58 protein-coding genes and 1 pseudogene (1 of these 59 running past the window's edge) are annotated in these 57,671 nt (G+C 33.2%); 55 read left to right on the top strand and 4 right to left on the bottom strand.

Annotation, left to right across the window (positions count from 1 at the left end):
* The 8 genes from fic to AB3I00_RS13745 all read left to right on the top strand — a co-directional run.
* On the top strand, positions 1–477 hold the 3' portion of the coding sequence (gene fic, locus AB3I00_RS13780) for a protein adenylyltransferase Fic (RefSeq protein ID WP_368025502.1). 129 nt of this gene lie to the left of the window's left edge; only the last 477 of its 606 coding nucleotides appear in the window; its start codon lies beyond the left edge, outside the window; it ends in the stop codon at positions 475–477.
* A gap of 15 nt (positions 478–492) precedes the next feature.
* On the top strand, positions 493–1,065 hold the full coding sequence (locus AB3I00_RS13775; protein ID WP_368025501.1) for a recombinase family protein: 573 nt from the start codon (positions 493–495) through the stop codon (positions 1,063–1,065).
* A 255-nt stretch (positions 1,066–1,320) separates the two neighbouring features.
* Entirely contained in the window at positions 1,321–1,995 is a 675-nt protein-coding gene (locus AB3I00_RS13770) for a hypothetical protein (RefSeq protein WP_368025500.1), read from the top strand.
* Positions 1,996–2,082: 87 nt separating this feature from the next.
* Complete coding sequence (relB, locus tag AB3I00_RS13765; protein ID WP_368025499.1) at positions 2,083–2,286, top strand: type II toxin-antitoxin system RelB family antitoxin; 204 nt, start codon at positions 2,083–2,085, stop codon at positions 2,284–2,286.
* Between the two features lie 469 nt (positions 2,287–2,755).
* Positions 2,756–3,007, top strand: a complete 252-nt coding sequence (locus tag AB3I00_RS13760) for a hypothetical protein (RefSeq protein ID WP_368025498.1) — start codon at positions 2,756–2,758, stop codon at positions 3,005–3,007.
* A gap of 22 nt (positions 3,008–3,029) precedes the next feature.
* The gene (locus tag AB3I00_RS13755) at positions 3,030–4,121 is read left to right on the top strand and encodes a hypothetical protein (RefSeq protein WP_368025497.1); all 1,092 of its coding nucleotides are present in this window, start codon (positions 3,030–3,032) and stop codon (positions 4,119–4,121) included.
* A 1,094-nt stretch (positions 4,122–5,215) separates the two neighbouring features.
* Complete coding sequence (locus AB3I00_RS13750; protein ID WP_368025496.1) at positions 5,216–6,538, top strand: C39 family peptidase; 1,323 nt, start codon at positions 5,216–5,218, stop codon at positions 6,536–6,538.
* A 169-nt stretch (positions 6,539–6,707) separates the two neighbouring features.
* Positions 6,708–6,764: a hypothetical protein gene (locus AB3I00_RS13745; RefSeq protein ID WP_368025504.1), complete on the top strand. Its 57-nt coding sequence runs from the start codon at positions 6,708–6,710 to the stop codon at positions 6,762–6,764.
* A gap of 349 nt (positions 6,765–7,113) precedes the next feature.
* Here AB3I00_RS13745 and AB3I00_RS13740 read toward each other — a convergent pair whose 3' ends face one another.
* The 3 genes from AB3I00_RS13740 to AB3I00_RS13730 form a co-directional block, all read right to left on the bottom strand.
* Positions 7,114–7,383, bottom strand: coding sequence for a ribbon-helix-helix protein, CopG family (locus tag AB3I00_RS13740; RefSeq protein ID WP_096710516.1), 270 nt, complete (start codon positions 7,381–7,383; stop codon positions 7,114–7,116).
* Positions 7,383–8,195: a ParA family protein gene (locus tag AB3I00_RS13735; RefSeq protein ID WP_071856349.1), complete on the bottom strand. Its 813-nt coding sequence runs from the start codon at positions 8,193–8,195 to the stop codon at positions 7,383–7,385. Before AB3I00_RS13735 ends, AB3I00_RS13740 begins: the two co-directional genes overlap by 1 nt.
* 110 nt (positions 8,196–8,305) lie before the next feature.
* Complete coding sequence (locus AB3I00_RS13730; protein ID WP_081129310.1) at positions 8,306–9,022, bottom strand: replication initiation protein; 717 nt, start codon at positions 9,020–9,022, stop codon at positions 8,306–8,308.
* A 1,147-nt stretch (positions 9,023–10,169) separates the two neighbouring features.
* On the opposite strand from AB3I00_RS13730, the gene AB3I00_RS13725 reads away from it, so the two are divergent.
* The 10 genes from AB3I00_RS13725 (at position 10,170) to AB3I00_RS13680 (ending at position 15,620) form a co-directional block, all read left to right on the top strand.
* Positions 10,170–11,666, top strand: a complete 1,497-nt coding sequence (locus AB3I00_RS13725; RefSeq protein WP_368025495.1) for a primase C-terminal domain-containing protein — start codon at positions 10,170–10,172, stop codon at positions 11,664–11,666.
* 140 nt (positions 11,667–11,806) lie between these two features.
* Positions 11,807–12,112 (top strand): hypothetical protein, encoded by a 306-nt coding sequence (locus AB3I00_RS13720; RefSeq protein WP_016631593.1) that lies wholly within the window; start codon positions 11,807–11,809, stop codon positions 12,110–12,112.
* Between the two features lie 1,010 nt (positions 12,113–13,122).
* Positions 13,123–13,380 carry a hypothetical protein gene (locus tag AB3I00_RS13715; protein WP_368025494.1) on the top strand — a complete coding sequence of 86 codons (258 nt, stop codon included), beginning with the start codon at positions 13,123–13,125 and terminating at the stop codon, positions 13,378–13,380.
* A gap of 249 nt (positions 13,381–13,629) precedes the next feature.
* Positions 13,630–13,785, top strand: a complete 156-nt coding sequence (locus AB3I00_RS13710; protein ID WP_368025493.1) for a hypothetical protein — start codon at positions 13,630–13,632, stop codon at positions 13,783–13,785.
* Positions 13,786–13,859: 74 nt separating this feature from the next.
* The gene (locus tag AB3I00_RS13705; protein ID WP_368025492.1) at positions 13,860–14,078 is read left to right on the top strand and encodes a hypothetical protein; all 219 of its coding nucleotides are present in this window, start codon (positions 13,860–13,862) and stop codon (positions 14,076–14,078) included.
* A 35-nt stretch (positions 14,079–14,113) separates the two neighbouring features.
* Positions 14,114–14,524, top strand: a complete 411-nt coding sequence (locus AB3I00_RS13700; protein ID WP_368025491.1) for a hypothetical protein — start codon at positions 14,114–14,116, stop codon at positions 14,522–14,524.
* Between the two features lie 25 nt (positions 14,525–14,549).
* On the top strand, positions 14,550–14,693 hold the full coding sequence (locus AB3I00_RS13695) for a hypothetical protein (protein ID WP_368025490.1): 144 nt from the start codon (positions 14,550–14,552) through the stop codon (positions 14,691–14,693).
* Positions 14,690–14,965: a hypothetical protein gene (locus AB3I00_RS13690; protein ID WP_368025489.1), complete on the top strand. Its 276-nt coding sequence runs from the start codon at positions 14,690–14,692 to the stop codon at positions 14,963–14,965. Before AB3I00_RS13695 ends, AB3I00_RS13690 begins: the two co-directional genes overlap by 4 nt.
* A 75-nt stretch (positions 14,966–15,040) precedes the next feature.
* Positions 15,041–15,292 (top strand): ASCH/PUA domain-containing protein, encoded by a 252-nt coding sequence (locus AB3I00_RS13685; protein ID WP_368025488.1) that lies wholly within the window; start codon positions 15,041–15,043, stop codon positions 15,290–15,292.
* Positions 15,279–15,620, top strand: coding sequence for a DUF5406 family protein (locus AB3I00_RS13680; RefSeq protein WP_368025487.1), 342 nt, complete (start codon positions 15,279–15,281; stop codon positions 15,618–15,620). The genes AB3I00_RS13685 and AB3I00_RS13680 overlap by 14 nt, the downstream gene beginning before the upstream one ends.
* A 761-nt stretch (positions 15,621–16,381) precedes the next feature.
* Here AB3I00_RS13680 and AB3I00_RS13675 read toward each other — a convergent pair.
* Positions 16,382–16,627: a hypothetical protein gene (locus AB3I00_RS13675; RefSeq protein ID WP_368025486.1), complete on the bottom strand. Its 246-nt coding sequence runs from the start codon at positions 16,625–16,627 to the stop codon at positions 16,382–16,384.
* A gap of 144 nt (positions 16,628–16,771) precedes the next feature.
* Between AB3I00_RS13675 and AB3I00_RS13670 the strand changes: the two genes are divergently transcribed.
* The 37 genes and pseudogenes from AB3I00_RS13670 (at position 16,772) to AB3I00_RS13490 (ending at position 57,367) form a co-directional block, all read left to right on the top strand.
* Positions 16,772–17,587: a LysM peptidoglycan-binding domain-containing protein gene (locus tag AB3I00_RS13670; protein WP_368025485.1), complete on the top strand. Its 816-nt coding sequence runs from the start codon at positions 16,772–16,774 to the stop codon at positions 17,585–17,587.
* Between the two features lie 205 nt (positions 17,588–17,792).
* Entirely contained in the window at positions 17,793–21,002 is a 3,210-nt protein-coding gene (locus AB3I00_RS13665) for a collagen binding domain-containing protein (RefSeq protein WP_368025484.1), read from the top strand.
* Between the two features lie 81 nt (positions 21,003–21,083).
* A complete protein-coding gene (locus AB3I00_RS13660; protein WP_368025483.1) occupies positions 21,084–21,725 on the top strand; it encodes a hypothetical protein in 642 nt (213 codons plus the stop codon).
* Positions 21,722–22,723, top strand: a complete 1,002-nt coding sequence (locus AB3I00_RS13655; protein WP_368025482.1) for a class A sortase — start codon at positions 21,722–21,724, stop codon at positions 22,721–22,723. Before AB3I00_RS13660 ends, AB3I00_RS13655 begins: the two co-directional genes overlap by 4 nt.
* A gap of 52 nt (positions 22,724–22,775) precedes the next feature.
* Entirely contained in the window at positions 22,776–24,299 is a 1,524-nt protein-coding gene (locus AB3I00_RS13650; protein ID WP_368025481.1) for a glucosaminidase domain-containing protein, read from the top strand.
* A gap of 31 nt (positions 24,300–24,330) precedes the next feature.
* The gene (locus tag AB3I00_RS13645) at positions 24,331–24,639 is read left to right on the top strand and encodes a hypothetical protein (RefSeq protein ID WP_368025480.1); all 309 of its coding nucleotides are present in this window, start codon (positions 24,331–24,333) and stop codon (positions 24,637–24,639) included.
* A gap of 1 nt (position 24,640) precedes the next feature.
* Positions 24,641–24,838: pseudogene (locus AB3I00_RS13640) on the top strand (M23 family metallopeptidase); the annotation flags it as partial.
* A 169-nt stretch (positions 24,839–25,007) separates the two neighbouring features.
* Positions 25,008–25,541 carry a hypothetical protein gene (locus AB3I00_RS13635; protein WP_325828495.1) on the top strand — a complete coding sequence of 178 codons (534 nt, stop codon included), beginning with the start codon at positions 25,008–25,010 and terminating at the stop codon, positions 25,539–25,541.
* Positions 25,525–25,893 (top strand): hypothetical protein, encoded by a 369-nt coding sequence (locus tag AB3I00_RS13630; RefSeq protein WP_368025479.1) that lies wholly within the window; start codon positions 25,525–25,527, stop codon positions 25,891–25,893. Before AB3I00_RS13635 ends, AB3I00_RS13630 begins: the two co-directional genes overlap by 17 nt.
* A gap of 21 nt (positions 25,894–25,914) precedes the next feature.
* A complete protein-coding gene (locus AB3I00_RS13625; protein ID WP_325828493.1) occupies positions 25,915–26,721 on the top strand; it encodes a hypothetical protein in 807 nt (268 codons plus the stop codon).
* A gap of 64 nt (positions 26,722–26,785) precedes the next feature.
* Positions 26,786–26,986: a hypothetical protein gene (locus tag AB3I00_RS13620; protein WP_338350259.1), complete on the top strand. Its 201-nt coding sequence runs from the start codon at positions 26,786–26,788 to the stop codon at positions 26,984–26,986.
* Complete coding sequence (locus tag AB3I00_RS13615) at positions 26,967–27,326, top strand: hypothetical protein (RefSeq protein WP_325828489.1); 360 nt, start codon at positions 26,967–26,969, stop codon at positions 27,324–27,326. The genes AB3I00_RS13620 and AB3I00_RS13615 overlap by 20 nt, the downstream gene beginning before the upstream one ends.
* A gap of 22 nt (positions 27,327–27,348) precedes the next feature.
* Positions 27,349–28,443, top strand: coding sequence for a hypothetical protein (locus tag AB3I00_RS13610; RefSeq protein ID WP_325828487.1), 1,095 nt, complete (start codon positions 27,349–27,351; stop codon positions 28,441–28,443).
* Positions 28,421–30,049, top strand: coding sequence for a hypothetical protein (locus AB3I00_RS13605; protein WP_368025478.1), 1,629 nt, complete (start codon positions 28,421–28,423; stop codon positions 30,047–30,049). The genes AB3I00_RS13610 and AB3I00_RS13605 overlap by 23 nt, the downstream gene beginning before the upstream one ends.
* Positions 30,049–30,891 carry a hypothetical protein gene (locus tag AB3I00_RS13600; protein ID WP_368025477.1) on the top strand — a complete coding sequence of 281 codons (843 nt, stop codon included), beginning with the start codon at positions 30,049–30,051 and terminating at the stop codon, positions 30,889–30,891. The genes AB3I00_RS13605 and AB3I00_RS13600 overlap by 1 nt, the downstream gene beginning before the upstream one ends.
* 24 nt (positions 30,892–30,915) lie before the next feature.
* Positions 30,916–31,299 (top strand): hypothetical protein, encoded by a 384-nt coding sequence (locus AB3I00_RS13595; RefSeq protein ID WP_368025476.1) that lies wholly within the window; start codon positions 30,916–30,918, stop codon positions 31,297–31,299.
* 2 nt (positions 31,300–31,301) lie between these two features.
* Positions 31,302–33,845: a type IV secretory system conjugative DNA transfer family protein gene (locus AB3I00_RS13590; protein WP_368025475.1), complete on the top strand. Its 2,544-nt coding sequence runs from the start codon at positions 31,302–31,304 to the stop codon at positions 33,843–33,845.
* Positions 33,842–35,932 carry a pLS20_p028 family conjugation system transmembrane protein gene (locus AB3I00_RS13585; protein WP_368025474.1) on the top strand — a complete coding sequence of 697 codons (2,091 nt, stop codon included), beginning with the start codon at positions 33,842–33,844 and terminating at the stop codon, positions 35,930–35,932. The genes AB3I00_RS13590 and AB3I00_RS13585 overlap by 4 nt, the downstream gene beginning before the upstream one ends.
* A gap of 8 nt (positions 35,933–35,940) precedes the next feature.
* Positions 35,941–36,276, top strand: coding sequence for a DUF5592 family protein (locus AB3I00_RS13580; protein ID WP_325828476.1), 336 nt, complete (start codon positions 35,941–35,943; stop codon positions 36,274–36,276).
* Entirely contained in the window at positions 36,273–38,765 is a 2,493-nt protein-coding gene (locus AB3I00_RS13575; protein ID WP_325828475.1) for a hypothetical protein, read from the top strand. Before AB3I00_RS13580 ends, AB3I00_RS13575 begins: the two co-directional genes overlap by 4 nt.
* Before the next feature lie 34 nt (positions 38,766–38,799).
* The gene (locus tag AB3I00_RS13570) at positions 38,800–39,711 is read left to right on the top strand and encodes a hypothetical protein (protein ID WP_338350268.1); all 912 of its coding nucleotides are present in this window, start codon (positions 38,800–38,802) and stop codon (positions 39,709–39,711) included.
* A 368-nt stretch (positions 39,712–40,079) separates the two neighbouring features.
* On the top strand, positions 40,080–40,382 hold the full coding sequence (locus AB3I00_RS13565; protein WP_325828473.1) for a hypothetical protein: 303 nt from the start codon (positions 40,080–40,082) through the stop codon (positions 40,380–40,382).
* A complete protein-coding gene (locus AB3I00_RS13560; RefSeq protein WP_325828472.1) occupies positions 40,354–40,731 on the top strand; it encodes a hypothetical protein in 378 nt (125 codons plus the stop codon). The genes AB3I00_RS13565 and AB3I00_RS13560 overlap by 29 nt, the downstream gene beginning before the upstream one ends.
* Positions 40,731–42,689: a MobP2 family relaxase gene (gene mobP2, locus AB3I00_RS13555; protein ID WP_368025473.1), complete on the top strand. Its 1,959-nt coding sequence runs from the start codon at positions 40,731–40,733 to the stop codon at positions 42,687–42,689. The genes AB3I00_RS13560 and mobP2 overlap by 1 nt, the downstream gene beginning before the upstream one ends.
* A 55-nt stretch (positions 42,690–42,744) precedes the next feature.
* Complete coding sequence (locus AB3I00_RS13550; RefSeq protein WP_338350271.1) at positions 42,745–43,833, top strand: DUF3991 and TOPRIM domain-containing protein; 1,089 nt, start codon at positions 42,745–42,747, stop codon at positions 43,831–43,833.
* 19 nt (positions 43,834–43,852) lie between these two features.
* On the top strand, positions 43,853–45,016 hold the full coding sequence (locus AB3I00_RS13545) for a glucosaminidase domain-containing protein (RefSeq protein ID WP_368025472.1): 1,164 nt from the start codon (positions 43,853–43,855) through the stop codon (positions 45,014–45,016).
* Between the two features lie 9 nt (positions 45,017–45,025).
* Positions 45,026–45,502, top strand: coding sequence for an EF0163 family protein (locus tag AB3I00_RS13540; RefSeq protein WP_368025471.1), 477 nt, complete (start codon positions 45,026–45,028; stop codon positions 45,500–45,502).
* A gap of 134 nt (positions 45,503–45,636) precedes the next feature.
* The gene (locus AB3I00_RS13535; protein ID WP_325828462.1) at positions 45,637–45,885 is read left to right on the top strand and encodes a hypothetical protein; all 249 of its coding nucleotides are present in this window, start codon (positions 45,637–45,639) and stop codon (positions 45,883–45,885) included.
* 296 nt (positions 45,886–46,181) lie between these two features.
* Complete coding sequence (locus AB3I00_RS13530; RefSeq protein WP_094939995.1) at positions 46,182–46,409, top strand: hypothetical protein; 228 nt, start codon at positions 46,182–46,184, stop codon at positions 46,407–46,409.
* Positions 46,402–46,740 (top strand): type II toxin-antitoxin system PemK/MazF family toxin, encoded by a 339-nt coding sequence (locus tag AB3I00_RS13525; RefSeq protein ID WP_325828461.1) that lies wholly within the window; start codon positions 46,402–46,404, stop codon positions 46,738–46,740. Before AB3I00_RS13530 ends, AB3I00_RS13525 begins: the two co-directional genes overlap by 8 nt.
* 711 nt (positions 46,741–47,451) lie before the next feature.
* Positions 47,452–47,790, top strand: a complete 339-nt coding sequence (locus tag AB3I00_RS13520; RefSeq protein WP_368025470.1) for a TnpV protein — start codon at positions 47,452–47,454, stop codon at positions 47,788–47,790.
* 209 nt (positions 47,791–47,999) lie between these two features.
* Positions 48,000–53,300 carry a helicase-related protein gene (locus AB3I00_RS13515; protein WP_368025503.1) on the top strand — a complete coding sequence of 1,767 codons (5,301 nt, stop codon included), beginning with the start codon at positions 48,000–48,002 and terminating at the stop codon, positions 53,298–53,300.
* A 39-nt stretch (positions 53,301–53,339) separates the two neighbouring features.
* Positions 53,340–53,738, top strand: a complete 399-nt coding sequence (locus tag AB3I00_RS13510) for a hypothetical protein (RefSeq protein ID WP_368025469.1) — start codon at positions 53,340–53,342, stop codon at positions 53,736–53,738.
* A gap of 164 nt (positions 53,739–53,902) precedes the next feature.
* Complete coding sequence (locus AB3I00_RS13505; protein WP_368025468.1) at positions 53,903–54,820, top strand: hypothetical protein; 918 nt, start codon at positions 53,903–53,905, stop codon at positions 54,818–54,820.
* A complete protein-coding gene (locus AB3I00_RS13500; protein WP_368025467.1) occupies positions 54,817–55,503 on the top strand; it encodes a DNA/RNA non-specific endonuclease in 687 nt (228 codons plus the stop codon). Before AB3I00_RS13505 ends, AB3I00_RS13500 begins: the two co-directional genes overlap by 4 nt.
* An 80-nt stretch (positions 55,504–55,583) precedes the next feature.
* Positions 55,584–57,023 (top strand): helix-turn-helix domain-containing protein, encoded by a 1,440-nt coding sequence (locus AB3I00_RS13495; protein ID WP_368025466.1) that lies wholly within the window; start codon positions 55,584–55,586, stop codon positions 57,021–57,023.
* Between the two features lie 242 nt (positions 57,024–57,265).
* Positions 57,266–57,367: a putative holin-like toxin gene (locus tag AB3I00_RS13490; protein WP_143351974.1), complete on the top strand. Its 102-nt coding sequence runs from the start codon at positions 57,266–57,268 to the stop codon at positions 57,365–57,367.
* Positions 57,368–57,671 lie beyond the last annotated feature (304 nt).

Raw genomic sequence — 57,671 nt, 5'->3', positions numbered from 1 at the left:
TTTAAAGGCCTATCTGAAATTCATGAATTTCTATTTTCGGAGATTTACGATTTTGCCGGAAAAATTCGATCGGTCAATATCGCAAAAGGAAATTTTCGATTTGCACCAGTTATGTATTTAGAATATTCATTACAGCATATTGATCAAATGCCACAAACTTCTTTAGAAGAGATTATCAAAAAATATGTGGAGATGAATATCGCTCACCCATTTCGAGAAGGAAATGGTCGAAGTACTAGAATTTGGCTGGATCTCATTTTAAAGGAAGAATTGCAAAAAGTTGTCGATTGGAACTTGATCGATAAAGCAGACTATCTTTCTGCAATGGAACGAAGTCCCATAAATGATTTGGAAATACGCTATCTAATTTCTAATGCTCTGACTGATAAAATTGATGATCGCGAATTATATATGAAAGGAATCGATGTCAGCTATTTCTATGAAGGGTATTCTGAGTACATGATAGATGATTTGTAAAAGTAGGTGGATCAAATGACGAAATATGGATATGCACGTGTCTCAACCGCTTCTCAAAGTACAAAAGAACAAATTCAACAGTTGCTTGAGAACGGCGTAGAGAAGAAAAATATTTTTTCAGAAAAATTTACGGGTACGAAACGGGATCGACCAAAATTCAATCAGCTATTGGCTGGTCTGAAGTCTGGAGACGAAATAGTTGTTACGAAGCTTGATCGATTTGCTCGTAACACAAGAGAAGCATTAGAGATCATTGAACCTTTACTTGATGATAACGTAACGATCAAGGTTTTGAATCTAGGAACGATTGAAAATACGTCCATGGGACGAATGGTAACACGTACGTTGTTGAGTGTAGCAGAAATGGAACGTGATATGATTGTGGAACGTACTCAGGAAGGGAAAATGTTTGCAAGAAAAAATAATCCTAATTTCAGAGAAGGACGTCCGAAAGCAACAATCACACCAAAGAAGAGGCACGCATATGAACTGCTTACTTCAGGTAAATCGTATAAGGAAGTTGAAGCTATAACCGGCTTTAGTCGCAGCACGCTTTTTAGAATAAAGAAAAAAATTGAAGAAAGTTAACTTTTTAAATTATCAAATAAAGTGATAGAATAAGTTGAGTATACAAATCTAAAGAAGCAGGAGGATAGCTTACCTATGCTTCTTTTTAATTCATTCATAGAGGTTATACTCAAGATGAAGTAAGTCTAAGGTAGCATTTTTTGTCTGTTTCTGTAGCAATTTTAGAGGCTATGTTTGCGCATAGCTTTTTTCATTCATAGTATATCATTGGGTAATTTGCCAATATAAGAAGTCAGTATATTAAATGAAGAGGAAGTGAATAAGTTGTTAGTAGAAGCTGTTCATGTTCAACTAGCACATGGAAGAATAAATGATTCTGTCTACTTGAAAAATAAGATATTTACTTTTCGTGTAGCTGAAAAATTAGAAAAAAAGATTCGAAAGGGAATGCTTGTGTATTCTAAAGATGGTCAATTGGTTTATGTAAGAAATATAATTAGAGGTAGATCCGAAGAAGAAAATGAGTATACTGCGATTATTAGTAAAATTTTTAATGAAGCACCGAGTATTCTCCCTGTGCGAAAAGGAGAAGAAGTACCTAAAATACGATTCATAAAGAAAAATGCAATTTTTGAAGGATTATTGTTGGAATTAAAAGATAAGACTTTATATAAAACTAAACAAAAAGTTTATTTTAAAGCACCACAAACAGTCTATAAGAAAATTGGCATAGGAGATATTGTGATCTTCTCTGTTAAAGGTAAAAAACAACATGTATTAATTGTCCAAGTCTACAAACCAACAGAATTAAATAAAGAAGTCTCTTTTTTCCAACCGAAATTTAAACCATTTTTTTTGAAAAAAGCTGCGAAAGGTTTTCAAAAGACTCAATATGTTACTAGTCCAGAGGAAGAAAGTATTGTAACTTCTGAGGAAAAGCAACAAATAAATCGTAAACGTCCGTTTACAATAAGAAAAACAAGTAAATAAGTAATTATAATAGTTTATAAATTATACTTTCTTCTTGATTACGTCATACAAATGTATTTCAATGAGCTTGAAAGGGAGTTGATAGCTATGCCAGTAATCAGTATTCGAGTATCTAACGAAGAAAAAGATTTTCTTGAAAAAGTTGCTAACTTTAATGGAGACAATATTTCTGAATTTATGCGCAGTAATTCTTTGCAATCAGCTGAGTCATTAGTAGACTTTGAAACCTATAAAAAACTAATGAAAGAGCATGAAAAACTGATCAAAGCATTTCTTCATGAGAAATGCTAAAAGAGTTAGGATTATAAGATGACCTATCAAGTACGATATAAACGAGAAGCGAAGTGTATGAGTAATAAATATGTTGATATTATCGAAGGGGCAGAAACTTTTTAAGTTTTTGCCCCTTTTTTGATATATGCGCAATGCCACTGCTACATCATATTGAAAGGATTTATATTTAAATGGTGATTTTGAGTTTATTTGTGACAAAAAGATGCCTGAAATAAAAAGAATGCTTTGGGCATTGAACCAAAATAAAATCTATAAACATAATACTCTCTTTTATGAGGCAGTGTCTTTTTTATTTTATCAAACAGGCAAAATAAAAAAATATTTAGGAAGGAAAAAGCGTGTATCTTAAAAGATAAAAAGTTATTTTTATTTTTTAAGGAGGCGTGTGAACCAAAATAAGATTTATCCTTTTTTAGTACCATGCGGATGGTTTATAGAAAATCTATTGGTAATGGGAGCTTAGCCAATGAATTGGGAGATGAATGATTTTGGTGAATCTTCTTGGCAGTTTTTATTATCAAATTTTATAGGGAAGTTTCTATTTGTAAGTTTAAAGACTTTCCTAACAATTGATTCTACGGATGGAAAACAATGGGAAAGAGATAGTTTTTCTCGAACTGTGGAACAGAAAAACAACCTTTGGGGTGACTTGGGGAGCGGACTTATCTTTCTAGGCATAGGCAGTCTGTTTTCTGGAAACGCTCAAAACATTAGGTAAATTTTATTGAGGGAAGAGGAAAATGAAAAAATTTAATCAACTAGATAAATTAGAAAAAAAACAATTAATAGCATGGATAAGCGGGATTATCCTTATTTGTGTAGTTTATTTGGGAGTAACTTGTAGTTATTTATACACAGATAAAATTTCAGAAGAAAAATATTGGACATATTATTTGGAAGAGCACGATCAACTAACTAAAGAAGAACAAGAACTTTCTAAAAATGCAACAAAAGTTAAAACAGGAGTGTATGTAGAAAATTTTGATTCTATCGATATAAAAAACTCTAATTTCAATGTATCGTTTAAATTGTGGTTTACTTGGACAGGAAATAAAAATTTAGATATGATTAATAACTATACTATTTATCGTGGAAAAATAAATTCACAAAAAATTATTAAAGATATAACTGTGGGAGAACAAAGATATCAATTGGCTGAAGTATCAGCTACCGTTTCTAAAATATTTTGGACAACACGATTTCCGATGGGATCCTATCAATTACGTATGTATATCGAACCACAAAAGAGTATCCAAGATATTTTAATTGAACCAGACAAAAACTATTCGTCTATTAATCCGAACTTAAATGTTTCAGGTTTTACTTTAAATAAATTTGCAAGTAATCGTTGTATTCAAGAAATTACTAATGTGAAATCAGATCCTGAAATACAAGAAAAAGTTTTTAAAGAATCTGAATTTTTAGTTGCATTTGAGTTAAATCGTAAAGGAATTGGATTATATATAAAATGTTTTATCGCTTTGGCGGGCACCTTAGGATGGGTTTTAATTACTTTATTTATTTGTACTTATCATGAAGTAGATCCATTAGGAATGATTCCTAGTGCATTGTTTGGAACAGTAAGTAACATATTGGTTGGTGCAAATTTAGTACCAGATGCTATTCAAACAGGGTTGATTGAATTTGTTAATATTTATGGTATCTTGATTATTTTACTTGTGTCGTTTGCGATTATAAAAATTAATCGAGTTCGTAATTTTTATAATAAAAATAATTTTGCAGTTTTTTTAGGGAAAGGGTTATTTTGGTTAATTACTTTTTTCACAATTTTAGGAAATATTTTGTTACCTTTGAGTGCTTATAAATTTTAATTCTTTCTCAGATAATTGAAATGTGAAAAAAATAAAGGTTAGCTTTTGTTAAAACAAAACTAGCCTTTATTTCTCTATCTACGTTTTACTATAAGTAAAATTAGGAGCTATGCGCGAACATAGCCCCTAATGTGTAGTCCGTTCAAAGCGGATGGCATGTATATAAAACTTTAGAGCCTGTTTACTCTGCCAAAATTTAGGACAGCTCTATTTTTTTTTTGAACTTTAACCAATGAAAGTTTCGAGAGGTCGATAGGTATTTAAGGAGGAGATTGCGTCCCTTTGATTGAAGCAAATATGAAGGTATTTGGCTAGAAAATATAGAGTTTCTAAATTCTTTTAGTGAACTTTACTCATTGTACTTTTACTTATATTCGGTTTCATTTTATTAGGAATTTAGGGCTTTAGCCCGATGTTATTGTCAGTGATCTATAAAGGAAATAAACATGGAGAATTAAAATTGAATTCAATTTATTACAACAGTCCTAACGAGGAGTTATTTTGAACTAAAAAAGACTGCTCGGAAGAGCAGCCTCAGACAAAACAACGAGTAAATAAATTACTCACGAATAAAAGTATAAATAGTAATAATGAAAATGAGTTATAAAAAAGCAAGGATGCTTATATTTTAACAAACGCTCAAAAATATAACAAGATTAAAAAAATGACCGGTAAAAATGCACAAAGTATCTGAAATAGCCAACTTGCTAGTACCTATTATTTCTCTATTTATTTAGAACAGGAAGATGGATCGATTATTTCAGTAGGATTACTTTTGCGGGAACTTTCACCTAAGAAAAGCTGGTTGTTGGCAGAAAAACAGCAAACGAGAGTGAGAGTACGTGGCACTTGCTTTAACGAAAAACCGTTTGAATATTTTAAATAGAGAATTTCGGAAAAAAGGTCATACTTTTCCTCAATATGATGGGAAAGGTGATTTCAATAATCATTTGTGAGTAGAACATTTGCAATTGTATTTTTCGTATTCTTCTGTCTTGTTAGAAACAGAAGAATTTTTTTCAAACGGAAATATTGAATGCGTTTTTTTATGCGATATAATTTTCTTATGAGAATAATTTGTGTGGGAGGAAATAATGAAACGTTATCTTTATCTATTGACAAGTTTTAGTGTACTAATGAGTGTTAGTATGGGGGTAAATGTATTTGCAGAGGAAATGAATACAGGAGCTTCGATAAATGCGACTGAATCAACGATGAGTTCTATTGAAGATACACAAGTGACAAGTGAGACACAATCTGCAATGGAAACAACTACTACTGATGAGAAAAGTAATGTAGAACAACCGCAAACCGCAATCATTAATGGACAAGAAGTCACACTGGAAGCGCCAGAAAAAGCAGGACAAAGTGAAGCAAATGCAACACAAGCGCCAAAAGAAGCACTAATGGATGGCTCAATAAGACGTAGTTCAAGAGCAGCTGTCAAAACGATTCCTATGTATCGTCTATTTAATTCTAATAGTGGCGAACATTTTTACACAAGAGACACTGGTGAACGAAATCATTTGAGAAAAATCGGTTGGAATTATGAAGGGATTGGTTGGCAAGCACCAACAAGTGGTGATCCAGTTTATCGCTTGTATAATCGCTATAATGGCGAACATTTCTACACGCTAAATGCAAAAGAACGAGATAGTATTACGAAACAAGGCTGGACATATGAAGGAATTGGTTGGTACTCGTACAAAGGAGCGAATGGGATTCCAGTCAGTCGTTTGTACAATAAAAAAGTTAATTGGCATCATTATACGCTGGATGAAAATGAAAAACGCGTAATTACGAAACAAGGCTGGAAATACGAAGGCGTGGGTTGGTATGCAGTTGGGAATGGTCAGCAAAGTAATGATGATTATAGACTATTAGGTGTAAAAAATTATAACCAGTATGCGCTAGGTGCGCCTAGCGGTTGTGAAGGAGCTTCTCTCTTGCAAGCTTTGCAATATAAAGGGAAGTTAACCAACTGGAGTTTGAGACAATTCTTAAATACGATACCTAAGTCACCAAATGGCAATCCTAATAATGGATTTGTCGGCAGTCCATTTGTCGAAAATTCATGGACATATTCTGCTATTTACCCTGCCCCACTGACTACTTGGGGACAAAAATATGGGAACGTTCAGAACATTTCAGGGAGTTCTATGAATACGTTGCTTAATGAAGTGAAGAATGGCAACCCTGTTGTAACTTGGGTTACGATTAATTTCCAACCAATCCGTTGGGGAAATTGGAGCTTTGGTGTAGCAGCGAATAATAACCATGCAGTGACATTGGACGGTTACAATAAAGGAAGTAATCAGGTACATGTATCTGATCCGATCAGTGGTTCTTATTGGATGAGTCGCACGACATTCGAGAATATCTATAATGCTCGTAAATATGCCGTTGTCGTTCGTTAACGGATAGAAATGTTAGTATAGTTTTGAAGCAGTTCAATATGCTATAATTGAGCGGTAGAAAAGTGAAAAGATGGTGGTAATCCATTCTAGGAGGTGGTGCTTATGTATGTAAGTATCAAATCTAAGGAAAGGAGAGCCTGAGTTGTCAGTGTTTGAGGCGCTACAGCTAATGATTGCATTTGCGATGTTAGTTTTAGCTATCAGAAACGACAATAATAAAAAATAAACCATCTAACTTCACTTTGGACGAGTAGTTAGATGGTTTAAACCATAAAAACAAAAGCCACCGTCTTTTTAACGGTTCTACGAGGGGCTATGTTCACGCATAGCTCCTTTTTCTTATCTCAAGTATAGCAAAGTAATGTAGAAGTTGCAAATATCTTGGAGTAATCCTTTTTTTGCTATTTGTATATTTTACTACTGCGTGCCTCATAAGTTTTCATATACATGACTATGTTTATATTCATGCATATATTTATATTCACATTTATGTTTATGTTGATATACATAGATATATTTGTGATAAAAAAAGAATAGGCAAAAGCCTATTCCTGATAGATAGAGTGTTCTATATTTTAGTTGGGAAATTGACGTGAGTACTCTGCGTTTATAAGATCACGAATTACTTCTGAAACTGATTTTCGATTTAGAGTTTGTTTAAGGATTTGTACCTTCTCTTTTTCTGAAGGATAGAGAGTTATCTGTGTTGGTTTTGTTTTTTCGACTTGTTCAGATGGATTTAAAGCTGTGTCTAATCTAGTACTAGTAGTATTAGAATCGGTTATTTCTGGACTAGTTGGTACTTCTTTAAAATTGTTTTTTGCTTGTTCAAATCTATTTGCCATTATTGATCACTTCCGTTCAATTTATTTAAAATTGTATCGTATACTTTCCATGTCTGATTAAAGAAATTTTTATGTTTGTTGTAAAGCTCTTTATTTTCTGAATATTCAACTAAAGGTATCATTTCTAAATTTGCTGTATTAATCAGTTCTTTATCGGGAATATAGCCTAAGTAATTTGGCTCTTTAGAAATAATTTCTAAAAACTCTTTGCTGGAGTTAGTATTGTGTTTTACTTTATTTCCGATGAAATAATAGTCTGCTATTAGGTAACTTTCTCCCGTTCTAACCTCTACTAATTCTTTTCTTAATGTGTCAATATCTCTTCCTAATTTCAATAGAGCTTTAAAACCATCCATAGATGGGTCGGATACGCCAAGTATGATATCTGAAACTGCCCAGGCATTTTGAGTAATCAAGCTTGTATCATTATGCGTATCTATGAAGATATAATCATACTTCTTCTGTAATACTTCAATATTCTTAACAAACCAAGAAAATAAAATCAAGCGATTATTTGGTTTATCCCTTATGAAATCTTCCATATCTGCTAGTTCATGTCCACCAGCTAGCAAGTCTAAATTTTTATGAATATGAATAGGTTCTAAATTTTTTCCTTTGTACAAATTTGAGATTTTATTTTCGTCTTTCATTAATCCGTAATCATACTTTGAATATCTATCCGTTAAGTTACCTGATTTGTCCTGGTCTATCAAAAGTACTGAAGCTATTTTTGAAACTTTTTCAGCTACATTATAAACTGTACTAGATTTTCCTGTACCGCCTTTTTCAATATTCACTGTTAATGTTTTCAAATAATTGCCCTCCTTAATTTTCAATATTTATTAAGTTATTATATACATATATATAAACATAAACATGATCATAAACACAAACATAAATATAAACATGTTTATGTGGTGTCTTAATCAATAAAATCCGATTTTTTCTTAGAATGCATAATTTTGATGCCTATCGTAGAACGACCTTCCTTAACAGTTTGGTAATCGATTTTCATAGTAGTGCGACTATTTATATCTTCTTTTGCTTTTCTTAGATATGGAAGAACTCTATACCATTCAAGATGTTCTTTTTGAAATAAAAATTTTACTTCGTTTACAGATAAAAAAATTTCATTATCTGGTTTACAAGATTGTAGATATTCATAAAGCTTTTTAGCATGAATACTTTTCAAGTTAACAACGTCCATAAAAAAGAGTCTAGTTGATTGTCCTTCAACTAAGTTCAACAAATATGGTGCAAGATCAGAATCAAGGCGCAGTTTGACTCGACCGTTTTTAATATAAGGTTTATCAAGCCACCGACCGATTGTTTTTACTCCGTCAGGAAGCTCAATCCAGAAACCTTTATTAGCTAAATTTAGCAAAGCTTTTTCTGTGTTTAAATGAGCAGCCCCACCATGTCCAAATTTGCAAATTTCATTTAATTCAGCAATAGTTGTTTCTATTGTGAAGAAATCATCGTCAGTTTCTTTAACGTTGGTAACCATAAAATCGACTAAAGTGAGTTCTTTTGCTGTTAATGAATGCTTTGCTTTTTGAATAAGATTGGTTGATTTTTGAAGTGTTTTATTTCTCTTATTATCTATTTCATTTAAATCAAATAGCACAACATTTTCCATTTTATTCACCTGGCTACCTTTCTTATAGATTATATCTTCATGACTTATTCTACTACACATAAACATATTTATCAACATATTTATATGTATGTTTATATACATAAATATGTTGGTGAGTTCCGTTGGTTTTATATTTATGTGTGTATTTCTATGAATATAAACATAAACATGAATATGTAATTATTTATATTTGTGTTCAGGATATTTATCGGCTTTAGTATTCTCATGAAATAATCAAATCTAAGGGAATGATATAGCATAAAAAATTCCATGCTGCATATTAAGATTAAACTAATTAGCATATTTTTTTCCATTTGTTTCTCGTAGATATATACACATAAACATGCACATGTATATATTTATGTTTATGTGCATGTTTAAACAAGAATACAGTAACTTAAAGGTATGATAGTAAAGAAGTTAACTGCAGTTTAAATCATGCAGATCTACTTTTGAACAATCAATTATACTATAATCAAATTAAATCGTTTACATGGAGGGGATTTAATGACAAAGACTGGATAGTTAGAACATGCTAAAAGTAATCTGTTGCCTTTGAGTGAAGATGAAAATATTTTTTTTAAAGCAAAAAAAGAATGGATTTATGGAGGTCATAAAGAAATCAAATATGAAATTAGTTTAGGTAATTATTTGGATAGAGAAAATAAGTTGAGATTATGAAATTTTATGTGACATTCGCTATAGATGGAATAACGTATGCTATGTTTAATAGTGGATAAAGCTTGATTTAAAGCGATTTTTATATTTAGCATAAAAAATTCCATGAAAAAGGTAGTTTACTTTTTTTAGATGAATAATGTAATATGGAGTAGAAGAAAATTACATAAAAAAATAGAGACGGAAATAACTGATTTTGGTAGGATCAATTATTTCTGAATCACATGAAAACCCCTCATGTGTTCGCGCTCGTCTCAATAAATAAATTAAGCGGTCTGACAAACCACTTATTTGTTTTATAAATGTGTCTTGAGTATAGCACATTTAGGGCGAGCAATTCAATATATATAGGAATATTTTTCTAAGTTTTTACAGAAATTTAAACCGAAAATATTGTAAGAGAACACTGATCAATTTTTAGGATTGGCATGTGTTCTCTTTTTCAATACAATTTGGAGGAAATTTTGCTATGGTAAACTTAGATCAATGCTATACTGCTTTATTGAAACAAGGCATTCGTACATACAAATATCGGAACAGCACCATGAAACCTGTCGGGTATGAGAATACTAGCAGAAATGGTGCAATCTTTGCGTACCGCAGTAAACAATTGATGAATGCAGGGCGTGGCATGGTTATTACGTCTGAAGAAGCGATTTTAGAAAATGAGTCTAAACTGACCCATTGGACACCGAACGTTTATCGTTATGGGACTTATGCAGACGAAAATCGTTCAGTTGTCAAAGGACACTCAGAAAAGAATTTAAGTCAAATCAATACTTTTGTGGTAGATATCGATTCTAAAGAAAACCATCAAGGAGAGATTTTCTTGGCTTGTGTGGATGAATTAGGGTATATGCCAACAATGATTTTAGAATCGGATCATGGCTATCAAGTCTACTTTGTGTTAAAAACACCTGCTTATGTGACGAAAAAGAGTAATTTCAAAGTAATTGAAGTGGCAAAACGTATTTCTACAACGATTCGGACACAATTGGCTAATCAGTTACCAGGTATCGATGTAGGTTGTAATCATTTTGGGATTGCTCGATTCCCAAACAAACAAAATATCGTATTTTTTGAGTTAGAAAATCAATATTCTTTTTCTGATTGGTTGAATTGGTCGATGAAAATGGCGTCTAACCAAAAGTATGAAGCAGAAAAAAGTGCGAAATTAATCGTTTTCCCTGAGAAAAAAGAGTATCGACAAGTTGATGAACCGTGGTTTGACTTATTGTTACGTAAAGCAAACATTATTGGAGGGGAAGGTCGTTTAGGACGGAATAACGTGATCTTTACACTCTCTTTGGCTTATTATTCTTCTGGTTACGGACAAGAAACCTGTGAGTATAACATGTTTGAGTTTAACGATCGATTGAACGAGCCGTTGACTGAAGGCGAAGTGCGAAAGATTATAAAAAGTGCGTATTCTGGCAATTATCAAGCAGCCAATCGTGAATTTGTTTTGGAATTATGCCAGGAATGGATAGCTTCAGACATTCAAGAAAAAGAGTTATTTATACAACGACGTGGTTGGTGGAAGTTCAAGAAACCACGTGAACAACGAGAATATAGTCATAAACATGAATGGCAAGAGGATATTATGCGCTATTTGAGCGAAAAAAGTGATCTTCGGATGCCTTATTTGAAACTGTCTAAAAAAGAATTGGCGGAACAATTAAATATGCCATTAAGAAGTCTGGATCGTGCATTAAGCGCCTTAAAGCAAGAACACAAAGTGTTCTACCATGTCAAAAAAGGACGTGGTGGTGGGCTTTTACTTGCTTCTGTACGTGTGTTAGTCGCAAGCTTGATCCAAGCAAAGAAAGAAGAAAAAGAATCCTTTATTCAAGGAATCATAGCGCAGTTTAAACTAACAATCGATGAATGGACAAGCATGGTTAAACAGCTATTACCTGAGCAAGAATCCCAAGAAATCAGGCTATTTGAAATCGATACAGGTTGAAAAAATAAAAGACGTCAATTGCCTTTTACAATATATCTTTGATACTCTTTAGCTTTTTATCTTTGGGAAGCTCTTATTCTTAGACTGTGTGGTATTATTACGTTTGTAATTATACGTAGTCATTTGAGGAGGGTTTCGATATGTCTATGAAGCTTTATGTTTATTCTCATGCTGTGAATGTGTATATTTTGAGGTATTTAGGTATGCCTGTTGAACAGTTTTGCGAGCTTTATGGTTTTAATCAGGGAACTGTAGCTAGTTGGGTAACGAGGGAGCGTTCCGTAGAGACGTTGCCTGCGTCGTTTATTTATGCCTTGTCTTTAGCTTCTAGTCGTAGTATGGGAGAGATCTATGAGGAATTGTTAAAACTACAAGATGATTATTATCGTTATCGGGAACGTGTGGGATTTAAGAAAGGAAAGAAAGTGAAAAAAAGATTAGACTGAAATCATTACATTTTTAAATATTACAATTTTTACAAATAAAATTGCTTATTTTTTCACAATCAAAGATTAGAAAATAATTATATGACTTCATAATCGTTGAATTTAAATTCAAAATCGTTATATTTTTAAGATTTCAAAAAAAATACGAACTCTTGTTCGGTAAAAAGTTTTATGATATACTTTTTTTGTTAAGATTTTTAGAAAATAAAAGTTTTTTCAGCTGTTTTTCTAAATGTCAAGTCTATTTAAGAAAATATTAATATAAATATTTTGGAAAAATGCTTAGAATCGTTTTAGTTTTTATTTTTCTGAAGTCTTTTCAAATTAAATTAATTGTGCAATACTTAAATTGTCAATTGATCGAGCAGCTGTTCAAATTTATTCATGAGTAAATTACTATATTTGTTGTGAGTAAAGGAGGGCGAACAAAGACTATATTTTGTGCCTTTTGATGGATTGAAAAAAATTTTTTGCAGATTTATTTGCGGATTGTGAATGAATATGCTATTGTTTTTCTTGAATTACGATTTAGATTTTAAAAGTTAATAATACTTTTTTTGTTGCTGTGCAATGTAGAGCCCAACAAAAAAAGGAGTCGGTTGAGGCGTCTCCCTTAGAAAGCATCCTACCTCTTTCTGAGATCGTAGACTAACCAAAACCGGCCGTTCACTGCCGCCAAGCACTTGAACGGTTTTACTCCTTTTTGTGTTACAGGCGAACCTGCAACACGGACAATAATAGCATAAAATATATCCAAATTATACTCTTTGCTACTAAAAAATTTGAGTCTTTTTGGAAATTTTATGAAATGACCTGTACTTAGGGGGGATAGTGTATTCTAAGTAGGGGGCATATTCTATTGCGTGTTTTTGAGGGAACCTGTTGGCAAAGGAGAGAGACTGTTATTGCTTCTTCGGAGGTAATATGCAGTCTCTCTCTTTTTTTGTTGGGTTCTACATTGTTCGACAACAAGTTGAGCAATAAGTTAATACTTTCAAAGGAGTTTAAACATGTCTAGAAGATTTTGTACAGTAGAGGATCTGAAGCGTCAAGCAATTACGATTAAGCTCTACAACAACAGTGTTTGGGCAAACCTAGGGGATGGACGATTTATTAATCGTCAAACAAAGCAAATCCGACCAATTTCTTTGCTTTATCATTCTACCCGAACCGTTGTTGGGACGAATCACCAAGTAATTGCAAAACGTCGAAAGAAGCGTGGAGGACTCTTGTTTCTAGAGAAATCTTACAAGATAAAACACATGTAAAAACGGAAAGATTTTTCTTGTTTGCAAGTAAATTTCTTTACTTGTGAACAGCTTGATCCTTGAAAACTGAATAAAAAGAACACAGTTAAGGGTGTAAGAAAACCGTCTGGTTTCTAAATGAGGAGGTGCAAAAGATTTAGAAGGAGATAAGAATGTTTTCTTACCAGTCGTAGATATTCTCGCTGTCTAATCTACGGTCGTGTTTGGAAGGACAGTACCTGAAGGTGTAGTGATCCTTTAGGAGATTTTGTGGAGACAAATGACGGAGAAATAGGTAGCGCAGGTAAGGGTTACTTCGGTAACTATCTGTTAGCAGAAGGATTTCTGATACTTGGTACATTTCGAGTGATTTGTGGTTCACAGGTTGAGCATTTACCTAACATGCCAGGTTATCGTTTTACCTAACAACGAACACTAATTTTTATGTGATTTACAGTTTACTTGTAAACAAGAGAAATTTTTTACTAGGAGGAATCCAAATGACGGAAATTCAACGATTGATTTGTTTTTTAGAATCTGGAAAACGCAAGGAAATTTCGCTGGCTGAATATGTTTTGCTTCAGAAAAGAGGAAAGAAATGGTCAGAAAGACGTTATCGCCAGTTACTAGCCGAATTATCAAGAAGCCAGGCGATTTCTCCGAACTATACTACTCAGAATGGACAGGTTGTACGAATGTTAAAGTTACGAACAGCTTAGAGATGTGTGTGATTTTTTGTAGGGAGTTGGGAAAATTGTTTCCTGTATTTTTTAGAAGAATGAAGAGAAGTGAGTGTCTCTCTCGTTTAAAAATTCAAGTAGGCATAGCGTTCATATTCTTTTCTTTAGGAATATGGGGTGGGATGCGTGTTCAGAGTGAACAAAGTTACTTTGAACATACTATTGATGAAGTAGATTTTGAGTATGATTTAGCTACTTATGATAGATATGAATCTAAAAATTCCGATGGAGCAGTAACTAGGAAAAGAGTACAAATTCTGACTTGGCGTTTATACGCGCTTTCACAGTATCCAGAAAGTATAACGAGTAAACTTTTTTATCCAAATAAAAAAAATCAAGAAAGAATAGAAAAAGCATGGGATACTCTTCTAAACCTTCATGAAATGGTTTTAGAAGAAGAACAGAAAGAGAATGAATCTCAATAATATCTAAGAGAAGGAGTTGTTGCTTATGATAAAAATCATGGGGAAGTACACTGGGTGTGTGTATCATTCCTGTCAAAGTCAAAAAGAAGCTAATGAATGGGTTTTGGATAAAAAAATAGTTGAGCCACTGGTACTTCTTGTTCTTCCTAGAGAAAAGGAGCTTGTATGAGTACAAGCTATCATTATCGACCTTTAGTGGATGGGTTTAGTCGGAATTTCAATTTACAAGAAGAACAAAAAATGATTCGCTATTTTGAGAAAGATATTCTGGCTGAGATCAAGAAGAGAAAAGACCGACAATTACCGGTTTCTCAATATATTTCTCAATTTTCACTAAAAGAAAAACGCTGTTTTTTTGGTCTTTTGAAACGATTTGAGCGAGTGAAAGTTTATTATCGATTAGAAGAAGGTATATCACGCCAATATTTGATTATGGCGTAGAAAAGGTGTCAGAAGGATGAACAATTTAGATAAAATAAACGATTTAGCATTTTATGAATCTACTAGAAAAAAAGTATGACTCACGAACTAAAAATATTACCCGTATATTTCGAAGCAGTTGCCAATGGACGTAAGCAGTTTGAGATTCGCAAAAATGATCGTGATTTTCAAGTTGGGGATCAGTTAATACTAAAAGAATGGAATAAAGACGGCTTTACAGGTAGGTCATATCAAGCTGAAATTACGTATATAACAGATTATATGCAGAAAAATGGCTATGTTGTATTGAGTATTAGAGCAGGAGGAAAAGCAAATGAAAAATTATGATCCTAATAGCCGATGGGGAAAACACACCATTAAAGTTTCTTTTCAACGCTGGGATTACAAAGGATTTGTGATATTTAGAAGAGGTGGGAATTGTAAAGGATTAGATGTTCTAGCATTAGATGAAGATGATTTGTACGATCAACCATTGCTTGATAATCCAATTGGGTTTGGATTGCTTCCTAAAGATGATGAAGGTAATGAGTGGTTCAAAATGACCCTGAAAAATGACGAAGGGGACGAATTATTAGTTGTGGATGTATGGGAAGAGTTAGGTGATTACATTGTAGGTCTTGAAATTGTTGCTTTTGTAGAAGACAAAGAACAGTAAACGGAGGAATAGGCAATGAAATTTTTCAAAGTGAAAGCACCATGTTATTATGCGCTGATTGTAGCAAAGAATGTATAGATCTATATGAACAAGTAGTAGCAGATATAGAAAATTGTGAGCTAGAGAGGATCGAGTCATGCAGGTAATACAAAAAAATTGTAATGATGAAGAAAGAATAATTAATGTTTGTATTGGATTGATAGGAATTATAGTTGTAGTTTTAACGACTTTATTCATGAAATGAGGAAAAGGTTTGCTAATTATTACTAGCGAAAATTAATTTCATTTTTTACTCTTTTTTCATGTAGAATCTTACGATTATGAATTCAAAATGATCTTTTATGAATGAAAGCGTAACATTAGAACGAAAATTTGTTAAAATTGAAAATGAAGTATGCTTACTTTTCTTTGTAAGCAAAATAAGAATATCCCCTATCTTCAAAGATTTAGAAATTGGACTTCTTCTCCTAATTCAGGAGAAAGGATAGCAATATTGGAAAAGTACTGTAGTAATTGGAGTCTTCCCCGAAACTTGAATATCCGCGCCTTGACAGGCTTTGACTTTCGATAAAGATGGATAGTGATGATTAGACTGAACAACCGAAGAAGTTTCAACGGTTGATTGACTATTTGTTTCTGTTTTCTTGGACAGAGAAAAAGCAATGATAAGTACAGATATCAGTATGACACTGAGTGATAGGATTATGATGGATTTTTCTTCATAATAAAATTGTTTTTTTCGATAAAGAAGCAGAAACGACTTATTGTTGTTTCTGCTTTTTAGCTTGTAATTGTTTAGCGTAAGCCTCTATATCGCTTTTAAGATATAGGCGAACCATTCCTGGACCAGAACCTTCTCCAATTTCAACGAAAGGTTTAATCCGACCTTGTTTAATTGTTTGAGAGAATGCTGCAAAACTTTGACCAGTAATTTCGGCGGCTTGTTTTCTAGTAATTAAATTGGATGTAACCCAGCTTTGATAATGATTTAAATTGCTATTTTCCATAAAGCGACCTCCTATTTATTGGATTCTAAGATAAGTATACCAAAATTAATATTTTTTTCAAAATAGTTATTGACATAGGATTCTAATGTTGGTATCCTATGTTTGTAAATAAAATAAATAATAAAAAGAAAGAAGGAATACAAAATGAAATTATTAAGGATATTAGCAATTGGAGCGACTATTGGTGGAGTTGCGTTAGCAACTGTTCATGAGAAAGTAGATGCAGCTGAATGGACACCAAGAACAGTCCAACAAATTTCAACAGATATTGCAAAAACAAATGGAAAAGAATATACCATTGTTTATGGTGATACGCTGAGCGTGATTGCACAAGCTACTAATCAAACAGTTCAATCATTAGCAGAAAGAAATTCTATCGCTAACGTTGACCTGATTTATGCAGGAAATAAACTTTTATTTAATGGAGATGTAATGACTGTACAAAATCCTCAAGGAGAAACAATTGCACAAACAGTTGTTCAAGATTCAGATAAAATTGATCCAACTAAACCAGTAGGACAACCAGTACAAGATACAACTAATTCAGCAACTCAAAATACAACAACACCTTCAACTGATAATACAGCAACAGGTAATACACAAACTGGTGGTCAAACAACTGACAATACTGGATCAACTACTCCAAGTACGTCAGATAGTGGAGAAATTGCACCTGTAAAACCTGCTGAAACAGTACCTAGTGACAATCCAAGTGAATCAACTGAAGGATCTACTGGTGATACAACAACAGACTCAAGTCAACCAACTACTCCTGAAGAACCAGTACAATATAAATACACTGTTTGGTATTATGCAGATTCAGAACCTCAATACACTATTGAAAAAGGACAACATGTATTTGATACAGAAGCAGAAGCTACAGCATGGATTGACAATTATGCAGATAATTGTCCGGATACAGGTTCATGGGGAGTAATGTCTTGGGAAGTAAAACAATAATTTATTAGTAAAGTAAAACTCACAAAAATTTTTGTGGGTTTTTTATTTTTTTAAGGAGGTAATGATACTGGATTATTATGCTTTTTATGGGTATTATTCATCGTACTTGAGAGGTTTTATATAAATCAATTTAATCTTACTTTTAAGACACTAAGAAATCTTTTTAGTGTTTTTTTTTATTTATTTTTTAGGAGGGAATTATTCAGTGAGAAAAGTAAACTTGTTTTTTAAGAAATTTATTCAATCTAAGCCTATAATGATGGCACTCTTTTTAGTATGTAGTATTGTGGGGATTGGTTTTGGTAGTGGAAATGTTCAGGCAGCTGTGCCAGAGGCATTTACCATGAAGCCAGGAGAAACAGGGAATGTTTATTACGATACTAGTAATGTCTATATGATGTATGGAACACGTAATGGGCAAGCATGGAGTGATGCTACTGCGCCAATGGCAGTAAAACCAGATGATGGTGGCATTGATATTATGACATTTTGTGTTCAACCAGGTGTTCCGTTTATTTCTAGTGATAATCCTGGTTATCAAGCAGTTAGTGCCAATGATATTCCACACGAGGCGCAAGTCGCTTCAGCAATCTGGAATAACCCTATTTTAGGTATTTGTGGAGACGCGAATGAAAATGATCGTATTGTAACACAGTCAGTTATATGGGAATTATTACCATATGGTATACATGTAGATGATATTCCTCGTATTTCTAATTATGCGCAACGAAAAGCATTGCTATATCAAAAAATAGCCGATTATGATAAAGTTCCAGAATTTAATAAACAAACAATTGAATTAACTTATGGTCAATCAAAAACATTAACATCTTCTGTTAATTTAAATTCATTTGAAACACAAGTTTCTAATTCAGCAAATATCAATTGGGCTATTGCTCCAGATGGAAAATCTGTGACAGTAACTCCAACTGATCCAAATGTTCAAAGTGGTACAATATCGTATAAACGTTCATACATGGAAGGTACTCCTATTGCTTTAGAAAAGCAAGGGTCACAAAGAGTAGTCGTTCCTGCAATTAAAGATCCAAGAAAATATCTTGTCAATTTTAAAATTAATACATTTGGAGAATTTCAAATCAAGAAAATTGATAAAGAAACAGGTCAAGTAGTGCCAGGGACACGTTTCCAATTAGAATACAGCAATATTCCAGCAGGTACAACTGTGCCTATAGAAGTGACAACGAGTGAAAATGGTTTATCATCAAAAATCAAAGTGCCACATGGCGCACATGTGAAAGCAACAGAAACTTTTGTTCCAGCACCTTATGTTTTAGGGTCTGTAATTGGTGATTCTGATGTTATAGAGGGCGATATTGTCGCAGGACAAACGATTACTCTGACACAACGTAATAAAAAGGCAAAGGGACAAATCATTGTTGAAAAATCAGGTGTTGAATCTGGTAAAGATATGTGGAATAACAACTATTCTCTAGCAGGGAATGTCTTTGAAGTTAGAAAAGATAGTCCAACAGGAGAAGTTATTCGTACGATTACAACAGAAGAAACTGGTCATGCAGAGACGGCTAAAGATTTAGAATTAGGTACTTATTGGGTAACTGAAAAAACGGCTTCTAATGGTTTTGCAAATACATTTAAACCGGTAGAGGTAAAAATCGAATATGAAAATCAAACCACTGCGGTTATTATAAAAAATACCGAAGGTACGAACCAAGAAGTAACAGGATCAACAGTATTAACGAAAGAAGACACTGAAACTGGTTCAGAAACACAAGGACGTGCAACATTTGATGGTGCGCAATATGGATTATTCTATGAAGATGGCACTCCTGTGAAATGGACTGATAATTTTAAACCAACTACTTCTAAAGGAAATAAATTAGAAGGTGACGAAGTGAAATTTGAATTATCTGACGAAGAACAACAAGCAAGCGTTGAACACTTAGCATTAGGTAAATATTTTTGGAAAGAGCTTGTTGCTCCAAAAGGGTATCAACTTGATAATACAAAACGTGAATTTGAAGTCACTTATAAAGATCAAGATACCCAAGTGATTGCAACAGAATCTATTTCTAAAGAAAATGTGATTAAGTTTACCCTTGATGGATTTAAGTATGTAAAATCTCAGAGCGGTTCAACTCAAAGTGGTTACAATGGTATTGAGTTAAAACTAACACCAATTGAACCAACAAAAGGTGAAGCACGTACTGTTAAAACGGAAACAGACGCTAATGGTTATGATGGTTATTGGAAATTTGAAGGAGTACCATATGGTGACTATGATTTGGAAGAAGTAAAAGCACCAGAAGGATATGAATTAATTACCCCATTAACTATTCGTTCTTCTTTCGATGAAGAAAAGCGTGAGTATACATTTACTATTACGGAAAAAGGCTCTAAAGAACCTTTAAAAATTGTGAGAAAAACGGAACAAGAAATTAATGAAGGCTCAAATATCATTCATTTAAGTAAACTGTTCTTAGTGGACGAGCATGCTCGTGTTCCTGAAAAGCCAGAAATTTCTTCGTTATTTGTGACAACAGAAGGCGAAAAAACATTTAATCCAACGGTGGATCAAAAACTGATTGATAAAGTAGAAAATAAATTTGATAAATTAGATGTAGGGAAAGTCTTCTACTATGAAGCACAACTCCATAAACTTGATAAAGATGGAAAAGATACTCTTGTAGATACAATAGAATTGGAGCAAAAAGTAGAAAAAGAAAATTTTGATTTTGATGTAAAATTTGACTATAAAGCAAATACTTTGAAACATGGTGAAAAATTAGTTGTGACATATGTAGTTTATTCTGATAAAGAACATACCGACGAATATGCTCGCCATTTTGATTTGAGTAATGAAAAACAAACGTTAGAAGCAGTAACACCTGGTATGCCAACAATTGAAACACTATTTTTAACAAAAGATGGCAGCAAAACATTTGATCCAACGAAAGATCAAACATTAATTGATGAAGTAAAAGCAACTGTGCCAAAAGAAGATATCGGTAAAACATTCTACTATGTAACACAATTCCACAAAATTGATAAGGATGGAAACGTTACGGTAGTAGGTACGGACGAATCAGAACACCAAGCAGGCGAAAAGACATATGAGTTCAAATCAGTTTATAACTACAAAGCGAATACTTTGAAAGACGGCGAAAAATTAGTTGCAACACATATTGCTTATACTGACAAAGAACACAAAAATGAATATGCTAAACACTTTGATTTGAAAAATGAAAAACAAACGTTAACTGCGAAAACTCCTGCTAAAGCAGTAACCCCAAATACTCCAAGTACTCCTAAAACAGTTCTTCCACAAACTTCAGGAGCGTTGAATGGTACAAAGGTATTTTGTGTATTTGCTGTAGTTATGGTAATTGCCGTAGGTACTGTTGTTTACATGAAAAAACAACGTGCGAACAAGTAATTCAAACTAGGCTAAACGTCTGAAAAGGCGTTTAGTTTTTTCTATTTTGTAAAGTTTGTTTACAAAGGTGGGCAAATCAACATGACAAGAATATTAAATGAACGTAAAATTTACAATTTTCAAACGAAAAAACTTTTTTTTAATGTGCTTCATTGTTCCCTGGCGTCTAATGAATTATTACTTTATCACTTGAATACTTCTAATTCTCCTGTTAAAACAATCGAAGTTTATACGACAGAATTAGAGACGATGAGAATCAATTATCAGTTATTAGATGCAATTGATCTATCAAAAGTTTCTATTCCTTATCAAAAAAATATTCAAGGATATATGTATCACTATCAACGCTATTTGGTTTGTGTGGAAGAATACCTCAAACGAATCAAGCGAAGAAGCGATTATATCAAGGAAATCTTAGAAGGAAAACACGAATATCAATCCATTGATTTCACACAATTCATTTCTGAAAATCAGGAGTCGTTGGAACAAGCCAAACAGGAATTTGTTAATAGTGAATATGGCATGGATTATATTCTGATTGAAGAAGGGAGTGTTCTAAAATCACATTTTCTTGCGTTTTTAGAAGATTCCAGAGAATTATTTCAGGATATTTTACAAGCGACAGAAACGGGGACGATTTCGCCACAGGTCGAGATTCAACAAGTATTTACGGAATATTTTGCTAAAAATCAGTTGCTTAGAGAAAAGAGTGATGATTCATGAATAAATGGAGAAAATCTTTTTTGATTGGCTGGTTATTACTTGGCTTTTTTCTTGTAGGATCGACTGCTTATGGCTATTTTCTTTTACAAAATACAGATAATCGGAGTCAAGTCTTGCTTTCCCCAATTCAACAAGAAGAACAAGTAGAAAAAAAGCAAAAGAGTAAAAATGAGAAAGCTTCGTTCAATCCACGGTTAATTCAGCCTGTTCATGCGGAAGAATTTGCGGAAGCTCAATTACATTATGAGAATATTGTGAATCAGTGGGGAATCGGTGCGGTGTATATTCCAAGTTCGTCTATTCAAACCAAAATTTTGGCTGGTATGAGCAACGAAAATCTAATGGTTGGAGTGGGCACTTATCGAACAGAACAACGACTAGGAAAAGGAAACTATGTATTATTGGCTCATAATCTTGTGCAAGGTGGTGGTGTGTTAAAAAATATTCGCCAGACTTCAGAAGGTTCTTTTATTTATGTAACTGATTTTGCCAATATTTATGAATACCGAGTAACGAAAAATCAAGTGGTAGATCAATCAGAAGGCGAAGTATTAGAAGAGCCGAAGTCAGAAGAAACACCGCTTATTACCTTTATTCGTTGCGAAGGTGGAATAAATACGACTCAACGAGCAGTGGTTCAAGGAACGTTTGTTTCTTCCTATCCTGCCAGTGAAGCAGATAATGAGTTAAAAGAGAATTTAGGACTTGTTTCCGTTGTTCAAGATCAAGAACAAGCGGTCAATACAATTGTGTCAAATTCGACGAATACGGTGTCGGATCACGATACCTCTTCAGAAAAGTATGAGCCTACGAATCAATTAGTAAAGAAGAATAGGGAAACTAGTGTACCGAAGAAAGAAAAAGAGGTGTATTCTTCTTTCGAAAAAAATTGTATTTGGTTAGTCAAAGAATGCAATGATATGGATGTATTCATAACAGCTTCAGTCGTTTATCTGTTGGTATTGATCGGTTGTGTTCGTAGTAAGTCGTACAAATAGTCATGGTGGTAAAAACTATTTTTGAATTGAAAGAAAGGAAGAAGAATTCTAGATGAAAAAAACGAGTAAATTATTGTCTGCTATGCTTCTATTAGGACAAGTCATTGGTTATACGCCATCCGTCTTAGCAGACGAAGAACAATCAACTGTTTCGACAGAACAATCAACTACAGTGAATACAGATCGTTCTACAACTGATAATACAGATACAACTAAAGAAGAAACCACAACTGATTCTTCGATGGAACAGGAACAATCTGAGCAAAAAACAAGTGAATCAACCGATCAACCTACTGATTCTACGACAGATAGTTCACAGACAACAGAGTCCAAACCAGAAACAACTACTCCTAGTACGAGAGACTCTAGTCAATCAGAAAATAATACACAAGATACTACGAAGCCTTCAGAAACGAAGCCTGTGGAACAGCCAACCACAAAACCGAGTGAATCGGGCAGTCAAGAAGTAACACAACCAGCGAAGCCTGCGGAAGTCATTCCTTCACATACAGTTGAGAAACAACCTTCAACAACTGAACAATATGCGCAACCCAAAGTAGAAACAAAGGCAAAAGCTCAACCAACTGTGCAAGAAGAATCGAAAGCTTATCATCAAGCACCAACTGCGCCCATTCAAGAATTAGTCCCTTCTAGTAAACAGGATAATGAAGGAAATATTCATTTTGAAAAAGACGAGTCGGTAGAAAGTTTTATTCGTAAAATTGGCGAGTCTGCTCGTAAGATTGGACAAGAAAATGATTTGTATGCTTCAGTCATGATTGCCCAAGCGATTTTAGAATCAGCAAGTGGTCAAAGTCAGCTGGCGCAAGCGCCAAATTATAATTTATTTGGAATCAAAGGGACACATAATGGAAAAGGCGTCTCTTTTGCGACACAAGAAGATTTAGGCAATGGAACACTTTATACTACTCAGGCAACCTTTAGACAGTATCAAAGCTACGAGGATAGCTTAAATGACTATGCTCAACTCTTAAAAGAAGGTTTGACTGGGAATAGTCATTTTTATGATGGAGTATGGAAAACAAATGCAAAAACTTATCAAGAAGCTACAAAATTTCTAACAGGTCGTTATGCGACAGATACTAGCTATGATAAAAAATTGAATGGTTTGATTGAAACTTATGGTTTGACTACGTATGACAAAGAAGTAGCAGGGCCGCAATTAAGTAAAGAAGGGTATATCGTACCATTGAAAAACTATACGATTTCAAGTCCATTTGGTATTCATGGGGGAGAATTTCATCGAGGACTAGATTTGGCAGCAGTACAAGGCGAGCCAATCTACGCTAGCAAAGCAGGAACGGTCGTTAAAGCAGAGTTTCACCCTTCATGGGGGAATTATGTAGCTATTGAGCATGAAGACGGTACAACGGCTTTATATGCCCACCAACAAGAATATCAAGTCAAAGTGGGCGATAAAGTCAAACAGGGACAAATTATTGGTTATGTTGGCTCTACTGGGAACAGTACAGGTAGTCATTTGCATTTTGAACTTTGTTTAGATCATAGCTTAAATCAATCACAATTGGTTGATCCAAAAACAGTCTTATTCTAAGTGATAAGGCTGTTTTTTTAGGAGGAATAACATGCGATTATATATTGTTCAAAAATTTTTTGATAATGAATATTTTGAAGATTATATTATCTTTTATGACGATGACATGATGATTCAGTATTTAAGAGAGGTTAATCAATCTAGTTTCTTTACTTATAGAGGAATCGATGTTGATCCGTTTTTTGAAGATATAGGAAAAAATTTTTTTGATCCTCATAAAAGTATTTCAGAACTTTTTGATGAATTTAGAAAAAATATTAAGCCAGAATATCAATTTTTGGCACAAGAATTGTTTTATAGATCCTGTCCTTTTACTATAAAAAATAAAATTTTTATTTAAGGATAACGGTACAACGGCTTTATATGCGCACCAACAAGAATATCAAGTCAAAGTGGGAGATAAAGTCAAACAAGGACAGATTATTGGTTATGTTGGCTCGACAGGAAATAGCACAGGTAGCCATTTACATTTTGAATTATGTTTAGATCATAGTTTAAGTCAATCACAATTGGTTGATCCAGAAACAGTCTTATTTTAAAAATAAGGCTGTTTTTTTATTCAATTTTTAAGGAGGTATTGTCTATGTTGCTATTTATAAGTGGTTTATTTTTAGGCGGATTTATTGGTGTGGCGTTGATGTCATTAGTAGCAATCGATCGTTATGAAGATATGATAGATGAAAGAAAATAAAAAAGTGAGGGGCTGAAGTGAAAAAAGAACACGAAAAACTTTTACACGAGATTAAGGAAACTGAATCGCTCGTTCGATTGAGAAAAAAAGAAAAATTAATTCGTTACAATAAGAGAAAAATTGATCGATTAAGATTCAATTTAAAATGTCTAGATAACATAATCGGTTCAGAAAACATGGTTCGTCGCTATATTTTCTGGAGATATAAGAGAATTATGTTAGCTCTTACTATTTTAATCATCGGTTTTTGGTTTTGGAAACCATTATTTTGGTGTCTTCTCTTACTACTTTGTATATTTTTGATTTTTCCATATATTGTATTTTTTACGACAGGTAACGATACATTATTGGATAGGAAAGATTGGTATTTAAATTATCCGAAACCAATCTATTCAAAGAGTGCTTACAAAATGCAATTATATAACGATTACGAGTACTTTGAAAGATTGTTAGATACAATGTGTGAAGATGTGAGATCACTCGATCAAGAAATTATTCAAATAAAGAAAAAATATGGGAGGAATTGTAGTATTGATGGTACAAGAAAATAATTTATACGCTACACATGAACTTTTATTAACAGATGAAGATCGGTTGTTTTACGTATTTGAAAAAGATATATGTAAATTGCCTTTGTCAAGAAAATTAAGAAAAGGTTTGAAAAGAAATGATGTCATTGAAAAAGAATACTGTTATTCCATTTCGTCTAACTTAGTTAAAGATGAGTATTATCATGAACAATTACCAAAAGCACGTTATACAAAAATATTATGTATTTTGGATGAAAATAAAAAGATTATTCAAAAAGTTCCTATTCTAAAAGTGATTCAAACAAGAAGTGGAGCGCTAAATTTTGGAATTGATAGGGCCACTTTTACAAGTGAATATCATAAAAGATATTAACTCAGAAAGAGGTGAGTCTATTTGATTTTACTTGATAATCTTTTAAAAAAAGTTGTTCAAGAAACATATCCAGATGTAAAAGAGTACAAGCAATTCCAAGTGAAAATCGTACCAAAAGAATTAAAATCTAAGCATGGAAAATATATTCAGAATGATCGACAAATTGAAATTTATAACTTGAGTCGAAGTCCAGGAGCTAATTTCTTAACTGCTCTACATGAAGTAGCTCACCATATTGAAGCAATGGACTTAGGCGATACAGCTCACAAAGATACTTTTTATTCTCGATTTTATCCTTTAGTATGTACAGCTTTGAGAATGGGATATATCAATCAAGATGATTTATTGCTAGATAGCAAAGATTCTTCTGATTATGATAAATTGTGTAAATATTACGGAACGTCATTTGCAAATGAATACACGAAATCTAAATGTAAGAATGTTGTACAGGTAAGACAAGCATATGACTCAAGAAAATTATTAAAAAGACGAGATTTTTCTTATTATTCTAAAAAACAATTATGGATAAGAAAATTCGAAACAGAAGAACAAGCGATAAATGAGTTTCAAATACTAGAAAGTTTGGAACAAGGGCTAGAGATTCAAATAGTTAATATTTTGGATCTAATTTTTGTTGAGACATATTATATCGCTGTTCCTGGAGCTTATCAGTACAGAGAAGTCTTAAAAGAAAAAGGGTTTATCTGGAATGGATATGGTCATAAAAATGTATGGATTAAGCGAATTTCCAGTCAAGAATATCCTGAAATTTGTCAGTTCTTAAAGGCAAATCGATTGATTGGTAAAAAAGTAGAATCAAAATTTTAAAAAGATAGAAATCTGCTGAGATTTTTATCTTTTTTTATTTTTTAGATTAAAGGAGAAATGAGACATGGCATTGAATGCAGATCAACGGAAAACAAAAGATATTGCAATGGCTGTTCTGGAAGCAACAGGAAAAGATTACGATACGGCATTAGATGAGTTCCATCAAGGAATCATTTCAAATAACCAAGATTTAATCTTGAAAAGTTTAAAAAATCAAAAGAATTACTCACAGAAAGGAAATAGTTATGAAAAACATTCAAACTAATTTAGAACCAATCCAAGAAATAACGGAGAAGAAGAAAATAGTTACAGGAGCTTTAATGTTACTTTTGATAGCTTTTGCCCTCCATTTTATCTGGCCTGTGAGCGCATATGCAGATATTGAGTCTTCAGTAAAAGATGCAGGAAACACAGTAGTAACAACAATCAAAAATGTAAGTGGGGCAGTCGGAGCGGCAGTTATTGCAGCAGGATGGTTTGGTAATATGATTCCAATCGTAGAAATAAATCAAAAAGCAAAAATGTGGATCATTCGTGCAGGAGTCTCATTAGTGGGGATTGCTTTTACGATGCAACTTGTAGAATGGTTCCAAAGCATGAAATAAGTTAAGAGAGGTGGCGAGAAAATTGATTGAAGTGAGGATTGATGAATCTAATGCAATAAGAATTACACGTAGTCAGTATAGTTATGTGGAATTTGAAGAACTCTCTGAAGATTTACGCCCAGGAGACTCAGTGACTTACACATTAAACAGAGGAAAGAAAATAATTTATCAAGGTGTATTTGTCAAAGTACCTGATTTATCGGTTCATGAACATATGCACCAGCGAATTCATGACATGATTAAAAAAGGTTCAATTAAAGAGAAACAGGGATTAAAGCTTTTAGATGAGTTAGATAAAGAATTTGAAATACCTGATGGTAAAAATCCTGTTCACTCCAACTCTGTTTTCTCAAAGCCTAAACAAAACCAATTTTCTCAAGTCTTAGAAAAAATTAAGGATATTAATCTTCTTAAATTTTGGAAAAAATGGCTGATAGGGATAGCTGCATGTTTTCTTTTACTATTAACTGTTGTATTCGTATCCCAAAGCTTTACTAAGGCTGACCGTCCAGAGTCATATCAAACGTTGGTTGATGAAAAAGAATACGTTACAGCACTAAAAAATTATCCTGAAGAAGAAACAAACTTAGTTGAAGAACTTTACAGTAAGAAAAATCAAGCAGCATTACATGAGCTATACCAAGAAGGAAAGTCTAATCTCGCTCATTTTTATGAATTGTTCTTGGAGAAAAAATGGAAAAAGGTCACTGAATTAGAGGAATTACCTTTAAATACAACTGTACAAGGTATGCTTGGTTATGCTTATTTACAACAAGGGAAAATCGAAGAAGCTGAATTAATTAACAAAGAAATTGATAGCAAAGTATTAACTAAGCAAATTAAATTAGCGAAGAAGGATGAAGCTTATAGAGCAATTAGCGAAAAAAATATTGATAAAGCTGAAGAGATAAACAAAGAGATCAAGGATGATCAATTAAAAGAAGACATTTCTGTGGCAAAAAGTATTATTAATCTGTTGAAAAAGTATCAATCAGATAAAGACAATAAAGAATTATCTGATTCTGAACGAAAGGAAGCAACAGAAAACATGAGCCTATGGGAAGACAAGTTAAAACAATTAGGAGGAAGCAAAGATGAAAAGCAATCAAACGAATAATCTAAAAGGAAAAATACCTAAAAAATGGTGGATTGTCGGACTATGTTCAGTTTCAATTCTAGGCGGTGTTGTCGCTTATAGTTATAGTACTCAGCCTCAACAAGAGGTAGCAAAAAAAGAGCAAGTGCGTTCTGCGGATACTGATAAAAAAAGTAAAAAAACATGGGAAAAAGAAATCGAAAAGGAAACGAAAAATAAAGAAAAAGCAAAAGATAAGAAAACTTCTCCATTAGATAAAATACTTGGTGTAGTTACGGATGATGAGAGTAATAGTGTTTTTGGGATAGATTTAAATGGAAGTACAAAAACTGATAAATCATTTCTTGTAGGACAACTAGCAGAAGCCACCGGTAAGCAAGAAGCTAAAGAATTGGAAAGAATAGATAACAAAAAAGCAAATGAAAATCAAAAAAATACTATCCCGAATAGTAATTTAATTTTTATTAGTCAACCAAATCAATCGAAAGATGATAATGATGATCTCTTGAAGCCTGTACTTCCAGATAAAGATGAGCAAGGAACGAAGGAACCTGAAAAACCAGATGTTAAGCCAGATGTACCTATTATTCCAGATCCAGTACCGAATCCAGATCCAACGCCAAACCCAGACCCAGTACCGAATCCAGATCCGACACCAAATCCAGACCCAGTACCAGATCCAGATCCAACACCAGATCCAGATCAACCAGACGATTCTTTAGATAAAAAGATTGCAGCAAGCCGATTAGAGTTAAATGAAGCAAAAGAAAAAGCAAATAAATTGAACAATCAATTAAGCAAGGTAAAAAAAGAATTAGAACAACTAAACAATATTGAAGACGATACTGCTAAAAAATCTGTCAAAGCTTCAGAGGAGTGGGAAACAGTATCTGATTTAATTGCAGAATACAATCAATTATCTTCTGAAATCAAAAAGTTAATTGGGGAAAACGGGGAAATACTACCAATTAATTATGATTTATATCAAGAAACTTATCAAAAACTATCTCAGAAAGTAGAAGAGATAAAAGATGCACAGAAACAAGCAAATCAAACGACGAACCAAATGAATCAAGCAGTAAGCGATGCTGAAAAAACTGTAGAATCCTTACCAGAAAAGACACAAGAATATCAAGATGCTCAATCGGAAGTAAGAGATGCTACGTCTAATGTACAAACAGCTATTAATAATGCTCAACAAAGTCAAGAAGTAGCTAACGCTGTACAACCTGAAATCAGCCGAGCTACTCAAGCTTCAGACGAGTTAACAAATACGAATCAACAAGTTGGTAAGGACTTAGAAGAAAGTAGTAAAACAGATTATCAACCTTCTATAGATCAAGCAAAGCAAACAGCAGACGCAATTAATCAAGAAGCTGAAAAACAAAATGAAGCTGTAGCAAATGCTATAAATGACTTTGATAATCTTCCAAAAGTTGAAGATTCAAATGAAACCGAGAATACAAATCCGTCTGATAATTTGCCTACTAATGATAGTCAAACTCCAAATACTAACAATATTTCTCAAGGAACAACGGATAGTTCCAATGACAATAATAAAGAAATAACTAATACTATATCTACAGATAAAGGAGTAGAAAAGCCAGCTGATGAGGTGAACAGCTAATGGAGAAAAAAGACTATCAAATTCTGTTAGCTCGAAAATACGCACGAGGTTTTTTATACCTCGTGTGTATTTTTTATACTTTTCTTATAGGAGTAAAAGGTTATAGTCATTTAAGTGTCTCTTATTTGATTCAGTCAGTCAATAATACATCAAGCAAAGCAACATTAGGAATCATATTCCAAGCTTATTTTTCTATATATTTTATTTGTTTAGTAATAGGAAATTTCCCTAAATTAGCTGAATCTTTATTTGGGGGGAGTAAAATTATAGGGAAACGTTTGCTAAAAGTATTTTTGTTAATAGGTGTATTTGGGTATATTGACTTAATAATCATGGATCAAACAAACATATCATTGTTTAGGTTATGGATTGTGTCTTCCGTAGTTTTTTTCCTTTATTCGAAATGGGATGAGGTGCAAGATAAAAAATTGACACGTTTATATAGTTTGTATCAAGGAAAGTCAGACTTGAAGTATTTGAACCTAAAAGAAGTAAAAAAAGAGCTGAAAATATTGAAAAAACCGAATGTACATGAAAACTATTTAGAAATAAACACGATCATTTATCATATCCGATTTTCATCCTTCCATTTGATTGTGCAAGAAGAAAATTCTAATTTAAATAATTATAATTACAACGAATTTAATAGATGTATAGCGAACATTTTTTTTAGTTGCTTGTTTTTCGTCCTAGCGATTAATGGAATGTTTAAAGAACATTTATTCTTACTTTATAGCTCTGTAGACTTTATGAGTATTTCATTATTTTTGGCAGAAAAAAATCAATTTATCTGTGGTATTAAAGTCATTTGGAAGGATATAAAACGAGTTTTTAGTGATTAAAATATACCAGGAGGTAGAAAATCTATGGTTTTAAGTAGAGTGGAGATAAAAAAAGAACTTAAAAAAATGGAGCTTCGAGAGATATATCGAAGATACTGTGGGCAGAATGAAATAACTGAAAAAGATTTGAGACAACTTAAAGGATTTGACCAAGTCAATGGTATTGAGAAGGCAATAGGTATCCGTATTGATAGTATGAAAGAATTGCAAGATATTCGTCAAGAAAAGTGCAAGGAAGAAGAAATTAAAAGCCTTACAGAATTATTGAAGAATGAGGGTTTGGCAAAAGAGTATTTGACGAGAGAATATAAAAAGATGTCTGATTGTATTACAAACAATAAGCACATAGAAGAAAAAACAGTATCTTTTCCTGATTTATTATCTCAAGATGAAGAACTGGAGGTTTGATCATGAAAAAATGGCGTAAGGATTTAGTAGGGACAAAATTTTGGAGAGATCCTACCCGTACACCGTATAAACATATTGAACGATTTTTGGGACAAAAGAGAGTGTTATATCCACTATTTATCGGGTTAATGCTCTTTTTTTCTTTTATAGCTAATTATATTTCAGCATTGCCTAAAATACTTTCTGAAGTATTTAAAAACGGATTATTTTCTGATGTAGAGTGGCAAAAAGCCATCCAACTAAAATTTTTAATTCACTATCCTAGTGATACGACAGGTTGGAAAATATTTGCTATTGCTTTTAGTTTGATAGCATTGGTGGTTGGTTATAAATTGTATCGGATGCACAAGAGCTTTATGCCATTAGAAGATACATTAACAGCTGCTACGTCACGTTGGGCTGATGGGAAAAGCGAATTGGATAAGCAATACCATACAATGCCAACAGATGACATGGAAGCTTATAGTGGCCCTTCAGGTATGGTCATAGGAACTTCCCCACGTACAAAGGAAGATAAAGAATTAGATCGGGTAAGGGAATATATTGCAGATGAACCGACAAATAATTTGATTGTTGGAGAAACTCGTGTAGGTAAAGGGGTATTTGGTGTAGAAAAAGGAATTGATGGTTTCAGTCGAACGACAGATATGAAAGAAAAGCGATCAATGAATATTCATGATCCGTCTGGAGAATTGTACTTAAAGTGGAAAAAAACACTAGAAAATAGAGGATATATCGTTCGGTTACTGAATTTAAATGATACCGCTATTTCAGATACAACTAATCCCTTAGCTTTAGTTGTCCATTATTATAAACAATATTTATTTGGAAAAACTCAAGTTGAAAGAGATCGAGGATTGGATCAAGCGCAAGCAGAACTTGCTACGCTTTGTTACACTTATTTTCATGATCCAAATGCAAAAGAACCTATTTGGCAAAATTCAGCTAGTGCATTATTTACGGCAGGCTCATTAGCTTTGATCGAAGAATCGCTTTTGTTACAAAGAGAAGAATTATCTAATGCTTATACGATTTTAAATATGATAGCTGAAATGAATAGTGATCGTATTACAAGTATTAGTCATTCAGCACTGGAAAAATATACAGACGATATGAGTGCCAAGAAAAAATTGTTTGCTAAATATAAGGACAAAACAGTTTTAGATTTTTATTTTCAAGAATTACCTTATGATCACCCTGCACATATTGCTTATTTAGATATTTTGGCTTCTGCACCTGCAAAGGCAACAATCGGTAACGTTGTAACGCACATGTTAACCAATATGAAGGCGTTTAGAAGAACAGGGAACGCAAAATTAATGGCACAAAACTCAATTAATTATATGAATTTGGGATTTGGTGAAAAGCCAATGGCTGTTTTCGTAGTTGTATCAGACCAAGATAAATCAAATCATGAAATTGCAGCTAGTTATTTTGATCAAAGTTTTAAAGAGCTGACAAAGGCAGGACTTAAGCGTGCAAATCGTAAATTACCAAGAAAAGTAGTATTCCTTTATGAAGAAGCAGGAAATATGGTTAAAATTCCTGAATTAGCGACTAAAATGACAGATGGCTTAAAAGTTGGAATAAGCCACGTAATTGTTTTGCAGAACTATGAACAATTGGACAAATATGGTGATGAAGCAAATACAATTATATCAAACTGCGGTAACACAATTGTAGTAAAAACAAAATCTAAAAAAACAAGAGAAATGATATTGGAAGACTTGGGAAATCGAGCCAATCTTTCTCTTTCACGTCAAGGGAAAATTGCTGATAGTGAAAAAACATTAACTGATTCGGTTGAACGTATTCCAATGCTAACAAAAGATGAGTTATCTCGATTACCTTTTGGACAAACCGTGGTTATACGAAGTATGAAAACCCATGATTTAAAAGGAAACGTTATTGAGAACATGTATCCAATCTATAATCGCGGTGAATCCAAGATGGTTGAAGCTTGGAAGTATTTGCCTTATGAAGAAAGTACTTGGAACGAAATTGAAGAAGAATACAAAGATGCACCACATACAAAAATAAATTTGACCGATTTATTATATTCTGTTGATCCTGAAATGATTGCGGAAAAAGAGATTAGAAGACAAGCAATCATTAATGGAGAAGAGTATAAACCGAAAGAAAAATGTAAGGATCAATCAGTCTCTGAAAAAATTGACCAATCTAAGCAAATTACTGAGGAATCAGTGGTAAAAGAAATCAGAGTACCAAAGGAACAACAAGTTATTGCTACAGTTAAAAATCCTAAACTAGAGGAATTAGATGAAATATTTGATTCGTATATAAGCAATGACAAGCAAAAATTACTTGTATCTGAAGTTTTTAATTATTATCTTTCCAATCAGTTATCAAGAGAAGTCAATTTATTTTGTGAAACGCAAGAAAACCCTCAACGAATTCTTGAAGAATATCAAGAAATATCAGAAAAAGGAACAGTACGAGATCTAAAAGCATGGCTTGCAAATGTTGGAAGAGAACCATTGTATGAACGAATTATTGAAGCAATTGAAAAGAGAGGGCTACAATGACAAATTTAGTGCTTGCAAATGTAATAACAGATATATTCGCAAATGATGCAGCGACTACAATGAAAGATACAGATATACTGAAAATTTTAAGTGATTATTCCAATTACTTAACACAAGGAAATCCAGCTTGGGATTTTTTGCGGCCAGTAGGAATGAAAATTGCTGAAGGAATGGCATGGATTTTAGATGGTTTATATGGTGTTATGGGTGACCTATTAAAACTATTAAATATCTTTGATAATAAAGCTTTTGTGGATTTGTTGGAGAAAGTCGAACCTATTAAATGGCTATTATTAACGTTAGCTATTTTAGGTTTTTTTGTGTTGTTTATGTTTAGTAAAGTGAATGATGCGTCACAAGCTCCTCTTAACTTAATTTTATTGGTTTGTATGACATTTATGATGCCTTCTCTTTGGGCAACTGCTTCAACAGCCACACAGAATATTTTTAAGGATTTGAATACCGTTGAAAAAAGTCCAGGAGAATCAATCATACTAGAAAATACAACAGATTTGAAGGCAGTAGCGGAAGAAGGGTGGAAACTTAAAGATGGAGAAACCTTAAATCATTATAAACACGCTAGACAAATTGATATGAAAGAAAAAATTGAAAAACCTGACGATGTAAAAAATGGTGAACCATTTAAAAAGAAATTAGTACCTGATTCAAAAGGTGAGGATACCTTAGAGGATATTGAGCAACCTAGTGGCTTTGCAGCATGGTTAGTTTCTAATTTCTTTTCTCCTAATTATTATAGGAACAAAGTGAGATTTTTTAATATTTATCTGACATTGTTGGTGTCAATTATTGCTTTAGGAATTTCTTCATTTAAATTTGCGATTATTATAAATAAAATGTACGGCGATTATGTTTTATTGATAAAAGGTGGATTCGCAGATTTCATGGGAATGCAAAGAGTAAAAGCTCTATTCTCAGAGATTATTGGTAGTTTTGCTTTACTCGTTTATGTACCAATATTATTTCAAATTTATTTGGTTGCAACTGCAGTAATTAAGTCAATGAATTTCAATTTCTTCTCTTATATTATTGCTATGGCAGGTGCTGCTTGGGCATTGATTGATGGGCCAAATGGTTTCCAACGTGTTACTGGTATCGATGCAGGATTAAGAGGGACCGCTGGTGTCGTTATGACAGCATTAGGTGGATCTAAACTAGTAAAAGGAGCAAAAGACTTTGGCTCAACTGTTGCAAAATCGGCAGGAGGCGCTTTGGCAGATGTTGGTGCTTTTGGGTTAGGTATGTCTTTAGGAGCAGTTGGTTCAGGAAATCATGGTGTTGATGCAATGGGATTGAATGACCGACTAAATAATCAAGACAAGGACAAGAAAAAAGGTAGCGAAGATTCTGAAGATACAAAAGGATTCAATGAACAAGAACGTGAGAAAGATAGTTCACAAGACCAAGAATTATCAAATGAAAATATGAATCAAGAAGAAGCTAATAAAGATTCAGAAACAGAGGATCAAATTAAGGGGAATGAAGCAGAACAATCGACGAATGAATCGAATGATGTTGAATCACCAGAATTTGATAGCTTGGAATCATTAGAGCCAACTGACAACGAAGAAGATAATGATGCATTTGACCAATCAAAAGGTTTTAATGAAATAGAAAATCCTGAAATGCTAAACAGTTTAGAACCTTTTGAGAATGAGAACGGCCAAGATAGTTTGAATAACTCAGATATTCCAGTTTCGTCAGCTCAGGATGAAATGGATCAATTAGCTAATCAAGAAGATATTCCTAAAGAAACTGACGATCATTTATCAGGTTTATCGGCTTCAGAAGCTTTATCCGATGATTTAAATGCTTCTCCAGACCAATCAAAAGTTGAACAACATAATAATGAAATAAATCAAAAATTAGCTGAACATAAGAAACTAAATCCATTGAAAAAAGCAGCAAAAGATAAAGTATTTGGATATGCTAAAGATGATTCAGGTAGATATCACAAGCGAAACTTTAGAGAGAAACGTCGAGATGCATTTGATTTAGGGAAAAATTACAGTCAATATCGACAAAAGAAAAAAGAACTAATTAACGAAAAGAAAAAAGAAGATGAGTAGGTGATTTTATGTTTACGAGGCCTAACCGTATCACTGATACGATGCGTTTTGGTGGAGTTTATACAATGTTAGATGGTGCAATTGTGCTTATGCTAGTGTTATATGGATTTGGAACTTTGGGAGATCTTGTTTATCCACCGCTTAGATTATGGTTCAAAATTTGTTTAGGGGCTATTACACTATTTTGGATGATGCCTTCTCCACTTAAACCAGGACAGAAAAATATTACAACACTAGTAGACTTGTTGAAGAAAGACTTAACTATTTATGTTCCAGATAGTATTTATATTGATTCAAAGGAAGCCTTTTTAGATAGTCAAATGTTAGAGGAGGAAACTGAATGATTATTGACGACTCTTTAAAAAAAGAGAAGGGAAAGAAACAGAAGAAGCCAAAAGTAAGATATAAAATATCAAATAGTGTATTAAAAATTATGAACCACATTGCTTTTCTTGATGAAGATTGTATTCAAACACGTAGTGGGTTCACTGATTATTTACTATTAGAAAATTATTCCATTCGTAAAGAAGCACCTGCAATTCAGCAACAAGGGATTCAGAGTTATGTAGATCTTTTTAGAGGTGTAACTTCAGAAATAAAATTAATATTTATGGGATATGCTGCTGATACCACAAGACAGATTGAATATCTTTATGAGCGTTTTCCTAAAAATAGTAGTGAATATTTAAGAAGTCAACGAGATCATAAGGTATGGGAATTAGAAAAATCTCAATCGATTTTAGAAGATATTGTTTATATCCAAATCTTTGGAGATACTCGCGAGGAGTTAGAAAAAGCACGGTCTGAAATTTCTAATAGTACCAGTAAATTCATTCACATACACCCCATATCAGTAGCACAAAAGAAAGGATTACTGTTTCAACTTTATAATTTAGGTGAACGTCCACCAATCTTTGACGACGAGATTTCTTCTCCAGAGTATTTAAACAAAGTTGGTGAAGATCGAAAATTTATGAGCGAAATTATGCCACAAACTGGCGTTACTTTTAAAGGTAACTGGTTTAGTCAAACAGGAACAGGTTATATTGGAGTTTCCCATCTTTATCGTTATGCTAAAAAAGAAAATTTCTACTGGGGTGAACAAATTTTTAGGCAACCAGGAGTTATAACTACTGTAGATATTACTCATTTAGGTCTATCTAAGATAAAAAAAGAATTGAATCGTTCAATTGGTGATAATGAAGATAATATCCGCAAAGGGCTCACTCGTGATGTACAGATGCAGGCAAGAATTGAATATCAATTATTGTCTGAACTAATGGAATCGATGATTACAAGTAATGAAAGTGTAAAAGAGACAACAGTGCGATATTACATTGCAGGTAAAACAAAGGAAGCAGTTCGTGAACGTGCGGATCAAATGAATCAACAATTTTCAAGTAGAGGCTATAAGGCCTCTTTCTTTTTGGGTGAAGAAGACACAGAGCTGCAAGCTTTATATCGTTCTCATGCAGAACAAAAACAGGTAAAAAATAGAAAAGGAAAAGAATTAACCACGACGGATTTAGGTGCAAGTTATCCGCTTAACCATAGTCAATTAATTGATCCTAGAGGAATGTATTTTGGCAGGACAACTACAGGAGGATTAGTTATTTTAGATATGTGGCATAAGGACTATACACGTCTTTCTTATAACTTTGTATTGATTGGATTACCTGGTTCAGGAAAGAGTTCCACTTTAAAAAAAATCGGAAGTCATAATCATTTACTAGGAAATTACACGTACTATTTTATGGCGAATGCAGAAAATAGTCGAATGATGGAAGCTTACGGAGGCGTTTCTTTAGACGCTTCTGGCCGAGATGGGACAGTCAATCCATTTCAAATTTTTGCAACAGTTATCAATGAATTGAACGGAGAAATTGACGAGCAGGAAAGCTATAATGTAAGTAAAAATAAACTAAAAACAATTTATGCTAACATGTATGGAACGAATGACTCCGAACTAAATAATTCATTAGATAAATATATAGATTTGTTCTATGAAGAATGGTTTTTAAACCATGATATGTATTTAGATAAATCGACTCAATATGAAAAAGAAGATTATCCATTGTTAGAAGACTTTAATGAGTTCATTCGAAATAAATTATATGTTAGTGAAGGTAAAATCAGACCAGAGTTATCAGAGTTTGAAGCGAAAAGATTGGATATGATTGACTCTGTAAATAGTTCAATGTTACGTTCAGCACCTCATATTTTTAATCGACACACTTCATTGAGATTCGACGAATATTATTCTGTTACATTTGATTTGAGTAGTCTTTTGAATAAAGGAAAAGAAGTTTTCAACGCACAGTTTTATAATTTACTATTCTTGGTTTGGAATATTTCAATGACACGAGGTATGCGAGAAAAATATTACGTTGATAATCATTTAAAACGACCAGATGAAGCAATTCGATCGTTACTAGTGATTGATGAATTTCATAATATTACTCGCCAGGAGAACATGGATGCGATAGATTTGTTGGATCGTTACGAGCGTGAGGCACGTAAGGCTTTTGGTGGTTTAGGACTCGCAACGCATGATATTTCAGATTTGTTTTCTGAGGGAGCGTCTGATTCATTTAGGGATAAAGTTCGGAAACTATTGAAATTATCAACGTATATTTTTATTATGCAACAAGATCCAAGTTCATTAAAAGAACTACAAAACTCTTTTAAAGAAACTCTGAGAGCTAGTGAATTAGAACAAATTCCTAGTCTAAAACAAGGTGAAACTATTTTAGCGATAAAAGGGAAAGGTAACCTACAAATGAAGATTGATTTATCCAAAGAAGAGATTGAACTGTTTGCAGGAGGACACTAAAAATAGAAACTGATTCGAAAAAAGGAGTCAATTTATGAAGCAAAAGTTAGTAAAGAAATGGAAAAAAATCTCAAGTTTCTTCATTGAACAAGCAGATCGATTTTATCGATTTGCTCTTTTTTTTACGATTAGTTTAGCGCTTTTTTTTGCTATACCTTCAATACTATTAGGTACTGAAAAAGACTTAGCAGATACTCCAATTGGTGTAAGTCACAGTATAAATTTGAAAGGAATAACACTCACACAGTTAGAAAGAGGATACAATGAACAAACTCATTACGCTGAAATTTTACTGAAGGCTGATGGCAAAATGCCAGAAGGTGGGAAGTTAGAAATGGTAGCTTCTGAATCTAAAACAGAGCAAAAGGTTTCACATAAGTTAATTCGATTAACTGAAAACTATTACCTTATTCAATTAGAAAATATACCTTCAAAGTGGAAATCCATTGTGATAGATATTGGAGTCGTTTCTCCAACAAATCCTAACTTTCAGCCTAAAAATATAAATGACTTATTTGAAACTTATGGTCAAAAAGAAGCTAAATCGGATGAAGAGACTGTTCAAGATGCTTTGTTTATGAATCGTAAAAAAGTACCAATAGATAATCAAGCGAAACCACAAAATGAAGAAAAATATCTTGAAAAATGTTTACGACTACAGATTGAAGAATCAGAAAAATTAATCAAAACCAATAAAGTTTTGATTCGTCAAAGTGAAAATTATATCTCTGGTTTAGAAAAAGAAATAAAAGAACTCGAAGCTGAAAAACGCTATGAAACTAAAACGGAAATTGAATCAACAAATCAAGAAATTCAGGATCGGCAATCTAAAATTGAATCATATCAAAGTAAAATTTCTGAAGCCAAAGCAAACAATGAGGAACTAAACGAAAAAATTGTAAAAGTAAATGAACAGATTAATGATTATTCTAAAAATGAAAAATAGAGGATGGTTTAGCCTACACCAAATTGATGAAATGAGTGAATCAATTTGGTGAATAGATGCACCAATTCGGTGAATGTTACACCGATATGGTGAAAATATCTATTTTTGTGCCACACGCAAAAAGCCCGACACTGTCGGGTTGGGGACGATTTTGTCCCCCTTTTTGTCTTATGCTCTTGAACTGTAATTGCAAATTACATTTTGTAACGAAAGAGAGGGATATTTTTTGATACGATTTGCATTTTGTTTGTTGATCATTTTGATATTGGCTAGCTGCATTGTTTATTCGTTTTACTACTTTTTTGCAAATAATGCAGATAATCTAAAGCTATTTTTTTCCAGAATGAAGAGAAGAGGTGGAAGAAAGAATGACTGAAGTTCGTTTGCGCAATGTAGATGATGATGAGTGGGAACAATTTAAAATATTTTGTAAGAAAAATGATAAGAAGCCTTATGAGATGTTAAGAAAAATGATTCGAGAGGCAGGACGTTTTGAAACAGTTATAAATACAGAAGTACGAATGAAGGCAATTATAGATGAAGTGGTTGCGCATTTGGATTTAAATACACAGGCCTATTTATTAAATGTAGAACAAGGGCAACTTCCTTTGGTAAAAGAAATGATATTGGAGGATGATGATAATGAGTCGCTGTACAGTTCGGATGAATGAACAAACAGAAAAAATTGTTGATGAGTTATTAGATAAATATGGCGGAAGCAAATCAGAAGCTATCAATTTATTAGCAGATCATTACTTGAAATTGGAAGAAAAGAATTACGAGCTTCAAGAAAGAATTGATGAAGAACGGAAGCTGAGAAAAAGTTTATTGCGAAATATCGAAGAAAAAGTTGATGTACTTTATGAAGTTGAAAATACTCGGTTACATGTAGAAAACTTGCCAGCTTTACGAAACTCTACTCAAGAAAAAGCTAATTTAATTGCAGAAACTGAATTGTATCTAGAAGAAAAAAGAAGGAATGAAATTTTTCGTCATTTTGAAAAGCGAGTTGTTGATTAATGGGTAGTCCAGGAATAATCATGACAGGAAAGTTTGCTCGCCCTGGATCTTCAGCTTTTCAATCATATATTGATTATATGGATAGAGAAGAAGCTATCCGAAATGAAGCTTACGATTCCTATTCGGCATTTACAAATAAAGAAGGAACAAATGCAACGTATGAAGGTGATGAGGAAGAAACGCTTGAAGGTTATATTCGATACATGGCAAATCCAAATAAAACGTCAAGACTTTTTTCAAATGATAAACACCGATTAGACGAAAATGATGTGAAAGAAATGAAGAAACAATTTACAGCGGCTGCTAAGAATGGAAGTGTCATGTGGCAAGATGTTTTTTCATTCGATAATCAATGGCTTGTTCAGCATGGCTATCTCGACCCGAAAACAAATCAATTAGACGAAGAAAAAATACATTATGCTGTCCGTTTAGCAATGACTACTATGTTAGAAGAAGAGAAGATGAGTACGTCAGCAGTTTGGACAGCTTCTATTCATTACAATACAGATAATATCCATGTTCATGTCGCAACAGTTGAACCATATCCTACGAGAGAATTAAAAACATTTATTGATTCAGAAACAGGGGAGAAAGTGACAGAAGTAAAAGGATATCGATCGAAAAAAACGATACGAAAAATGAAGTCTTCTTTTGCAAATCAATTATTGGGACTACAAAAAGAACGAGCCCAAATAGATTCTCTGAAGAAAATAATGATTGAGGGAATACGCTCAGAACAAGGCAAAAAACAATTACACGAGATGTCACAAAATTTGATTCGAGTGGCTGAGAAATTACCTCCACAAAAAGGCTATCAAAAATATGGCTATGCGGAAAAGTTTGGCTTTAAACAAGAGTTGGACAAAGTAATAAAAAAATATATTTCAACAAATTATCCAGAACTTTTTCAAGAAATCATTCAAAAACAAACTGAAATTCAAGTTGAGGAAGAAGCCGCTTTTGGAGAAGGAAGAAACAGCTCTGAAAATAAGCTAAACACACTATTTACTCGACTCGGTAATACGATTTTAAAAGAAATCCAATTGATGGATCTATCACCAAAAAGAAAGCAAGTAAATGGGAATTTAAATCAATCAATACTTGATGATGTGCAACAAAACAGTCAGTTAAGGATAGGCGAAAACAAAAATGAACCTTCTGAAGCTTTTCAACGAGCGCTCGAATTGATTGCAAAAAATCCTTATAGACACCGAGCGAATGAACCACCTGTTTTAGAAAATCTATTGTCTTATATTCGTTCAGAGGAACAAGAACTCGAAAAAGTTGAACAGAAAATAGACGAGATAGATACTCAAAAAGAAACACTAAAGAAACAATTAAAAGAGCAAGTGCAGAACAATCAGAGTATCACTATGGAGGATGTAGAAAAACTACCGATTCCACCAAATATGCAACAACATATTTTTACTATTTCAAAACAGGAATTGCTTTCTGAACAAGAATTGGATGATCAGATTGAAGACATGGTGGAACAGATTCTACCCAAAAAACAGTCTATATCAGATTATCAAAAAGAATTTATTAAAAGTATGAAAGAAGCTGTTGAAAAAATTGAAACCAATCCTTTTCGACACAAAGAAAATGAGCCACCGACAAAGGAAGAGTGGGCGAGATATATCAAAACATTACAATCAACCATTCCTAATAATCAAGATTCATACGAAAAATTCTTTGAAGAGCAGCCAAAAGAATTGAAAGCTATTTATCAGGAATCTAAAAAAGAATCAAAAAGGAATGGTCTTAATAAAACGATTCACTCGAAAAAAAGAAAGCCTAAATTTACACAAAAGGAACGAATGAAATTACAAAAAGAGTGGCGTAAAAAAGTAGAAAACAGAAGACAATTTTATCAATTGCAGAGAACATTAAGAGATCAAACGCAACAATGGCAAAATGAACGATTTTATGAAAGAAATATCTTAGATTTATCTATTTAGTAAAAGAACAGCTCAATTTTATTGGGTTGTTCTTTTATTTTTAGGAGGAATTGTTATGGCTTATTATTCACCGGATCAAGTCAAAGAAGCACGTAACTCAAATATATTAGAATATATGATTTCAAAAGGAGAACCATTTCAAAGACAAGGAAACTATTACCGACACGCTGAACATTCTAGTTGGGTTTTCGATAATCGAAATAAAGTGATGTATTTCAATAAAGAGACAAACCAAACTGCAGTTAGTAGTTGTATTATCTTGGCGATGAAAGTATATGATTTTACGTTTGAAGAAGCTATGGCAGATATATTAGGAACAGAAGTATCTATTTTATCTGAAGCTGACTATCAAATAAAAGATAATGAACCATTAAATTACAAAAGAGATATTAAAGAAAGTAAAGATTTTTCAGATGTATTTTTTTATCTATCAAAAGAAAGAGAAATAGATCCAGAAATAGTTACGTTGTTTAATCGTGCAAATTTGATTGGTGAGGATGTTCATAAAAATATTATCTTTAAAATGTTTGATAGGACACAGCCAACTAATTCTGAAATTGTTGGTATTGAATTACGTGGAACAAGATTTTTACCGGAAGAAAAGCGACTGATTAAAGACAGACCATATTACTTATATCAACACCCAGGGAATCAAAAGGATTCTATGTTTTATGCTAGTTTAAATTCCAAATTACCAACAAAAGAAATAAAAGTTTTTGAAGCACCTATTGAGGTGATGAGTTATTTATCCCTTCATAAACAAGAATATTTTTATAAGCCCACATTAAATACAGAATTTTGTGCAATGTCTGGATTAAAGCACCAAGCAGTAGAAGCTCATTTTAAGAAAGTTGTCGAGTCTAACCGAAAATTGACTGAAGATAAAAAACAGACGGTTCCACGGATTACTTTATGTGTGAATAATGATGAAGCTGGCATTGATTTCATTGATCGATTTAAAAATTTCTTAGGTAAAAAAGGGTATTCAGATACTTTTATTAATCAGTATGTTCGAGTAGAGTTGCCGGTATCTCAGTTGGGAAAGTCTGAAAGTTTTGACTTCAATGATCAGTTAAAAGAAGTCAATCAACTTAAAAAGTTAGAACTAGAAATATCCAATGAAGAAGAACACGTGATGGTATGAGTGTGATGAGGATAAAAACATGAAATTTAAAATATTAGTTGTTTTATCGGGATTAGCCTTGCTGGTTTTTCCTTTTTTTCTTACGTTAAATATGATGATGGAAATGATTGCTTCGATTGGTGCAAGTGGAGATAGTAGTTCATATTCTGAAGGCACATTTACTGGAGAGTATACAGAAGACTTACCTATTTTTGAAGAAATAAAAGGACGTGGGCCGATAACGGATGAACATGCACGATTCGCTGTCGGAGCGGCAGTCAAATACAAATTATTACCTTCAGTAATTCTTTCTCAATTAGGTTGGGAAAGTGCTTATGGACAATCTTATTCGGGTAAAAATGATAACAATTTTTTCGGTATTACTTGGTACGTAGGATGTCCTTATCCAAAAGGAAGTGCGAGAGGTGTCGGTGGTAGCGAAGGAGGAAATTATATGAAGTTTCCTAATGCAAAGGCATGCTATTCATATTATGGGTATATGGTAGCTACTCAATCAAATTTCAATGCTTGTGTTGGAAACAAAGATCCTGGTCAATGTTTATTGATTCTAGGACGTGGTGGATATGCAGCTGCTGGAATAACCGAAGGAAGTGCATATTATCAAGGTGCAATGGGAATAATTAAATCTTATAAGCTAACGGAGTATGATGAATTTGCTATTAGCAAATGGGGATCAATGGGCTCTTCTTCAAGTGGAGATAGTTCAGGAAGCTTAGGTGGAGGTTGGTTTAATCCATTCCCTGGATCAAGTTTAGATAAAGGATCTTTCTTAGGGGGACAATTATTTGGAAAAAATCCTGGTGGAGAGTTTCGATTAAACGGATTTCATAACGGCTTAGATTTTGGATCAATTGATCACCCTGGAAATGAAATTCATGCAGTACATGCAGGAACTGTTACTTTTGTAGGTAACCCAAGTATTGCAGCTTTAGGAGCATGTGTCATTGTAATTAAAGATGGTGATTTGAGTATGGTTTATCAAGAATTTGCTTCGTCACCAGGAAATGCTCGTGTTAAAGTAGGTGACAAAATTAAAGCAGGACAAGTAATAGGAATAAGAGATACGGCACATTTACACTTAGGGTTTACCAAAAGTGATTGGTATGCTGCACAGGCTTCAGCATTTACAAATGATGGTGTTTGGTTAGATCCGTTGCCTTATTTACAACAAAGTGGAAAGTAGGAGAGAAGATTGAAAAAAGTTATATTACTCAGTTTACTAGCGGTTCTTTTTCTTTCGGGTTGTCATAAAAAAGAGGAAACGAAAGTAACAGATACAAATACAAGTCAGTCAACTATGCTTTCGGAAGATTCAACGACTGAAACAAGTAAAGAACTAGAAAATCCGCGTCCTATGCTATTAACATTTGGAAATAAGTTTTTAAATTTCAATTCATTAAAGGAACGGAATCAATCAGTTAAAGAATATATGACAGAAAAATGCCAAGAAGAGAATGGCATTAATGTTGATTTAGATGCTAAATTTCGTAGTGTAGGAAAAATTGTCAAAGTGTTTCAAGATACAGATAGCGAAAAGCAATATGCATTATTGGGTGAAGAAGATAGTCGTGGTGTGAAAAATGAAGTTCTATTTGTTGTTCAACTGATTGAAGAAGATGGCCAATATAAAATTGATAATTTTCGCTATGAGCAACTTCATGTACATTGAATAATACTAAAAAAAGAATGGAGATGAAATACCAAAATATATGGGAATTTTTACAACAAATAGAATGATGAGTAGTATTTGACTGAATATAAAAATTATAACAATTATATGAATGCGATAAAATGGAGGAAAACATGTCAGATAAAATGAATAATGGCTATCATAACAAAGCAATGCCTAAAATTGAAAAAGGAATGTGGCAAGTAGAGGATCATACACAAGGTGAAGAATGTGTGGAGGAATTGATGTTTATGATGAAAGATAAATATCATGAATTTTCTTTAGGATTATCAACTGTTTTAAAGTGTTTAGCAATTGCAGAAAAAGAAGGGTATGTTCCGCCTTTGTCAGATGATTGGTGGCTTCAAATTCGTCAAATTTGATGGGAAAGGGAGATCGAATGGATTCTTTCAAAACTAAAGTAGGATTTAATAAAGTGTATAGGATAACGCCTGCTAACTATGAAAAACAAAAAAAAGAAGACCGTACGTACTAGAAAGAGAAGGAAGGGATTCCTATTATGCCGTTTGTCCGGAGGGCGATAATCCAATTCAGTATATTTTTTAGAAGAGAAGTTCAATTATTTTAAACTTTGTTCATTTTCAGTCATTAACGATTATATACATTGTAAAATTTGGTTTTACATGGTAAAATTCTTTGTGAAGAGGAGGAATGTAGAATGATTAATGTAACAGCTAGAAAAGTTGGTAATTCAATCTCTATTTCAATTCCTAAACAATATCAAGTTGAAGCAGGAACAGAGTATGTCACCTATAAGTCTAAAAATGGCGGATTGATTTTTACACCAAAAATTAAAAATCCATTTTTATCAGATGAATCTTTTCAAAAGGCTGAAGATGAGGAATGGCAATTTTTAGCCCAGGAGGAGATAGAAAAAGATGTATGAACCGCAACAAGGTGATCTCATATGGTTGAATTTTACGCCTTCTTTTGGAAGAGAGATGAGGGGGAAACACCCAGCACTGGTTGTTTCTTCCAATGCGTATAATCGAAAAACGAATTATATTATTGTGTGTCCAATTACTTCAGGAGGAAATGATTTTTCTGGTTATATTCCATTACATGGATATAAGATACATGGAAGAATAAATGCGACACAAATTCATAGCTTCGATACTGATCGAATTGTGAGCAAAGAATTTATTGATCGTTTAAGAGGAGAAGACTTTTTATTAGTGAAACAAATCTTAGATTATTCACTAGAAATTGATTTTTGATGATTGTTAAAAACTGAATAGAAAAGGGTACGCCTTTTCTAAGGAGGGGCGTATCCGCTCCTCCTTCTTTTATCTTTATGGGAGGAGAAAACATGAACAAGCAAAAACAAGAAAACTTGAAACAATTATTTAAAGAAACATTTCAACAAGTTACAACTGACTCTGAATCTTTCATTCAATTTCTTAATCAAATTAAGTTGCTGCATAAGTATGATTTATCGAGCCAACTCTTTATTCATGGTCAAAAGCCACATGCGACTCATATTGCAGACTTTGATACATGGAAAGCTTTAGGTAGATATGTAAAAAAAGGGGAGAAGGCTATTACGGTAATGCAGCTTGAACAAAATCGCATGACTATTAGCCATTATTTTGATGTATCTCAAACTGTTGGGAAAGAGATCCAATTTCCTGATTACTTATTAACTGATGAAAAATGGTCGATCTTTTTTTCTCAAGAGATTCAAGATCAAATCGATGAACAAATTGATTTTAATATTGATCCAACTATTCGTCGGTTATCTATAGATTTAGGAGTATCTTTAGCCCAAAGTAAGAGTTTAGGAGCTGAAATCCCTAAAATAAAGGATACAGAGCTGACTCAGTTACAAAATTTTTCTTTATTTGTTGAAATTCTAACGAATGCCAATAAAATCAATCAATTTCTTAGTAAAGAAATTTTAGTCTATAAAAAAGAAAGGGAGAGAGAAGATGAACTTAGAATACTACGAGAACGAGACAGGGCAATTGATTCCGAAAATCGAGTATCCAGACAACGAACCACTAGGGAGATTTGGGAAAATAGCCGTCAACAAGCTTCAGGAAGAGAATCCAGTGGAATATCAAATCAAGTTGATGGAAGGCGAACTAATGAAGTGGGGTCACGAGATCGACAAGAAGGTATGGGACAGAGCAACCGAATTGATGGAAGCGTTGGAAGAAGCCAATCCACTGACACCAGCTCAACGAGTGAACTTCGAAGAAAAAGCGAAGATTCTAACACAGTTTCGGGAACAAGCAGTCGAAATCGCAATGAGCGAGATTCTATAGAATTAAGATCCCATTCAGATACGAAAGACTTTGAGGTAAGTAATTCTTCAGAGTCTTTTTTTGTTGTGAAAAATTCTGACTATAAAGAAATTACTCCAGACTTTACAGAGGAAGAATTGACTGATGTGTTAAAAAGAGGATCAGGAACACAAAATGGGAAAATTCGTATCTATCAGCTGTATCAAAGAACGCTTTCTAAAAAAGAACGTATGGACTTTTTAAAAGAAGAATATGGATGGTATGGTTCTACGCTAGAGTTACAAGGTTCTTCTTTTTCTATGATGGATTCTCGACCTAATAAAGGAATTACACTCATTAAAAAAATTGCTAATGAAGATTATGAACGTGTGATGAAATGGTCAGAAGTTGAGGAACGAATTGGGCTATTGATTCGTCAAAATGAGTATCTAACTGAAGAAGAACTTGGAGTTGTACATTCGAAGAAAGAAGAATCAGCTAAAGAAGAGCTTAATCAAACGGATACTGAAGCAGAGGAATTAACGCTATTTGATTTAGAAGAAATAGAAACAGAAGAAAAAACTGATGTAATCGAAGAATCTGGAGCAAAAGTAACATTTATTCCGAAAACAGAAGCTAAAAAAGAGACAATCAGTCATGATGAACCGACGTTTGAACAACTTTATAGGAATAAAACAATCGGCTTTTCTTTTGAGAATATCGCCATTAATCAATTTTATCCGATTAAAGCAAGAGAAAAAGTTAAAGCCAATATTGAAGCCATTCGGTTATCAAAAGAAATTAGTCAGACACCTGGTCGAATCGCTACCGACAAAGAACAAGAAGTTCTTGCAAAATATGTCGGTTGGGGTGGTTTGGCTGCGATTTTTGACGAACGTGATGACCAATACCTAAGTGAACGAAATCAGCTAAAAGTCTTGTTATCTGCAGAGGACTATCGAGCAGCTAGAGAAAGCGTATTGACTGCTTATTATACTGATCCACGTATTATTCAAGCAATTTATCAAAAAATTGAAGCGATGGGCTTTAAAGGTGGCACAATTTTAGATCCTTCGACAGGAACAGGGAATTTCTTTTCGGCTATGCCAAAAACAATCAGAGAAAATTCCACACTTTATGGGGTGGAATTAGACCCAATTACTGGGAAAATTGCGCAACAATTACACCCTGACGCTAACATTGAAATCACAGGTTTTGAAAAGACACCTTTAAATAAAGACAAATTTGATTTAGTTATTAGTAATATCCCTTTTGATAATTTCAAAATTGAAGATGCTAACTATTCTAAAAAATATGCGATTCACGATTACTTTATCAAAAAAGCCATTGATAGCACAAAAGAGGGTGGAATTGTAGCGGTTATCACGTCGATGTCGACAATGGATAAATCAGATTCTTCTATTAGAAGAGAATATGCCGAAAAAGCTGATTTATTAGGTGCTATTCGCTTACCAAGCAATGCGTTTAAGAAAATTGCGGGAACGGATGTTGTGACGGATATTCTTTTCTTCCAGAAGAACTCTGAACGAGAATTAAAGTATTCTCCAAATTGGGTCTTTAACGGATCAGATCCAGAAATACCAGGAGTGATAATGAATAATTACTTTATTCGTCACAAAGAGATGGTCTTAGGCGATTTAGCTATCAAGAATTTTAGAGGTCAAACATTAACGGTCAAACCACGTGAAGAAAATTTAATTGATCATTTAAATCAAGCATTCTTGAATTTTGATGGTCAACTAAATGTATCAAAGAAAGAAGAAATGATTGAATTATCTTCTAAAGAAACAGAAGTATCGGAAACAGAAATTCCATTATTTAACTATGGCATTGTTCATAATGAAATATTCTACAATAATGCTGGAGAGATTGAAAAATATTCCGGTTCTCAAAAAGCAACAGAACAAATTAAAGGATTAATTGAAATCAAAGAGTCCTTGATTTCTGTGATTGAAATACAACGGAATACAGAATATTCACAGGAAGAGTTCCAGCTTTCTTTAAACAAGCTCAATGCTCGTTATGATGCATTTGTATCAACATATGGTTCGATTGATAAGGTATGGAAAGTATTTAGTCGTGATGAGTATTGTCCGCTTTTAAAAGCGATTGAAATCGTACAAGAAGATGGAACCGTTCAAAAAGATGATATTTTCTTTCAAGCAACGATTCGACAAATGGATGAAGTTACGCAAGTTGATTCAGCACAAGAAGCCTTACAATTATCAATTAATCGTCAAATGAAGGTTGATCTTGACTATATGCTGTCTATTTATCCAAAAGATAAAGCAACAATCATTGAAGAATTAGAGGATTCAATTTTTGTCAATCCTATTAAGTACCAGGGAGATATCTTTGGTGATGTATGGGAAACTCGTGAAGAGTATCTAAGTGGGGATGTCAAACAGAAATTAGCAGAAGCGAAGTTAGCGATAGAATCTTATCCAGACGTCTTTCATAAAAATGTGAAGGCATTAGAAGAGTCACAGCCGAAGCCTTTGAAAGCTGGAGATATTGATTATTCTTTAGGAGCAACCTGGATACCAAGAGAAATTTATCAATCGTTTATGTATGAGTTGTTTGAGACACCCCAATACATGAAGAGGAATGGAATCATTCAAATTGAATATGATTCCTATACGTCCAAGTATTATATTCGTGGAAAAAATCGAGGCGAAAATGCGCTAACAACCAATAAATATGGAACAAGACGTGCGAATGCGTATTTGATTTTGGAAAACAGTTTAAATCTTTTAAAAGTAGAAGTACGAGATCGAGTCATTGATGAGGATGGTAAGAAACGATACGAACTCAATCCAAAAGAAACGATGTATGCACGTACGAAACAAGAAGAGCTACAAGAAACCTTTAAAAGTTGGGTGATGAATCATAGTGAGATATTGGAAGAATTACATGCAATCTATGAAGAACGGTTCAATCGAATTGTGCCGAGAAATTATGATGGCAGCCAACTAGAATTTCCTGGTCTGAACCAAAAAATCACCTTAAGACCTGCGCAACAAAACGTGGTCGCTCGAATCTTACATGAAGGAAGAGCCTTAATGGCGCACTCCGTAGGCGCAGGAAAGACTCTTTCCATGATTACGGCAGGAATGATGATGAAAGAACATGGATTGATTAAAAAACCATTGTATGTCGTTCCCAATCACTTAGTTGGGGATTTTGGGACGGAATTATTGCGTTTTTATCCCGCTAAAAAAGTGCTGATTACCACAAAAAAAGATTTTGAGAAAAATAATCGAAAAGAGTTTGTCTCTCGAATTGCTGTGGGAGAATACGACGCAGTTATTATCGGGCATAGTCAATTTGAAAAAATCACGCTCTCGCCAGAACGTCAAAAGAAAATGTTACAAGAAGAAATTGATCGAGTATCAGAAGCAGTTACAGAATATCAGATGCATAGTGACGAAGACTCCTGGTCAATTAAACAGATGATCTCCTTTGAAAAACGTTTAAATGAACGCTTAGAAAAATTGAATAAGCAAGATAAGAAAGACCATATGATTTATTTTGAAGATTTAGGAGTGGATTTCTTATTTGTAGATGAAGCGCACGTCTATAAGAATCTTTATTCTTATACGAAATTATCAAATGTAGCAGGCGTGAACTCTTCCAATAGCTTACGTGCCAGTGATATGGAAATGAAGGTCAAATATCTGTTGGAAGAGAATAATCAACGAGGTGTAGTCTTTGCGACAGGTACACCGATTTCTAACTCGATGTCTGAAATGTTTACGATGCAGAAATACCTTCAACCAGATGTATTAGAAGCGTATGGTGTGAGTCACTTTGACGCATGGGCGTCAACTTTTGGTGAAATTATTTCTTCTTTAGAGATCAACCCTGAGGGAAGCGGATATCAAATGAAGAATCGTTTTGCAAAATTTCATAATTTACCTGAATTAATGAACATGTTTAATTTAGTGGCGGATATTCAAACACCTGGAATGTTAAAACTTCCTGTACCTGAAGTGAAAACAGGAAAAGCTCAAATCATTGTTACTGAGCCGATTCAGTATCAAAAAGACAAAGTAGAAGAATTAGGGAATCGTGCAATGGCGATACGTGAAAGACAAGTGACTCCAGAAGAAGATAACATGTTAAAAATCACGAATGAAGCAAAGCTGATGGCCTTAGATCCACGTTTACTTGAAGATTATGATGAAGAAAAATATGATTCTGAAGAATTGAAACAAACCAAATTGGCTACTTGTGCCAATAAAGTATTTACCATTTGGAAAGAAACGGCAGCTGGTCGTTCTACACAAATGATTTTTTCTGATTCTGGTACACCGAATCCTAAAAAATTTAATGTTTATGATGAAATGAAACGATTATTGATGGATAAGGGGATACCAAAAGAAGAAATTGTATTTATTCATGATGCGAAAAATGACAAGCAACGAGAAGAGATGTTTGAGAAAATGCGAAAAGGAACGATTCGCATTATGCTAGGAAGCACAAGTAAAGTTGGAACAGGAACAAACGTCCAAAATAAATTGATTGCGGCACACCATATTGATTGTCCCTGGCGTCCGTCAGATATCGAGCAGCGTGATGGTCGAATTATTCGACAAGGAAATGAGAACAAAGAAGTTCAAATCTATCGTTATGTGACGAAAGGGACATTCGATAGTTTTTTGTGGCAGATCCAGGAACAAAAGCAAACCTATATCTCTCAAGTTATGTCTGGTAAAGCTATTTCTCGAAGCGTTGATGAATTGTCTGAAACAGTTTTAGATGCTTCAGAAGTCAAAGCATTAGCAACTGGTAACCCATTAATTGCAGAGAAGATGAAATTGGACAATGAGATTAGTCGTTTGAGGATGTTACAATCTTCTTTCTTGAATGAACAAGAGAGTTTAAAACGAAATGTAGAAAAAAATTACCCAAGTAAAATACGATCCATTAAACAATCGATTCACCAATTAGAGAAAGATCTTAATATGACAAAGAAGTATTCAAATAATGAATTTCAAATTCAATTGATGAATATGACTTATGATTCTCGAACGGAAGCTGCACAAAAGCTTGAACAGTTATGTCAAGCTTATAATCGTTCTGAAGAATTTATAGAAGTGGGTGCTTATCAAGGTTTTAGTATTCATTTGAAACGTAGTGAAATGCAATATGGACAATTAGAAATGAAATTGCAATCTGAAGGTGGTCGTTATACTACGCTAATTGATCCACAAGCAGGTATTGGTATGGTTCGTCGACTTGAAAATACTATACAGAGACTGCCTGAACAGATAGAAGAAAAGCAGGAGCAACTCAAAGAAACGGAAGAAAAATTAGAAATAGCAAAAAACCAGCTTGGGCAGCCTTTCCCACAAGAAGAGGAATTGAAAGAGAAGGTAGCAGAACAGACTCGAATCAATACAGAAATCGAGTGTTCACTAAGTAAGAAGACAGATGCAAAATCAATGTCTGACGAGATAGAAGAAAATGTAGAGTATGAAGCAGAATATTCTACAGAAGAAAATAATATGGAAGAAATGGAAATGTAGGGATTCCCTACATTTCTTTTAATTTTGGAGGTAATTGAAATGACAAACGAAACTTATACATTAAAGGAAATATTAACTAAATTAGAAGCAACAGAAGATGGGATATTATTGATTCCTGATTCAGACGTAGCAATCGTTGATGAACGTGATTTAGAGGTATTTGATGTTCCTGAAGCATTAGAAGATAGCAAAACCATATGTTTTTGGACGTCAGATGGGATCAGAAATTACTTTAATATCACAGATGATAAAGCAGTTTGGTTTGATAATGTGCCAAGTGAAAGTGCGACCGTTTTTGAAGGAAATGTTAAAGAGGAGATTGAAATTTTGATTGACGAAGTAACGTTTGAACCTAAGGTCTTATCAGACAGCATTATAGAATATGAAGATTCAAACTTTTATCGGGATAGAGAAATAGGAGTGGATCTAGATTTCTGAATAAACAAAATCAAATTACCAATTTGTGGCCTTTCATTCAGATAATGTTGTAGTGAATGTTTGTATATAAAGGATGATTACAAGAGGTTTTTCCTCTAGTAATGATAAAAATAAAATCATAAAAATTTCTATTGGATTGAAAAAAATAGAGGGAGGAAAGAGATGTGTTAAATGAAGAAAAGGATAAGAGGATTTATCCAGCTGAAACGTTACCAAAAGGGTGGGAATGGCACATATTCACAAATCAAAGAGGCTATTTGAAAGATCCAGAGGGTAAAACTCTTTACGAGATTGATGCGGAAATTGATACTTCCTATGTTAGCTTTACAAGTCATGAAGGGTATTTATACGGAGCAGATTCCTTTATAGAAGCTCAAAGAGAAATTGAGAAGCTAACAAATGAGCTATTACAAAAAGAACAGGAAGAAAAAATCAATCAAGAAGACGATGAAAAAATTTATCCAGCCAAAAAATTACCAGAAGGATGGAATTGGCATGTTTATGATGATGGAAGTGGTCACTTGGAATCACCAGAAGGAAATCATTATTGTGGATTTGAAAGACAAATGCATGGTGTGGAGTATAAAGATTTTCACACAAATATTTGGAACTGGACAAACCAAAACTTTGATGTTTTTCAACTTTCAGTAGAAAAAGAAGTCGAAGAGGCGTTAGTGAAAAAACAACCTGTTGAAGAAAGTTATGATAAATTTTATACGTTAGGAGAATTGAAACGATATGTGGATCAATCTGAAGATGGGCTATTTGAAATTCCTGAAACGCGAATGACTGTAGCGGATCAACGATATTTTGATCAACTAGAAATGTCAGAGAAAATCCAAATCTTATGTGTCTCTTCTTTAGAGACGGAGTGCGATTATTTTATTCTTACAGATAACGATACAGTTATATGGAGGGATAACTGGTCTGGAGAAGAGGATCGTATTTATAAAGGCGAAGTTTTTGAACAGATAAAATTCCAGTTTTTCGAAGAATCGTTTGAAACTATGACAAATGAATTGGCTCTGCAAACTGAATCACTAAAGTATAATGATGAAGAAGAGTGTGAATTTGAAATATGATAAAAAAACTATTTGTTTATTTTCTTTCATTTTTAAGCTTTTGTTTGCTTAGTGGCTGTCAATTAAACGACAATGTGACAACACAATTATTTAAACTTACTACAAAGGATAATTTTTCAGAAATAGGCAATAAGAATTACCAGGATGAAATAGTAAGACAAAATCGACCTGATTTTTCTTCAGAAGATTTATCACTGAAAAATGGAACATGGCAAAATTTTTCTAATCTTGATTCATTGAATAGAGTTGGAGAAGCTAACGCTATGTTGAATAGAAGTATGATGCCAACAAATGAGAGAGAACTATTATATATTAACCCTTCAGGATGGAAACAAAAAAGAATGACCAATGGAGAATGGTTGTACAATCGCTGTTATTTAATAGGTTTCCAATTAACCGGAGAGAACAATAATCCTAGAAATTTAATGACTGGTACACGATCCTTTAACACACCAGGAATGGTAGAATATGAGAATCAAATTGCTAAATATTTGAGAAGAACAGGAAATCACGTTCGCTATCGAGTAACTCCAGATTTTAGAGGAAACGAGTTAGTTTCTAGAGGTATTCAGCTTGAAGTACAAAGTATTGAGGACAATCAACTTTCTTTTAACGTATATATCAAGAATCAACAAGAAGGATACAAGATTGATTATTTAACTGGTAAATCAATAAGTAAATAGAATGTGTGAAGTATAGTTGAAAAATAAAAGCACATTATTTATAATTTATCCTCAAATTTAGAAGGTAGGAGAAATGAACAGTGAATATTGAACTTTTTCTTAAAGAAGATGAGCGCATTAAGTTATCTATCATTAGATATTTAGAGGGGCAGCCAGAAACTTTTATTAAAGTTTCTTTTTTTTGTGAAATATTAGGTATAAAATCCGCTAAATTAGTAAAGCTCTTAGAGGAATTAGAAACCGAATTGAAAGAATACAATGGAAAACCTAAAATTGAAAAAAAGGGTCTTTATATCGAAAGCAGGAATCTTAGTTTGCAGCTTATTAAAGAAGTTCAATTATCCTATTTACAAAATAATCCAACATTCTTGTATTTTAAAGATCTTTTGAAAGAAAAAGTTACTCCACAGATTTTTTGTAAAAAGTATTTTTTTTCTGAAGGTAGTGGTTTTGCAAGACAAAAAATAATAAGAACCTTTTTTTCCAATTACGATATTAACGTGAAGAATGGTTTTTTAGTAGGTAGTGAACTAAAAATTAGAAATTTATATTTTTCTTTTTTTTACGAAGTATATGAGGGAATAGATTCTCCCTTTTCAAAAGATAAGCAAAAATTTGTTAATGATTTTATTCAATTGTTAACCAACATATTTGATTTAAAAATCTCCTATATTAATAAAATAAAGCTAGAACTATTATTAGGAATTTTGATTAGTCGTTTGCAAAATAATTGCTATATATCGGAAAAAGAAGATTATTTTTTATTTGAAGATGCAAATGATATTTGGAATATAATTGAGGAATTTATCAAAAAGAGAATGTTTGTCAAAGAAGCGGAGTCTTTATTTCGTGAGTTGAAATATATATTGGGTTTTATAAAATATGAAGGTATGGACGACGTGGACATACTTATAAAAACAGATAATTTTAAGGAATCAGATTATATCAGTGAGTTAATTTCAGATTCAATTCTTCTTAAGATTAAACCAAAAGAAAAAAATAGAATTGAACAGTTTAAAAATCAGATAAAAGAAATTAATAGAAGTCACAAGATATTTGATTTTATTTTGTATTCTTTTTCTTCAAAGACACAGCTTCAAATGATACATGATGCATATCCTTATTTGAGTACAGCAATTAGCACAACATTAGATGAATACAAAGATCAATTACATTTAAGTAATTTCACAGCTAAAAATCAACTTTTCTATAAGTATACTTATTTAACTAAAACACTGTATCTAGCTAGTGATTTAAGGCAACCTGTGTACGTCTATGTTGATTTTTCTCTGGGAGAACTCTATACTCAATATATTTCTGAAGAAGTGAAAAATATGAAAGATCTCAATATCCACATTCAAAAAGATATGTCTACAGAAACAGATATTTATCTATCTGATTGTATAAGTTACAATTCTGGTGTGAAAACAGTTATCTGGAAGAAAAATCCAACAGCTGAAGACTGGAGAAAATTACGTAAAATTATTACTTTAATCTATAATCACAAAAATGATTTGTAATTTATCGGATATCATTACAAATCATATATTAACAAGCAAGTACGCTTTTGATAAAATAATGATACAACGTCCATTATTTAGGTTTTTTAGGTGCTGTCCGTTAGTGAAGTTTCAGGCAGTGCCTATCTTTTTTATTTAATATACAAATGTTATACTAAATGTGTAGTAAGTTTATGACGGTGGCTACTCAGGGGGTGATGCCTATGTGCATTTTCCTACTTCGTAGAAGGGAGTAGCATTTTTTGTCTGTTGCTGAAGCAATTGGTTTAATGATTCAATTTGGATCATTCGTCCTTGCTTTAGTCGGCATTATGCTGACAATTAGCAAAAACAACAAAAAATAAACCCGTCATAATCTTTGGCTGGATTGACGGGTTTATTTAACCTATAAAAATACTAGTCACTGTCTTAAACAGGCTACACTTTAGGGGCTATGTTTGCGCATAGCTCCTTATTTACATATAGTATAACTTAGATAGATAAAAAAGTGAAGAAATAAAGGTTAGTTTTATTTTAACAAAAACTAATCTTTATTTTTTTACATATATTTCATTTACATAAAAAAATTAAAGGAAGTGATGTCGCCAGCAACGACTACAACTTGAAAACAGCTGTCTATTAAACTATCTCTTTTTATGTATCTTTTGA

The organism is Enterococcus sp. C76, from assembly GCF_040886985.1.
Lineage (GTDB): Bacteria > Bacillota > Bacilli > Lactobacillales > Enterococcaceae > Enterococcus_B > Enterococcus_B lactis.
This window is presented reverse-complemented; position numbering and strand designations above follow the sequence as displayed.

What these genes read in the sequence shown, in the direction of transcription:
- AB3I00_RS13550 (WP_338350271.1), top strand. Translation starts at nt 42,745, where the DNA reads ATGGCTTATTATTCACCGGATCAAGTCAAAGAAGCACGTAACTCAAAT.
- AB3I00_RS13730 (WP_081129310.1), bottom strand. Translation starts at nt 9,022, where the DNA reads ATGGAAAATGTTGTGCTATTTGATTTAAATGAAATAGATAATAAGAGA.
- AB3I00_RS13615 (WP_325828489.1), top strand. Translation starts at nt 26,967, where the DNA reads ATGAAAAACATTCAAACTAATTTAGAACCAATCCAAGAAATAACGGAG.
- AB3I00_RS13530 (WP_094939995.1), top strand. Translation starts at nt 46,182, where the DNA reads ATGATTAATGTAACAGCTAGAAAAGTTGGTAATTCAATCTCTATTTCA.
- AB3I00_RS13705 (WP_368025492.1), top strand. Translation starts at nt 13,860, where the DNA reads ATGACGGAAATTCAACGATTGATTTGTTTTTTAGAATCTGGAAAACGC.
- AB3I00_RS13715 (WP_368025494.1), top strand. Translation starts at nt 13,123, where the DNA reads ATGTCTAGAAGATTTTGTACAGTAGAGGATCTGAAGCGTCAAGCAATT.
- AB3I00_RS13500 (WP_368025467.1), top strand. Translation starts at nt 54,817, where the DNA reads ATGATAAAAAAACTATTTGTTTATTTTCTTTCATTTTTAAGCTTTTGT.
- AB3I00_RS13660 (WP_368025483.1), top strand. Translation starts at nt 21,084, where the DNA reads ATGACAAGAATATTAAATGAACGTAAAATTTACAATTTTCAAACGAAA.
- AB3I00_RS13645 (WP_368025480.1), top strand. Translation starts at nt 24,331, where the DNA reads ATGCGATTATATATTGTTCAAAAATTTTTTGATAATGAATATTTTGAA.
- AB3I00_RS13630 (WP_368025479.1), top strand. Translation starts at nt 25,525, where the DNA reads ATGGTACAAGAAAATAATTTATACGCTACACATGAACTTTTATTAACA.
- AB3I00_RS13570 (WP_338350268.1), top strand. Translation starts at nt 38,800, where the DNA reads ATGAAGCAAAAGTTAGTAAAGAAATGGAAAAAAATCTCAAGTTTCTTC.
- AB3I00_RS13725 (WP_368025495.1), top strand. Translation starts at nt 10,170, where the DNA reads ATGGTAAACTTAGATCAATGCTATACTGCTTTATTGAAACAAGGCATT.
- AB3I00_RS13580 (WP_325828476.1), top strand. Translation starts at nt 35,941, where the DNA reads ATGTTTACGAGGCCTAACCGTATCACTGATACGATGCGTTTTGGTGGA.
- AB3I00_RS13670 (WP_368025485.1), top strand. Translation starts at nt 16,772, where the DNA reads ATGAAATTATTAAGGATATTAGCAATTGGAGCGACTATTGGTGGAGTT.
- AB3I00_RS13535 (WP_325828462.1), top strand. Translation starts at nt 45,637, where the DNA reads ATGTCAGATAAAATGAATAATGGCTATCATAACAAAGCAATGCCTAAA.
- AB3I00_RS13595 (WP_368025476.1), top strand. Translation starts at nt 30,916, where the DNA reads ATGGTTTTAAGTAGAGTGGAGATAAAAAAAGAACTTAAAAAAATGGAG.
- AB3I00_RS13760 (WP_368025498.1), top strand. Translation starts at nt 2,756, where the DNA reads ATGAATTGGGAGATGAATGATTTTGGTGAATCTTCTTGGCAGTTTTTA.
- AB3I00_RS13520 (WP_368025470.1), top strand. Translation starts at nt 47,452, where the DNA reads ATGAACTTAGAATACTACGAGAACGAGACAGGGCAATTGATTCCGAAA.
- AB3I00_RS13690 (WP_368025489.1), top strand. Translation starts at nt 14,690, where the DNA reads ATGAGTACAAGCTATCATTATCGACCTTTAGTGGATGGGTTTAGTCGG.
- AB3I00_RS13510 (WP_368025469.1), top strand. Translation starts at nt 53,340, where the DNA reads ATGACAAACGAAACTTATACATTAAAGGAAATATTAACTAAATTAGAA.
- AB3I00_RS13605 (WP_368025478.1), top strand. Translation starts at nt 28,421, where the DNA reads ATGAAAAGCAATCAAACGAATAATCTAAAAGGAAAAATACCTAAAAAA.
- mobP2 (WP_368025473.1), top strand. Translation starts at nt 40,731, where the DNA reads ATGGGTAGTCCAGGAATAATCATGACAGGAAAGTTTGCTCGCCCTGGA.
- AB3I00_RS13575 (WP_325828475.1), top strand. Translation starts at nt 36,273, where the DNA reads ATGATTATTGACGACTCTTTAAAAAAAGAGAAGGGAAAGAAACAGAAG.
- AB3I00_RS13650 (WP_368025481.1), top strand. Translation starts at nt 22,776, where the DNA reads ATGAAAAAAACGAGTAAATTATTGTCTGCTATGCTTCTATTAGGACAA.
- AB3I00_RS13655 (WP_368025482.1), top strand. Translation starts at nt 21,722, where the DNA reads ATGAATAAATGGAGAAAATCTTTTTTGATTGGCTGGTTATTACTTGGC.
- AB3I00_RS13620 (WP_338350259.1), top strand. Translation starts at nt 26,786, where the DNA reads ATGGCATTGAATGCAGATCAACGGAAAACAAAAGATATTGCAATGGCT.
- AB3I00_RS13695 (WP_368025490.1), top strand. Translation starts at nt 14,550, where the DNA reads ATGATAAAAATCATGGGGAAGTACACTGGGTGTGTGTATCATTCCTGT.
- AB3I00_RS13755 (WP_368025497.1), top strand. Translation starts at nt 3,030, where the DNA reads ATGAAAAAATTTAATCAACTAGATAAATTAGAAAAAAAACAATTAATA.
- AB3I00_RS13590 (WP_368025475.1), top strand. Translation starts at nt 31,302, where the DNA reads ATGAAAAAATGGCGTAAGGATTTAGTAGGGACAAAATTTTGGAGAGAT.
- AB3I00_RS13680 (WP_368025487.1), top strand. Translation starts at nt 15,279, where the DNA reads ATGAAAAATTATGATCCTAATAGCCGATGGGGAAAACACACCATTAAA.
- AB3I00_RS13740 (WP_096710516.1), bottom strand. Translation starts at nt 7,383, where the DNA reads ATGGCAAATAGATTTGAACAAGCAAAAAACAATTTTAAAGAAGTACCA.
- AB3I00_RS13775 (WP_368025501.1), top strand. Translation starts at nt 493, where the DNA reads ATGACGAAATATGGATATGCACGTGTCTCAACCGCTTCTCAAAGTACA.
- AB3I00_RS13600 (WP_368025477.1), top strand. Translation starts at nt 30,049, where the DNA reads ATGGAGAAAAAAGACTATCAAATTCTGTTAGCTCGAAAATACGCACGA.
- AB3I00_RS13515 (WP_368025503.1), top strand. Translation starts at nt 48,000, where the DNA reads ATGGACTTTTTAAAAGAAGAATATGGATGGTATGGTTCTACGCTAGAG.
- AB3I00_RS13560 (WP_325828472.1), top strand. Translation starts at nt 40,354, where the DNA reads ATGAGTCGCTGTACAGTTCGGATGAATGAACAAACAGAAAAAATTGTT.
- AB3I00_RS13585 (WP_368025474.1), top strand. Translation starts at nt 33,842, where the DNA reads ATGACAAATTTAGTGCTTGCAAATGTAATAACAGATATATTCGCAAAT.
- relB (WP_368025499.1), top strand. Translation starts at nt 2,083, where the DNA reads ATGCCAGTAATCAGTATTCGAGTATCTAACGAAGAAAAAGATTTTCTT.
- AB3I00_RS13685 (WP_368025488.1), top strand. Translation starts at nt 15,041, where the DNA reads ATGACTCACGAACTAAAAATATTACCCGTATATTTCGAAGCAGTTGCC.
- AB3I00_RS13565 (WP_325828473.1), top strand. Translation starts at nt 40,080, where the DNA reads ATGACTGAAGTTCGTTTGCGCAATGTAGATGATGATGAGTGGGAACAA.
- AB3I00_RS13545 (WP_368025472.1), top strand. Translation starts at nt 43,853, where the DNA reads ATGAAATTTAAAATATTAGTTGTTTTATCGGGATTAGCCTTGCTGGTT.
- AB3I00_RS13525 (WP_325828461.1), top strand. Translation starts at nt 46,402, where the DNA reads ATGTATGAACCGCAACAAGGTGATCTCATATGGTTGAATTTTACGCCT.
- AB3I00_RS13675 (WP_368025486.1), bottom strand. Translation starts at nt 16,627, where the DNA reads ATGGAAAATAGCAATTTAAATCATTATCAAAGCTGGGTTACATCCAAT.
- AB3I00_RS13720 (WP_016631593.1), top strand. Translation starts at nt 11,807, where the DNA reads ATGTCTATGAAGCTTTATGTTTATTCTCATGCTGTGAATGTGTATATT.
- AB3I00_RS13750 (WP_368025496.1), top strand. Translation starts at nt 5,216, where the DNA reads ATGAAACGTTATCTTTATCTATTGACAAGTTTTAGTGTACTAATGAGT.